The organism is Cedecea sp. NFIX57, assembly GCF_900177785.1.
Taxonomy (GTDB): domain Bacteria; phylum Pseudomonadota; class Gammaproteobacteria; order Enterobacterales; family Enterobacteriaceae; genus Cedecea; species Cedecea neteri_C.
Genome location: NZ_FXAS01000032.1, coordinates 1 through 42,056, shown reverse-complemented (window position 1 = coordinate 42,056; position 42,056 = coordinate 1). Strand labels below are relative to the sequence as shown.

Below are 42,056 nucleotides of genomic sequence, written 5' to 3'. Positions count from 1 at the left end.
AAGGTCTGTTTACCCACTCTTGCACTCACGAGGCGAGCCTTTTCTCCCGTCGCGCCGGGGCCTTCAAAAACTCCCGTTGGAAACTGTGTTGCCAGCGAATTTTCAGCCTGTAACGTCACCCGGACAGGTGGCGCATCTTTTCGACAGGACAGAGTGAGCCAGACTTTTCCTGATAGCCCTCTGTATTCGCCCACCCCCTCGATGGTGGCTGTAGTCAGCGGGTTGTTCAGGTATGGCTTCTCAATTTTCCACCGGGTTTCAGCGATGACCCGGCTGGTTAAAAAAAGCAAGAAAGCTGAAACGGCAATCAAAGTGTATTTCACGGAATACGTGTCCTTTCTGGTATAGAGGCCCGGGGAATGCCCGGAACGTCTGTTTCGCGTCGATATCTGCCGATGTCAGTTGGGGCCAGTTGAGAGATCGGAACTTATTGTACTATAGGAGATTACCCGGCACCCTCGTGACCTGCCTGCGCAGGCTGAGTGAGCACCCCAGATACCAGTGGACACATTGCTCAGTGATATCAACGGGATATGAATGCGATTCAGATCAAAGTCGTGGGAGGGTAATATCACAAAAAGCAGAATATTACCCTGCCTCGTCTTGATGCAGCAGAACCTTATTTATTGATGGCAGTAATTAGCACGGTTGATTTTTTGCACTGATTATCTCCGCAAACAGCGGAAAACCATATTTGCCCGTTGCCGATCATTACGCCCTGAGCGTTGATAAACAGATCTTTATATTGCTGGGTATTGACTGTTTTCACCAGAGCAGGGGTAAAAATGGAACCATACAGTTTAATAAGCTGTTGTGGGGTTTTTATTTTAACTTTTTTACTATCAATATTAATGTCAATGGGGTAAGAAACCAGTTTTGCTACTTCTACTTTATTTTCGCTGATAAGCTGTGTTTGCAGGTTATCGAGAAAGTTATGATATTCCTGGTGTGTATTGAAAAGTTGATCGAGTCTTGCATTCACTTCCTGTTCACTGGCAGCCGTAGATAAACTACTCCAGCAAACCATTGCCGCCAGCAGCACCGATGTGCCCAGATGTTTAAGCTTCATAAACTACCTCTTTTTACTTAATACTCATTTAAAATGACCGCTTAACGGCGTTTACTGCTCTGTTGTTCCCTAAACCCCAATGCCAAGAACGGAAAGACTACCACTGCAACGTATATCTATGATGCTTGCGCGGGTCTTTTTCAGACAATAGCTGCCTGATGTCCCTGTAGGGGGGTGTCAGAAAATGGTGGTACAGGTTGCGCCGTCGAGCATCAGCGCGGCGCGGCATGGAGGTGCCAGCTGAAGCTGAACAGGGCGCTGAGGGTAAAGGGCACCGTGACCCGGCGAAGCCGGTTACTGTTCGATAGATTTCACCGATACAACCCCCACCCTGAACAGCCAGACCCGCTGAAAGCGATACAGAAGCTTTTGTGCGCCGTCGGAGTGGGCCCGACAAGGCAAGGCCGTAGTCGGGGCGTATCTCCGCGTTAGCGGGCCGTCAGGGCCGCTTACGGGCGTGTACCCCATACCACCCAGCCACCCCTCTCAACGCAATACGAATCTTTAGTTACATCATCCATCTAAAAAGCGGGGGGGTTCCGGGCCTCCGGCCCGGGGCGGCGGCGCTTTTCAGGGTGGGCTGGGCGCAGGCGTCATTGATGTGCACGGGCCAGGGTTTTTTCTGATGGTTATGCTGAATGTTGTAACTAGTGCACTGCGAGGGGGCATAAAAAAAGCCCCATTTGTCAGCGGGGCTGAATAGATAACCAGTAGCACACATATTAGTGAAACGGGGTTCACACAAAGACAGGGAAATCCCCAGCACCCAGTGTAGCCATTGATTTGTTATCCGGATGAAAACCAGGAGCTTTCTCTGCCCGAGCAACGCGAGGGAGCTACCTCAGGTTGTTTCCGAACCGGCGCGGACGTGAGTCTGCTGCAAGGGCGGGCATTATTGGAGTCTGTCCACAGGGCAGACGATGAACAGGTTTTTTCTTTAAAGGTAAGTAACAACAGATCTTTAAAAGAATAGTGATCGGGTTTTTAAAAGGATCATCGCGGTTTAGGAAAAATTCGGGCAGGGGTTAAGCGCATACCCGGGCATAAGTTTAGATATTTACCCTCTTGTGGTTAATGTGGATAACTCAGAAACGGACCTCAGCTGGCTTAAACGGATGAGATTATGTGCACAAGATCGTCGTTGTAAGGCCCAGGCCACTCCCTGGCAGTGAGTAAGTTTTAATCAGCGGCCGAAGGTGGGCGCGGAAATCCACCCCGAAGGCGAATAGCGGGCAGGGGTAATCCGGCGCACATGCGCCTGACTCGTCATTTTCGGGGATTCTTCCACTGGCCCCCCATGAAAGAGGAGGACTGTCAGGTGGTGACCAGCAGGTCGTCACCGAGTCGCGTGTAATGCCCGCGAGAGAGTTTCATCCGCTCAGTCACCCGCCGCTCGATTTCCGCGCGCACGGCGTCCAGGCCGCCGAAGAAACGGCCTTTCGCAATTTCTTTATTGAGCTGGGTTCGCACCCGCTGTTCGATATCCTTCCGCGTGCGGGGGGCATCTTTACGCGCCCGGTGGCGTTTCATGCCGTGCTCGCGGCGGGACTTCTGATACGTCCGGAAGCGTTCCCGCACAAATGCCCAGGCGGCGCTGATAAGTTCATCGACACCTGCCCGTGGCAGTCCCTTTTTTTCACGCTTTTTGTTTTCCCATTCAATCCGGCTGCGACGGGCTGCAGCCACAGCATCCTCTGACACGTCCAGTATCTGCCACATCAGCGGCGTAAAGGTGATATCAGTGGGAATATTGCAGCCGATCTCTTTGTCGTATTCGGTGTTATAGGTCACGAGACCCAGCCGGGCCAGAAACTGCACGGCCCCGGTAAAGCGGGTGATCGAAAGGCGTTTTTTTTCTGTGGCCAGTCCGCAAAGAATGCTCATCGTCGTGAGCGAAGCCCCCACGCGATTGGCCAGCGGATTAAAATACCAGCACAGCGCCTGCAGTGAGGCTTCCAGGGCGCGAATACGCAGCGGAGGGGGGCGACGCTTGCGTTCGCCGCGGGCCACAGACATCGCAACCAGCGTCTGGAACTCGATACGCTGAGTGAAGCCGGCCGCCTTCTCGCGGATTTTTTCGCAGAATGGCAGGGTTTTCTTTCCTTTCTCCGGAACAAATTCCGGGTGCGGGTTCTTTACCTGCCGGTAGAGGGTGTGCTGTATCTGAACGTCACTCACGCCGTCCTGCGCTTATGTTGCGCCGGAGGAGTAAGCACAGAAGGTATTGCAGTTTTCTGAGCATGCACATATACTCCCTGCATAGAGCAACAGCTTCTATGCAGTCTTAGTGATCCCCCGATATATCTTGTTCAGCCGGCCAAAGTTGAGAAGATTATCGGGGTTTTCGCTTTTATGGCTCCGAGAAAATCATTTCCGGACCCGTTCCCTGCCACCTTGCGGCGTGGCCCGCCATTAAAATTTTTCAGACGATAAGCAATTTAGCATTCAAACAGCTTGTGATCAAGAAATGTGACTATTCACCACGATTTTCCCGTTCGAGCAAAAGTTCGATTGCCTCCGCCTGCGTTAATCCATATTCCTGACACAAGGTGTCTAATTTGTCTTTAAGGGCATTGCGAATAAAGACATTGACAGGTTTATGGGTTTCTCTTTTCCGGGATACAGAGCGTATTTTTCTTTCATTAGCGCTCAGAGGAGTGCCTTTCCGGTAAGCTCGTTTCGATGAGGAAGTTACTGCATTTTCGATCTGCGACATTTCCGCCTCCCCAAGGATCAAATAAAGATTATCTGGCAGAGAATACTACAGATTTTCTGAATCAGCGACTTAACTTTACCCCCGGGGCTGTACGTCGTGTTGGCCCACGATATACAGCTGGAGGACGCTCTACCTGTGCAGCAAGACTGTCAGTACGGCGAATGCCAGTCCGCCCCCATCTCCCAGCGGGACTGCCAGTGCCGCAGATAGGTCTGCGCAACCTGGATGTCATCCCGCACAATCAGAACATTCTCTGAATTCGCCCGCGCACCGCTCGCCGTGAAATTAAAAGAGCCAAGCTCCGTATTACGCCCGTCAGTGACGATCACCTTGTCGTGCATAATCCTGAACCGGTTTACCGTACGCACCGGAATATCCGCATTCACCAGCAGGTTCATTGCCGCCTGGCTGGCTTTCCCCCGGTTGCCTTTCTCATCCAGGACTACTTTCACATCCACACCCCGCCGTCGGGCAGCTATTAGCGATTTCACCACCGCCGGTGACGTGAAGGTGTACCCCATCAGGCGGATACTCAGCTGTGCAGTATCAATCGTCTGCAGAACCAGCTGAAGGGCACTGCCTTCCGGAGAAAAGCCAGCCTGAAGCGATGGATCCGCCACGGCAGGAATAAAGCCAGACAGCGCAAAACAGAGCAGAGCGGGCAGCGCCCGGCGGCGATATGAACAAAAATTCATCGCATACCTCGAAGTAAAAAATGATTCAGGGGTAAAACTGAAAACGCCGGGAGCGGGGGAAAACGCGTTTTTTACCCGCTTCCGGGGTTGGACAACCGCGCCCGCGCGGGCGTCAGCAGATTCTGGTCCGGGCTACGGCTTAACGGGATCGGTCAGACCAGCCGCGTTGTTGATGGCCATCTGCAGCACCGCCCGGTCGGTCATGCCCGGGATCACCGTGACCGTCTCTGCCGTGGCACCCGTAGCAGGCATCACCACCAGGCCTGGCGTACCGGTGAGTCCAATGTTCCGGGCCAGCTGCCCGGTGAGGGTCAGCTCAGCCTGCACGTCCTTGTCCTTTGCTGTCGCCGACGGGTCAACCTTCACAGCCCCGGCCGCCGTGCGGATATCGTTCGCCGTCAGCGCCCCTTCATTATGCCCGGTGGCATACACGCCGTTGTGGTACACGAGATACGCCTCTGCCCCTTTCTGCTGCCAGACTTTCAGGCCTGTCTCTGCCGCCAGGCGGGAGGCTGGCCATCTGTCGCCGAAGATGGGCCACTCGCGGAACACAAAGCGCACCTGCGGGTTGGCTTTCATCACTTTCGTCAGCACCGGGGCCAGCTGGCTGCAGTAAACACACTGGTAGTCGAAGAAGAGCGTCACCACCACCTTCGCCTCCGCCGGGCCGTAGGACGGCGCATGGGGGTCATGCAGCAGTTCAGACTGGAGCGCCAGCGCCCCGTCCGTCATGGCCTTCATCATCGCGGCTTGCTGACGGGCCTGCAGAGCCTCGCTGACCTTCACCAGCACCTCCGGGTGAGCAATCAGGTAGTCCGCAGCCACCGCCCCGATGCGGGCTTCCTGCGCCGGAGTAAACGGTGAGGCCGGTGTTGCCGCCTCCGCGTGAGCAAAATGGCTGATATCCCGGGCCACCACCCCAGCCAGGACGCCGCCCAGCAGAATGGCGGCGGCAATGTTCGATTTTTTAAGCATAAGAAATATTTCCTGTTGATAAATAAGATGTTGTTCGTCAAACCTGACAGATATGCAGCACCCGGCGATTTAACGCGGGGGCAGCAGGCGGGACGACACGGGCTTGCGCCACTGAAAATCCTCCTTCGCCTCCGGCTCTGCTTCTTTGGTTCCCGTTACTTTCCGGGGACGCCCGCGCGGGGCTTTCCTGTGTTTCACCTGCTTCACCGCTTGCGCATGCTGCGCGGCGGCCTCCTCCGCCAGCTGCTGCCGTCGCCGGGAAGGTAGCGGCCGCCCCAGCGCAGCTTCCTCCTGCGTAATCAGCGCGTTCAGCAAAAAACGCTCGTACTCCGTCAGGTCTTCCGTCAACGGGTGATATTTGTCTGACATGGTTCCCCCTCGCATGATTGTCCCGTGGCGTGTTGCCGGCAGCGTGCCGCTCTGGCTTCGGCGTACGCCCGCCAGTCTGCCCGCAGGACCTGTTTCGCCACCCAGGCCCAGGCCCGGGCGGCAGGTTTATACCGCCCGGCCAGCTCCAGCCTCACTGCCACCTGGCCCCGCCTGCGGTGATGGCTATCTTCGCACCCGCCGTCAAAAGAAATTTCCGATTCAGTCTTCATGTGATACCTCCGTTCACCGGCCCGGCCAGCAGCAGAGCGAGCAGCCCCAGCGCGGCCAGGTGTCCGGTGTAAAACAACATGAATACGCCCCGGGGAAGAAAGCGACCCGCCGGGATTGCCCTGCCGCGCGTCACCGTTCCCACCACCGGGATACTGACCAGCAGCCCCGTGATACCCGCCGTGAGGCTGATATCCAGATTCATGACCAGGACCAGCGCTGCCCATGCCAGGAAGCAGCTGGCCTGTCGCTCAGCATTTTCTGCCCGGTATAGCAGGCAGGAGACCATCAGCAGGGCCACGCCCGGCAGGCCGTAGCTGGTCGCCGAGAACGGCAGCCAGAGCAGGACCACGGCGAGGGCCAACAGCCCGACAGACCCGGTGCGCAGCAGGCACAGGTGCAGCCCCTGCCCCGCCACCGCAAAGGCAAACAAAATATTGCCCTGCCACCACGCATTGCCGAGGCTCAGATACGGAATTTGCGCGAGGCAGGCAAACACCCACAGCCGGTTCAGGGTGGCCTGGCGGATGTCGCGATGCCGGGCCAGATTGCGTCCCCACGCCAGGGCGAAGAGCGGAAACGCCCCGCGCCCGACGAGCATCATCCCCGTGGCATGCAGGTGCAGCGCCCGGTTCGCGTGGTCGACGACCATCAGGCAGGCCGCCAGAAGCTTCATCATGTCAGTCTGGCCATCTGTCCAGGTCAGGAGCCGCTGAAGCCAGGTCTCGTTTAGCCTGCGGGTTCTTTCGTCGGTGTTCATCATGGTCAGTCTCCCCCCGGCGTCAGGTCCCGCGTCCGGTCACGCAGAATGTCCTGCTCCGTCTGCTGCAGCCGCTCGCGGGTCGCCGGCGGGTTATTTGCCTCAGCCACCGTCCGGACAGCCTCGTCCCGGATACGGTCGGCGTCAGCCCCCGCAAGCAGCGCCCGGTCCGGTATCGCCTGCCCGTCCAGGCCGTTTACCTTGTCCCGGATGAGCGCCCGGATGCGGGCGTCATTATCAGGGGCCCCGTCCGGCGTCTGTCGCACCTTCTCTGTCTGCTCGCGGGCCACCTTCTCTGCGGCGACCGCCAGCGCACGCAGCCGTTTTTCCTCTGCTGCCACCGGGAACGGCACGGTGCCCTCCGGGTTATCGGCTGGTCGCCGGACATTACCGGCCCCCTCCCGGACATCCCCCACCCAGACCTTTCCGCCGGTGATACTGCCCGGATTCCAGGGCTGGCCTTCGCCATGCAGGCGGACCACCACCCCGGTATCGGGGGCGTGCGCCGCTTTCACCAGACCGTCCTGAACCCCCTCTGCCAGCAGAGTTTGTCCGTCCCGGCTCTGCTGCAGGGCAATAAACTGCGCCTCCGGACTGCCCTTGATACGCCCCGCCGGGGAAGGCACGTTGTCCGCCCTGACAGGGCTCAGCCAGAGTCCGGCGGCCTTCCCGTTGCGGTCAAAGGCCGGAAACGCCACGTGGGGCTGCGGAAAGGTTTTTCCGCCCCCGATAAATTTCCCCCGCGTCTCGCCGCGGATGCCGGTGGCCCGCAGAATGGCGCGCCCCTGCGCCACAGCCTGCAGGGGCTTCGCGGTCTGCATCAGCCGCGCCGCCGTGCGCATGTCCCGGTCATTGCGTGGGGCGAGAATATCGTGGGCGGTGGCGCGTTTTGCCGACTCCCCGGCCTTTTCCGCCCAGGTCTCGCGGTTATCCGTGTACACCTGGACGTGCTGCCGGGCGCGCGACAGTGCCACGTACGCCGACTCCAGACTGGTCATCCGGCTTCGTGCGCCTGCCACACCCTCCAGGGCTATCTCAAACACCTCACTGGCCCCCTGCGCCCCGTGGGTAGTGATGGCGTAGGCCAGGTCTACGTGGCGCTGAGCCTCATCGCGCAGCGGGTCGACCACCACCTGCCGTTTGCCGGTGTCGAGCACCAGCCTGCCGTCCTCCCGCACCGCCGTCACCGTCGCCACCTGGTTGGCCACGTACCCACGCTCGTTGTCCGTGCGCGAGAAACGCATCCGGTCCCCGGCGCTGACGGCGATAGTCTCAGGGTGGTAGAGCGTGGCTTTCTCCCGGACGGCTTCCGCCGGGGAGAGCAGACGCGCTTCCCCGTCGCGCCCCCGGAGCGTCACCAGCCCCGCCTCGCGGTCCACCTCTGCAATCGCCCAGTAGCGTTCATCCAGGCGCACCACGGCCGTCCGGTTGGCTCCCCAGGTCTTCAGGCTGCGCAGCGCCCCGTCCGGGATATTGCCCGGGGTCAGGACCGGCAGCATCAGCTCCGGGCCCTGCAACTCCTTTGCCTCTCTGCGGTGCGCATGCAGCGCCGCGTTCACCGCCCGGCGGTCCTCATTGAGGTGGGTGATAATCAGGGTCTGCGCCCGGGCGGCGTCGGTCCGGCCCATCCAGTCCGCCACGATGGCGCTGAGCGGCGAGTCCGGCAAATCTGGCGTGCCTGCGGCAGCTTTCTCTCCGGAACCGGTATCCGGTGTCGCCGGCGCAGGCTTTTCTCCCTCACCGGTGACCTCCGCAGAACCAAGGGCCAGCACCGAACTGTCCGGCACCCAGGCTCCCGCCCGGCGGGGCACCTGCGTCGGGTGCACCGTCTCCATCACCGCCAGCGCCCCCTGCACATCCCGGTTGATGAGGTTGTAGACCGCCGGGCGCAGGGCCGGGACCTGGCGTACGATGTCTTTCATCACGGCCATATCGATGGCGCTGTGCTGCTGCTGGAGCCGGAACGGCGCCCCGGCGGCGATGGGCTGCAGCTGGTCACTGTCCCCGACAGAGACGCTGCGTCCGCCCCCGGCGGCAATCAGCGCGTACGCGGTGGCCATGTCGGTGTTGCCCGTCATTGAGGACTCATCCATCAGGAAGAGCGTGCGGCTGAAGTCCGGTGTTTCCCCGGTGCGCAGACTCTCCTGCGTGTCGTGCAGAAAACTGCTGAGCGTCTGCGCCGGCACACCTGCCCCCTGCATCTCCCCCACCGCCCGGTGGGTGGGCCCGAGCCCCACCACCTGCGGACGCGCCGCCTCCGGCAGCGTCTCCAGGGCAGCCATCACCGCCCGGAACTGGGTGGTTTTCCCCACCCCGGCATACCCCTGCACCAGGGTGAAGCGGTCCCGGGTCGCCAGTATCATGTCGGTGGCCACCCGCTGCCCGGTGGTCAGGCCATCCAGTGCCCCAGCAGGGACCCGCGCCATCAGCGGCGGGACGGCGTCTTTGCCCTCGAGGACATGCTGCAGGATACTTTTCTCGGCCTCAAAGCTGGCCCGGGAGACCAGCAGGCTGGTGCCGTGGCCATCCGCCACATCCACTGTAATGAGCTCCCCCCGGCGCACCATCGCCCCGATTTCCTGGTTCACCGCGGCCACGCTGAGCCGCTCTCCGGCCGGGGCCATCCCCGTCGCCTCCGCCACCAGGGCGGCGTGATGTAGCCCGATGGACTGGTTCTCCAGCACCGGCACCGCCAGATGGAGCGCCTGCTGCGCCGGGGTGTGCAGCCGGTCACGCTGCACCGCCATCGCCGCGGATATCTCCGGCTCGCCGGCGAGGTCCTTCACTGCCGTGGTGATACGGCTGAAGACCGGGGTGCGGGCCAGCTTCGCCTGCGCCCGCGCCGCCGGAAGCGGCGTGAACAGCATCACCTGACTGCCGCTGCGGGCTACCTGGTTGAGCGTGGTCTGGTTCATCTCCCGGGCCGTCAGCGACACAAACACCCGCGCCCCGTCGCTGACCGACGCCCCGGGGCCTTCCACATAGCCGGGCGCGAGCTTCGGGGCCGTGAACACCGAATCCGTGCCCGCCAGGGCAATCACGCCGCCCCGTACGCCCGCCACCTCCAGACCGCCGTCAGACACCCCGGTCACGGTCACCCGCTCCCCGGCGTTAAGGCGCGCTTCGGGGATGCGGGCCAGGACCTGCAGCCGGTCCCCCTCCGCCACCTGCAGCTGCGCCGGGCGGTACGCGGACCAGGCGCTGTTGAGCGCCCCGAGCCGCACCGTCTCCCGCTGCCCGTCCGCCCCGTTAAGCACCAGCGTGCGCGTCTCCGGGTTCACCCGGTCCACCTGCCAGCGGGTGCGGGAGTGAGTGTCTGCATCCCACTGCTCCAGCACCATGCCTGGCCGCCAGCTGTCGGTGGATTTTTTCTCCCCCGCGTTCATCCACACCGGGGTCAGAGCCGTCACGGTCACCTCCGGGCCACGGAGCACACCCGCCTGATGCAACGCCTGGCGGATATCCCGGGTGAGACTCACCTGCTCGCGCGCCCCGCTCACCTGGGCGGTCACCGTCTCCCCGGCTCGCAGGGCCTGCGCAAAGCTGTCCGCCAGTCCCGCCATGCGCGCCTGTTTGTCCGGCTCGCTGACCAGATGCACGTCAGCCTGTTTCCCGCCCTGATAGCGGTACGGATTGACCCCCGCCTCCGTCAGGACGCGCAGCACGTTCCCGGTGCCCTGCCGGGCCTGCGTGTCCATCACGAGGACCTGGACGTTATGCCGGGCCGCCCCGACGAGCAGCGCTTCGGCCTCTTTGAGGGTCAGCTTCTCCCCCTGGTCCACAATCAGGGTGCTGTTGGGCGTCAGCGCCAGGCCTGCCGGGGAAGGTGGCCCCCCTTCTGCTGGCTGCAGGGCGCTTTTGCCGGTCAGGGTGACCTCACTCAGACGCGCATCGGCCTGCAGATACCGCAGGGACCGGTTGTCGGCGGCCAGCACCTGCACGTCCCGCCCCTGCTCACGTGACATTGTCACCAGTTCGACAATACGGTCCCGCTGCACGCCCGCCCCGCCCCGGCCGGACAGCACCGCCAGCGGGGCCCGGTCCTGGGCCAGGACGCTGACCGCGTCGCTGTACGGGGCCGTACGTTCAGGTCCCCGCGCCGGGAGGACCACCGCCTGCCCCCGGTCCAGAATTTCCCGCCCGAGGGCGGCCACGGAGAGCTCATCCATGACGTGCAGAGTGGAGGTGAACACGCCCTTCTCCCGGTCGAGGGGAATAAGCTGTTGCGTCTCAATCGCCCGGGCAATCCCCTCCCGGGCCTGCTGCACCATGCCCGGCTGCGCCGGGAGCAGGTGCAGGGTGCGGGCCAGCGTCTGCGCGTAACTGAACTGCACGCTGCGCTCGCTCAGGAGCGCAATGGCTTCCCCGACCGCCTTATCAACGTCCGGCGCATCCGGCGACACCGGCGCAGGCGCGCCCCCCTCCACCGCCCGCGCATCCGCCTGCGCGCGGTAGTCGCCGATATCAAAGCCGGTTGCCTTCAGGACCGCGTGCCACTCCGCAAGCTTCTCCACCGGATCGAGGACTTTTTTGGCCTGGCGGGTGTCGAGGGCCGCCACGTCCCGGGCCTTCGGGGAGGCATCCTCGCCCACGGCCGCGTGGATTTCCCGGTGTCGGGTACTGAACGCTGCCACAGGGACATCTTTCATCTCCCACATGCCGTGTTTGCCCGCATCTTCGGTACGGTAACCCAGTGCCTCCGTCTTCGCGCGGAAGCTTTCCTGATATATTCGGCCCAGAGCGGTACGCACCGCCAGCACGTTTTCCACAAAGCCGGTTTTGCCGACGGTATCAGTGGCCAGCGTCTGCCACTTCCCGTCGTGGTAGGTGGCGTTCGCCGTCACGCCGTGGGTGTGTATCTGCGGCTCCTGGGCCCGGGAGGTGTCGTGGTTGAACCGGGCGATGACCAGGTTGCCGGTCAGTTCGGTCCGGGAGACGCCCGCCGTCATCACCCGCGTGGAGGCCATCTTCTCCAGCTCGTTCAGCGCCACGGTGACGGACTGGTTGTGGGCGTCGAGCAGACGCGTGTCGCCCCCCATCAGCACCATCATCGACACGCTTTTGGGGGCCGAGAAGGTAAAGTCATACCCGGCCCGGTGCTTATTGACGCCAGCCTGCATCCGGGTGAGGTCACTCCCGTCCGGCAATCTGCCCTGGAGGACCTGGGTGAAGGTCGCCTTGTCCACCGGCCCGTCAAGCCCCAGCTGCTGCGCCCCTTTGCCAAACCACTGTTCGTCCATGCTGCCCAGCACGTAGTAGTTATCTTTGGCGGTGTAGTAGCCCCCGGCGGTACCGGCGGACTTCACCTGGCTGAAGCTCATCATCAGAAACCTCCGCCGACGTCAATATCGTGCTCAGGCTCCGAAGGGACACGGCCATGATTGATGTTCATCTCCTCCTGCCGCTGCCGGTCGCGCAGGGACGCCTCGCTATACGCCTGCCAGGTGGCATAGGCTTCCGCATCCACAATTTCACCGTCGGGCGACAGGCCGGGCGGCAGAGGTTCGCGTTCCGCGGTCACCGGCTTCACGGGGACTTTCTCCGTCTCTATCCCGCCTGCCGCCGCCGCAGAGGACACCGCCGCCGTCTGGTTGTCAGCAGCAGCCGCGTTCGGGGTAACCACCGAAGCCGGGAGCTCCGCCCCTGAGGCAGCCCCCTCCGGTGCGCCCGCGCCGGCGTCATCCCGGGCGGAAGAGAACAGCATCGCCACACTCTGGCTCTCTTCCTCCCGGGCCTGCAGCGCCTGCTCCAGCTGGCGATCGGCGAGCTCGTCCATCGCCCGGGGAATAAACTCCGGGGCAACACGCGGGCGGGGCTGGTACTTCAGGGCCATTCTGACCGCCGGGTACGGCCCCGGGAGCGTGACATAGCAGCTCAGGTTCGGCAGAGTCTGGATATCGGAGTAGCTGACGAGTGTAGTCCGCGTCTCGTCCTTGCCCACCGAGGTCCCGTCACGGACGGGGTCCACCCCGTAGGAATATTGCTCCGATGCTTTGAGGATTTCCTTCTCCCCAATTTCACCGGCCGCAAAGCGGGCAATCTCCATGCTGGGGCTGCGGAAGAACCCCCGGGTGTTCAGGACGTCAAACAATGTGGCGGCGGATTTCACGCCGTAGATATCTTCCATCTGGGCGTAGGACTGGATACCGATGACGTAGCAGCCGCCGAACTTACGGGCCTCCGGCAGGATTTCAACCAGGTCAGGGATTTTGTGCAGCGTGGGCAGCTCATCCATAAAGAACCACACCCGGCGGCTGCGACTTTCCCCCATCGCCAGCAGGCCACGAATGGCGATGGACAGCCACATGGAGGTGACGGGTTTCAGGGAGGCGTGGGTTTCCGCATTCGAGGAGATAAACAGGGCCCCGTTTTTCTTGTCCTCGCGCACGCCCCGCATCCAGTCCCGGATGGTGAACGGCTCGCCGTTTTTCTCGATGCCCTGCAGGTAGCGGATGGCCTTCACGTAGTTGGTGAGCACCGCGCGGATGGCGATGGCCGTTTTCTCAATTTTCTCCTCGACCAGGTTGGCCGCCGGGGACGCTTTCAGGTACTCCCGCAGGCGGTCAATTTTGATGGCCAGCAGCGTGTCGACCAGCTTGGCGTAGCTGCGGTCCTCATCCTTGCGCATGCGCCAGCCCGCCTCGGCAAAGATGGTGCGCCCGCTCCCCTGCCAGAACGGATCTTCGCTGGTCCCCATCGGAATAAGCGTATTGGAGACGTTATCGAAGTCGGTCAGGGCCAGGCACTCCCGCCACAGGTCCCAGTTGGCACAGCGGGCATCGGTCGGGTTGAGGATTTTGTCGGTCTCCGGGTTGTAGTAGCTCTTCACGAACTCGCAGGAGCGGTCGTACACCACTATCATGTCGCCCCGGGCGCGGGCGTAGTTCATCAGGCGGCGGATAGCCTCCGATTTCCCGGTCCCGACTGAACCGTGCAGACAAAAATTCTGGATTTCGCTGTCGCGGATAATGGGCAGCAGCCCGAGTTTAATGTCCGAGTCCTCACCGTTCTTTTTGAGCATCCGGGCCACGGCTTTCGGGTCATCCGAGAGCTGGCGCCCGCCGGTCACCTCATCCTCACTCTGGGCTTTCCCCTGGTGGCCCAGCACCCAGATGGCGACAAAGAACACCCCCACACAAACAAGGAGGGAGACCACGCCCCCCGAGATAATCGCGGCCAGCACCTGCGTCCCGCACCAGTCGGTGTACCGGTCTTTGAGAATTTGATCGGCGGTATACGGCAGGTCCTTCCCGTAGTACGCGACGTGGTAGACCGGCTGGGTACGCATCAGCTCCCGCATCGGGGTCAGGGTGGTGCACCACCAGTACAGGCAGCCGTTGACAAAGGTCTGCCAGGTCAGTCGGTACCAGAGAATCAGCCCGGTCAGGGCGGCAAACAGCAGGATAAGCCAGTACAGGACAATGTTGGCGATCTGCGCGAACATGCGAAAACGCATGACGGCAATCTGCCCGCCCTGGGTCACATCCTTGGCATTAAAGCTCATGGCTCGCCCCCCGGGCAGACAACACGGCCACACTCACCCGAACAGCCCGCCCCTCACGCGCGCTGTCGTGGCCGCGCCCGGTTTGACCAGCATCCTCGCCGGGGTGGCTCTCCGCGCCCGCGGGCGCATCAACCACCACCCTGATCTCTGACAGGGGCGACAACTGTGCTTGCCCGTCTGCGGCGGGCAACCGCCTCTGAAGGCGGCTGTACATGGTAAGGATAAAAATGAAAAGCAGGACATCAATGATCAGCATCCACAGAGCCGGGTTCGTGACGGAGAAAAAATCGGGGGTGGGTATCACCCCACAGTTATGCAGGGCCGGAACGAACGTCGGGTCAGGCTCAGCAGGGGGCATCATCACAGCGTGTAATGTCATAATAAAATTCCTCTTTTTCCTGCCGCAACGGGCAGGGACGCAGAAAGGTAGCCCTGCAGAAAAGTCAGGGCTGACAGAAAAGAAAAAAGAAAAGGACAAGCGATTTCCGGCGAGGCCGGGTACGTCTCAGGGCAGCACAGCGGATTTGCGCTGCCGTGAGGCATGATGGATATCGATTAAGGGTCAGTCTGAGCAGGCCGGCAGCCCCGGCCTGTTGATGGCGGGTGAAACTTACCCCGCCGGATACGCCTCGGTTACGTGGGTGGCAAAGCCCTTCGCATCAAGCTGATGGATGATGTTATCCCGGTACGTTTTCATGTTCTTCCGGCTGTCCCCGGCCACGCTGTTGACCAGCGCCTTCGCCACCGCTTCCGCACTGGCCCCACCGGACTGTTTGTCAAAGCTGACGTACCAGTCGAGATGCCAGCCGTCCTTGTACTGCCAGAGGCAGGTATAGAAGTGGGTGTTCTCTCCCCACTGAGACATACCGGTATCATCTGACCGCGCCACCACAAACGCCCCCTCACACACCGGCACATTCAGGGAAGCCCCGTTCGCGGCCATCAGCGCCCCCAGGCCACTGTTGCCGAGCGGGTTGGTCAGCTGAAAGCGACCGGGCTTATCGGGGAGCGGAGACGGGGGAATATTTCGCGAGACATTCACGTCGCTCATTATTGTCTTGAGCGTATCGATATATATATCGGCGACCTGATCCGGGGAACGGTGCTGCGCGTCTTTAATATCATAGACGGCGTAATTCGCCACCGATTCATGGGTGGGCGTCAGGGCACAACCTGACAGCGCCACCGCGGGAATAAGCCATAAAAATTTGCCAGTAATCTTCATTAACCTTCCTTAATTAAAAGCGGCTGACGTTATAGCCGGAAACAGCATACGCCTGAAAATAAAAAACCATAATATTACAGTGGGTATTATTAGCGGGATAACAAAGCAGTTTTATCAAAGTAAATACACCCCCCTAAAAACAGGGGGGTATTTTTAATGCGAGAGGGATACGGAATCGCCTTTATCATTTTTGACAGCGTTTAATACCGACGTAAATGCCGAGAGCTGATAACGCCCAACATCCATGTGAAACACAAACACCATCAGCACATACCCTCCCAGAAATGCAAAAAACATAATAAACAAATCATTGAATAAAAAGCTAAAAAAGCATGTGGCGACAATAATTAAAGAATAGGCAACGGCCACATATTTCATTTTTTTCCTAATCAATGCAATCACTTGCGACTTTTGTCGAAAACAAAGTGGAATCGAGTATAAAAATGAAAGATTACCTCCAATGTGTACCGTTATAAAAAACGTAGATATCATGGTAAAAGGTGATGACATAATTGCGTCATCCCCCACACTCCTGATGATTATCAATATTGACCATACAACTGAAAATAATATCAGGCATGCACCAGGACCATAGCACTGCCAGAATCCGGGGATTTCAATTTTATCTTCCGCCAGGAGCTGCTTAAGCTCCTGTGCTTCCGTTTTAATCTGCGCGTGCGTCAGGGTCATTTCTTATTCCTCGTCTGTTCATCCATGAGTTTTTGGGCCTGCTCCGTCATTTCTGTCGGGGTACTACTAAAAAGATGTTCAGACTTTTCTCTCTCTGTTTTTGCCGCCTGATTGTGTTTATTTCTGGCGGCATCAAATCCCTGCTGAAGGGGCTGGCTTTCATCATGCACCTGCTTTTCCTTGCCCGCAATATTATCCCTGTTTTTTGTAATAGTATCGTGATTTTCCCGCTGTTGATGAACCACTTCAGCCCCCACATCCTGCCGGATACCGGCGGCATCGGTCCGGGCCTCAATCGTCGCCTGATGCTGCTGGTGATCGCGCGCCACATCGCCCGCACCACCCGGTCCCGATACGGTTCCCATCGTCTCCCCGAGGGACGCCCGGCCCGCCTCATACGCGCCATTCATCTGCGGCGCCACCTGTGACTGCACAAAGGCTTTCACCAGGGCATTACGCTCGGCTGCCACCTCTGGCGAGGCCGTATCGCTCAGGATCTGCAGCGCATTCTGCGGGGAGTGCTGCTGCACAAAGTTCGCAAACTGCTGATCCAGGTTCTCGCGGCTTTCACCGGACAGCGATTCGGTCCGGCTGGCCATCTCCGCGTACTCGTGGCTGCGGGTCTGGCTGGTCGCGAACTGCGCAAACTGGCTTTTCGCCGCGCTGAACGTGCTGGCCAGCTGATCGAGACGCGAGCGGGCGTTGTTGTCGCTGTGGCTGCCCGACTCCGTTTCCCGGTGACTGGTGACCAGACTCAGCCCCTCGCGGTAATCCTTCAGCGCCTGAGCGCTGTGGTCATCCCGGTTGTCTGTCGAGCGCGAGTCACGGTCAGAGATCCCACTGGAATGCGTGCGGCCCCGCGTGTAATCCGCTTTACCATGCAATTCCCCCGCGACACTTGCCCCCGTGATCCATTCTCCCGGTTTTCCCCACAGCGTTTTGCTGGTATCCATTTTGGCCCTCACAGAAACACCGCCCCCCAAAGTCCCGCGTTGCGACTGCTCAAACAGCGCCTGGTTGGCCTCAGACTCCGAGATATGCTCCGACTGCGCCAGAGAGCGGGTCGCATTGAGCATCATGGCCGCCCCGCGGCTGACATCGCTGCTGGTTGTGCTGTCCGTGCCGCTGGTCAGCGTGTCACTGCTGCCCCTCTGTGTCCCGAGCTGCGACAGCTGGCTCCAGCCGCTGCTGAGGTTCCGGCTGTAGCCCTGCGAGGCCGTTTCCGCTTCGCTCTGTGCCTCCCTTGCCATCTGCTGCTGCGCACTCGCGGTCTGGTGTGCCACGTTAATGCTGACCGGCAGGCTGGAGATACCGCCCCGGCTGTCCACCACCATCGAGCCGTCCCGGGTCTGGGTCACCGAGGCCCCGTTCCCCAGCTGCTCCGTTATCTGCCCCATCGCCGTGGTGCTGTTGGTGTTCCAGTGGAAGCCGTTGACGTTATCCGACTGCATATTGTTGTAGCTGTAGTTGGCATCCGCCGACGATATTCCCGCCGAGGTCGCCGTACTGGCGGCGTTGCCCGACCAGGCACCGACCGCCGAGCTGATCCCGCGTCCCAGCCTCGGCAGCATCGCCCCGGTCAGGCCCACAATGGTGATGCACAGATAGCCCGCCAGCGACGAGATGTCGGCGTAGTTCTCCTGCACCGTGGACAGGTTCGACAGGGTCACCGCCGTGCCGAAGTGGGCCATGCGGAAATTCATGGCATGATTCAGGATGGCAAAGAGCAGAGGCCACGTCTGGAGCCAGACAAACAGCATGACGTACATCTTCAGCACCTCCGCCGTCATCCCCGGCACCGTGCCGATGACAATCAGCAGCGGAAACAGCCCGACCAGCATCCCGGTAATCACCGTCTGCATCACCGGCAGGGAGCGCAGGGCCGTCTGCCCGACCGTGGCCTGGGCGAGGCGCTGCTTCTCCATGGCTGACGTGCTGGCGATATTGAGCAGGCTGGAGGTATCCCCGTTGCGGGCCGCATAGCCCATAATGCCCTCCCGCAGGGCGTTCATGGTGACGTTCTGGCGGATAATCTGGCTGGCGTTCTGCCCCGAGGCATAGAAATAGTTGTAGCTGTCGCCCAGCATCTGGCTGAACAGCACCCCCGCATCCGGGCGGCCACCGAAGATGCGGCGCACAAAGTAACTCCACGTTTGACCCCCGGTCCCGCTGTCCAGCGCCAGGGCGTTCTTCAGTGTGAGGGCCGCTTCGGCACAGGTCTGGAACTGGTTGTTGTCGTTGAACACCCCCCGCAGCGGGCTGGGTTTTGAGAAAACAATCGTGTACGGGTCGGGGCTGTGCATCAGGTCGTCGAGGCTGTACTTGTGGTTCAGCAGGATGTCCCCGATAACACAGTTCTGGACGTAGTCCTGAAACAACCCCGTAATGGCCGGGTTCTGTGACAGAAAATCCGTGCTCTTCACCACCAGAGAAGCCCCGAACAGCATCCCGGTTTTGCTGTAGGACAGGCTGTCCGGGAGCGAGAACACCGTGTCATACCCCACCGACAGGGCGTGCCCGATGGAGGTCAGCGATATCGGGATAACCAGCCCCACCGGCACATGGTCCACCACGTAGACGTTCGCCGGCTGGCTGGTATCCACCACCTGCACGGAGGCGGTGCTCCCGGTCAGGACACCGATAATCACCACCCCGAAGGTCCACCACAGCGTGTCGAGCACGTTGTGGTATTTCACCCAGCGCAGGGCCAGCACGAAAACAGAGAGCAGCATCCCCATGCGAAACAGGGTGTGCCAGGTACTGGTCTGCATAAAGGCCGCGATGGCGTTGAGCGAGGCACGTATCCACTCCCCGCCGGTCATGACATAAAACTGATGCATATAAAAAGTTCTCGCTTAAGCCTGACGATTCAGGTCAGTCGTGGTGCGTTCCGGGGGTGGAGGCGAAGCGGTAGTTGCTCTGGTAGCGGCTCAGCATGCGGGCGGAGACCTGCTGGCGCATGTAGCTCATCTGGCGGTCCACCACCAGGAGCGCGTCCTGCTGGACCTGCACCCGGGCCTGAAACTGGGCTATCTGCTGTGCGGCCTGGTCGAGGTTATGCAGCACAAAGTCCATCGTGGACTCCGGGTAGTTCCCGGTGGACAGCATCGCCCTCGCCTGCTGGAGCAGCTCCTGCAGGTACTGCATCAGGATGTCGTACCCGATGTAGTCGGTCAGCTGGTAGACCATCGAGTTTGAGACGCCAATCATCATCGGGTCGACGAGGTATTTGAACACCGGCACCGTGGTGCTGCTGATGAAGCCTTTCTCCTGGTCAGTCAGCGGGGTGTCGGTCTGCGCCTTGTTCTGAATGCTGGCCAGGATTTTGTTGATCTGGTTTTTAAGACCGTTGTCCCGGCTGATGGTCACCTCCGCGTCGGCCACCACCTTCAGGCACTTGTCCGAGTCATTGCAGCGGTAAATCTTTGCCGTGCCCCCCTCCATGATGGCCTTCAGCAGCCCGGTGTCGGTGGTGCGGGCCGCCAGCGGGGTGATTTCTCCGTTTTCCCCGAAGACCAGCGAGCCGGTGAGCGTCATGATGAACTCCTTCAGCTCGGTGTTGCCGTCAAACATGCGGTTTTTACTGAGGGCATTCCACATGATGTTGATGTTCTTCATCACCCGCTCCCGGTCTTTGGGGTCAGCCTTATCCCGCACGGCTTCGGATTTGCCGCCGACCGTACAGCCCTGGCGGGACGCCGCCCAGTCGGAGAAGATGTTGCTCTCCCCGGCGATGTCCTGGCAGACCTTCTGCTGGGAGACCTGGGTGCGGGGGAACAGCCCCCCGACAATGCCCTGCGCCGCCTGGCAGGAACTCATGTTCGTGCTGTTAATGTCGCTGGCCATCTTCTGCAGGAAGTCTTTCGCCTGCTTGATTTCCGGGACGGTGACCTGCAGGGCGAGGTCGAAGAAGTAGCCCCCGGCGTTGGCCATAATCTGCTTCCCGAACCGCTGCAGCTCCTCCCCGCTGATAAAGGAGAACGAGCCGAGGTAGGCGTCAATACCGCCACAGCCCGCGTTGAGGCTTGGCAGCGTCATGGAGACCAGCTGGATTTGTTTGACCTGGGTGCGGGCATACAGGGACCCGCCCGAGGCGTACCCGGCCGCCTGCCCCTGCCACACCTGGGGGGCGGTGGTGTTGGACGCGAAACCGAGGTGGTCGAAAAAGTTGTTCATGTCGCCGTTGACGTCTGCCCGGGCGGTCAGCGACAGGCCCGGGAGCAGGACGGCCAGCAGCACAGGCACTGCGGAGAGTTTCATGCGTTGTCCTTCTGAGGGTATCTCACCCCGAACGCGGCACCCGCCAGGGGCCACGTCCGGGAGAATGCGCCGCCAGACGCGGCGCGCAGGCCTTACTGCCCGGGTTTATCCCCGCCCGGCTGCAACGCGGCGTCATGACGGAGGCGGCGCGTCAGCCATCTGCAGCGAACATCGGCCAGACAGGCCCCCAGGGCATTGAGCGCCCCGACAGCAAAACACCCGGCCGTCAGGGCAAACAGGCTCCCCGGCACAAAGTACATCAGGACATTCCAGATGCCCTGCACCAGCAGCGTCTCCCTGTCGGTGGATGTCACGGAAAAAGCCGCCCCAAACATCTGTTGACTCAGTGTCCACGAGACCACCGTAGCCACGCCCAGCGCGAGGCCCGCCTCCAGCCAGACCGTCAGCCGGCGATCGCAGCGCGCCTGCTCCTGACGGAGTGACCGGATACGCTGTTCCGGATTACGTTTTGTCTTATACATACCGTTTCCTCTCTGACGATAAAGTCGCCGCCGGACTGGCGGCCTTAAAAAGCCCTGCCGTTGCGCTCAGGCTGAGCGCGACCGCAGGTCAGCGTTTTCTGCGCCACACCCGGCGCAACAGGGGGTAAAGGGTGAACAACGTGGCAGACGCCAGGCAAATCCCCGACCCGGTGCCTGCGGGCAAAAAACGGTCCACCCTGAAAAAGCGGTGCGCGGCAATATCGATATCCAGCAGCGTGAACCCCGTCGCCACAAACGCGGTGCAGAACACCAGGGCAGCGTCGCGCAGGCCGCGGAACAGCTGCGCCCCTGACAAACCGGAAAATCCTTTCACTCCGCCCCTCCCTGCCGCCCGGCGCGGGTGTCCTGCAACACCGTGTCCAGCCGGGCCAGAAACGTCTTCTCGTCGCTGGCCCCCTGCAGCAGCGGCCAGGCGTCCAGGGTGTTGACGTTCACCAGGAAGGTGGTGGGCGTGGCCACCGGCAGGCCCGGGAAGAAGGTGCGCATCACCGCATCCGGGGCAGGCAGCGCCGCCGGGTATGACGTGTCCCCCTGCCCGTCCAGGGTGTAGGCGAACACCGACAGGCCGGTCTGCTGGCTGATGTTCTTCAGCAGCGGATCAAACGCATGGCAGTACGGGCAGTGCCCCTGCATAAACAACACCACCTTCCAGTCGGCCAGGTTGACCCGCTGCCCGTTGCTCAGCGTAAACCAGCGCGGGACAGGGGCCGGGGCAGGCAACACCGGTGCCGCCCCCGCGGTTGATTCGGCGGCCGGCGCGGGAAGCGTCGCCATCCCCTGCGGGTGATACAGGGCCGCGATATCGTCCCGCGTGGAGGCCGGGACCGCGACGCTGCTGAGCAGAAGGGGAAGGATCATAAATCGAACCAGCGTGTGACAATGTGCCTGTACATTACTCATGGTCATCCTCCTGCTGCTGCGCCTGTGCCGCGGCGGCCACGAGTTTTTCCCGCTCGGCCGCTTCCACCCGGTGCAGCCAGACGTCCAGGATGCGGTACCCGCCACCTACCACAAGGACGGTGGCAAGGATGTTCCCGAGCATGACGGCCATCTCCGGCTGCGGAATAACCAGGCAGCTGAAGAGGTGTAGCCAGATCCCCAGGGCGAGCCAGCTCTGACCGGTGTTGTCCAGCGCCGGGAGTGACGGCCAGCGAATTTTTTTCATGTGATACTCCGGGTTAAAACGTGGGTCTGAAGTCCGTGGAGACGTAGAGGAACTGCTTCGCCAGGTCATCCTGACTGATGAAACCGTAGGAAAGTGGTCGGGCCGACCCGGCCTTCGGGTCAACCAGCACCAGGGCCGGGAAGTACCGCACCCCGAGCTGTTTCGCCTGCCCCCGGTCCCGGCGGGAATCCGGCAGGGCCGGGCTGACCACCCCGTCAAGGGTGACGGGGATAACGCTCAGGTGATACGTCTCCCGGAAATGGCTCACCACCTCCGCCAGCTGGCCGTCGATGGCGTTGCGCCCCCGGTAAAACAGCAGGATGCCGTAGCGGGCGGACAGGGATTTAATGGCCCCGGCCTGGTCGGCGGCCTCCATCGCCAGCTGGTTTTTCACCGTGCCGTTGTAGTGGCTGTGCTGCAGGTTGTAGTCCTGTTCCGGATGCGCCAGCATGGCGGCCTTCGCACTCATGGAGAACAGACCCGCCTGCTGCGTCCAGTAGTTCTGCAGCTGAAAATAGCGGGTGAAGTTCTCCACCCCGGGATGCAGGATAGCCTCGTACATCGCCCGCTTCGTCGCGGCCTGGAGCGTTTTCACCTGGTCCAGAATATCGGGCGGGGGCGCAGGCGTCGGTACCGGCTCTGTCGTCTCATCCGGCAGTGGCTCGTGATACCACTGCCACCCCTCATCCACCGCCCATGACGCCACGCTGAAGACCAGGCCACACGCCAGGATAAGCGCTCTGAACATTTATTGTCCCTCCGGTTTCATCGCGTTCAGGTGCTGCTGTATCTGGTCTTTTGCCTTATTCAGCAGCGCCGCATTGTCCGGTATCTTCTTATTCTTCATCAGGTCATCCGTGAAGCTGCTGAAATCCAGCTGTCTGAAGTTGATGTGCTGCAGTTCCGGGACGGTGATGCCCCGGCAGTCGGGGCTGCTGGCGGCTCCGAACCCGATGCCCAGCTGCCAGGCCCGGCCCTGCTCCTGGACGATTTGCGCGAGCTTCGAGTCAAACTGGCAGTAACCGCGCTTCTTCTCGACGCACACCCCGAGCACCTTCTTCGAACAGAACTCCCCGACGCTGACGGTCAGACGGTCCTCCTTCGCCTTCCCCAGCGCTTTCTCTTCGCTACTGCACCGGGCCAGCCCCGCACTCTGACCCCAGCCGCCGTCCTGGCAACAGTTGCTGAATCCCACGGCAAACTTTTTGCAGAACTTCGCGTGGCCGGTAAAGGCCTTCACGTCCTTCCCGTTCAGGGCGGCCACGTCCTTTCCGGCGGCAGCCAGCGCGGCCAGCTGCGACACCGCCGGGGCAAAATCATTGTTAGTTCCGTTGCGGGCTTTGTCGCAGTCGCCGTCCAGGCAGTAAATCTCGCCGCCGCAAATCATCTGCTGCCCGGTGGTCCGGGTCTCGCAGGAGTACGTGGCGTTCTGGTGCAGGCAGACGCCCGTCTCTGAGGTAAAGGCGCAGCGGGAGGCTGCCAGCTGGCAGGCGGGATTGCTGAGGTATGCCTGGCAGGTGCCCGGTGAATCTGACTGGGTGATGTACGTGTCCCGCCAGCCCCAGCAGGCCTGATGCACCGTATACGGATGCCCGTCCACCACCACTGTTCTGTCGCCCCCGGGGGTCGTACACACGCTCCCTGTCAGCGCCCCCTCCGTCTTGCTGAACGGGCAGTTCTCAGTCCAGGCCACCCGGGGCCGCCAGACCTTCGCCGGGACCGTCATGTCCACTTCAAATGTCACCGGCAGCAGCTGCTGCAAATCCCAGGCCCCGGCAATCCCCGAATGTGAGAATTCAACTGTCTGACCCGCGGTCACGCTGTGCAGGGGGGAGCGGGTGAGTGTCCCGGCGCCACTCTGCCCCAGCACAAACGCAAAGCTGTCCCCGAAGGCCTGAAAGGGCAGCGAGGTCCCGCCGGAAAGCTGCGGGGTATACTGCCAGGTAATGCGGGTTATCTGCCCGGAAACCGGGAACGACCAGGTGCCGACAATCCGATCGCGCCCCACACTGAACGGCAGCGTCCAGGTATAGATGAACAGCTGCCGGGTCGTCGTGCCATCCACCTGGTCCCCGGTTATCTGTGCGCTCCGGGTGCAGAACTGCTCCACCCTGAGGTCACGCTCGCAGGTGTACCGGGTGAACTGGCTGCGGGCGATATTCTGCGCACTGCACTGTTGGCTCTGGTTGCCTACGAGGGTATCCGCCCGGTCTTCCACGTCCCGGCCTGCTTTAATAAAGGGTGCATCCTGGGAGATTTTTTCGCCGGGATTGTTCTTAACCGATGTGCTGACCGCTTTACCCGCCTCGCTCTGAGACCAGGTCGTGGTACCGTCATTTTTAAGCCCCTTATCAGAGGCCCCCGCCCCCCCGCCGTAGTACCCGGCCTGCGAAGGTGAGGCCGTGTACCCCGGGATAAGGTCAGCCGGGCGGGCGTTCTTCAGGGCGTCTGTACCCGCCCCCTGCGCCTGGTGCGCCGCATCCGCCCCGGCGCGGTAATCGTGGTCCGCATCCGCGTGCGCAACCCCGGTCAGCAGGCTGCCAGCCACCACAGCCGTTATCCATCGCTGTCGCATCAGGGCTGCTCCTCTGACAGGTTCACCGGAAACGTCCCGGCCAGCAGGGACTGCGCCACATCCCGGCAGTCACCGCCGTCGCGGACTTTCTCGAGCGCCTGTTTCAGCTGCAGATTGCCCCGCACCACGTCGAATCCCTGTTCACAGCGCACCACCAGGGCAGGCACCGCCGTGATGCCGTAGCGCGCAAAGGACGGCGGGTCAATCTGCACCCCGTCGGTGGCCCCGCCCTCCACGAGGGTGCGGACTGCCTGCACCGTCGCCGGCATGCTGTTGTCAACCAGCCCCCGCAGCAGCGCCGGGATGTGGTACGCGCGGGTCTCATGCAGCATCCGCTTCAGCCCCGTCTCCGGCACCGAGAACGACACGAAGTACAGGGCCCCCGTGGCCGGTTTGTCCCCCATTACCTCTCGCTGCTTCCGGGCCAGGTCATCGATAAACTGCCGGTCCCGGGGCTTCAGGGGGATCTCCGCCACCTGACGGGTCGCCCAGTCACCCGCGGCGGTATCCGGATGCGCGTGCAGCTGCTGAATAAAATCTTCCTGCTGTTTCAGCCAGGCATCACCGGCCCTGCCTGCAACAGGTAACCACAACAGCGGCAGCAGCATGAATAATGTTCGTTTCACAGGGACCTCACAGATAAACGCAGTTACGCTTGCGCCACATCAGATAGCCAAAGTTCTTTTTGCTGACGGGCGTGTTATGCCCCTCTTCCCAGCGCATCACGCTGCGCCCCATCGGGTGACAGCGCGCGCTGTCCGGGAGCATGTTGACCATCTGGTAGCGCCAGCGGGATTTAGGGATGATGGGCGACGGGTATTCGTAGCAGACCGCCGTATCGGCCCCGACAGTCTCCAGTATCTGCCCCTGGCGGTGGAGCTTGAACGCCATCCGCTCGGCCAGCAGCACCGAGGACTGCAGCGGGCTGAACTCGTTGCTGACCCAGCCGTTGAAGGGGTACATGCTGCCCTGAGAACCTGCGCACCAGAACAGCGGATCGAGCGGGAGATATACGCCGCTGGCAATGGCGTCGGCGGCGCAGGCCCCCTGCGCCAGCGGGTTGGCAAACACCACCGCCTCCGGACTGATGAGCGTGGTCAGGCTGCTGTCCACCCAGGTGGGGTCAAGCTCCGTGAGGTAGGCGATATCCATATCCCCGCCCTCGAGGCACCCCATTGAGGTCAGGATATTGAGCCACCAGGTCACCGGGTATTTGTACCAGTGGACGTGGTAGAAGGCCCCGGCGGCGGTTTTGTCGCTCTGGCCTGCCGTGCCCGTGCCGTTTCGCCCGAGCTTTGCCTTCTGCCCGCCCAGATTCACCAGACAGCCCGGCGAGCGGGTCACATCCGCCAGGGCCATCGGCTCCCAGTAGCCGATGGCCATCCCGATGCGTTCAAAGACCGGGGGTGGCATGGGGCAGAACTGGATGGGTGAGGCCGGGTTGGGCGTATCCGGCGCATCCCCGTGGCTGACCTGCGTGCTGCCGATACTCAGGGGGAACAGGCAGTTCCAGCAGATATCGGTGATCGGATTCACAAAGCGTCCCTCACAGGTACTGTCGCCCTCCTTCGCATCCTGGGCCGCCGCGACCAGACTCATCGCCAGCAGGCCCGCCGCGATCCCCGACAGTCTCCACCGGCTCATCGGGTCACCCCGCGGGCGCGCAGACGCAGACGTTCTTCCGGCGTCAGGCGATAACGCCCGGCGATGCGGATGAGGATAATGCGCAGCAGGTCATCGAGACGGCGCAGGGCGGCCTGCGCGGCGGGAGGGTTCTCCCCACCCGACAACGCCGCCAGGCACGTGCGCAAAGCCTCAAGATCCTGCAGGGCATAAAGCACGCCGCCGTACGGCTCCGTCACATCGCGGACCAGAGACTCATGGGTCTCCGTGAGCGCCAGGTAGCGCAGGACAATCCCGTCCAGCGCCGTCTGAACACGGAGACGCTGGCGTCGCTGATACAACACCCCCATGATGAGCGCCGCGGTCACCACAGCCGAAACAAGTGGCAGAAGTCCGTTCATTGTTGTGCCTCCTGCCGGTACGTCTCCACCCTCCGGATCACCCGCTGCAGCCTCTCCGGCATCAGGGACATCTCGTCGCCATACGCCGCCCGCAGGGTGTATTTCATATGCCCCATCGCGGCCCACAGGCAGTCTCTGATGACGCCATCGATAAGCGAAACCGTCGTGACGGGCACGGGCAGGTTCTGCACCACCGTGAAAATACGGACCAGCGCCTGCCCGGCATGGTTTTCCGTCACCGCCCGCAGGGACCGGAGATCGGCCATACCCGCCTGATATTGTGCCGACAGGTCGTGGAAGGCCTGTTGTTGCGCCGCCAGGCGGCGGATGAGGTGAAAGAGCGCCAGCGACTGGCCCACTATCAGGATGATCAGTAATGTATCGGGAGAAGGCATATCAGTGTGCGCCTGTATCGGGCGGGATTTCGTCAATCGTCAGCAGGGTGCCTCCGGGCGCGGGCGTGATACGCACCGGCACCCGCATGAGGCCGAAGCGCTGGCAAAGCGCGCCGCCCTGGTCGAAATAAATCCGGGTATCCAGGGCCTGCGAGGTTTCAGGGATATTGCCCTGCACGAGAATAATTTTGACCATCGGCGTCGGCGGCACCTGGCGCTTCATCCAGGCCAGTTGATCCGGGTCGTCGGCGTTAATGAAGTACAGCGTCTCCCGGAAGGGAACGAGGGTCAGGGGATTAAACACCTGGCCCTTCGCCGCAATCAGCCTCCCCGCGTTATCCCGGATATCGGCGCTCAGGGTGACCGCCGGATTGAACCGGCGTGTCGTCAGGGTTGCCACGCGGCCCACCCCCGGCACCGGGGCAGGCCGCTCGCTGTGCGCCACGGCGCGTGCCTGAAAATCCTGCATCCGCTGCCCCAGCTCGCCGCTTTGCTGCAGGGCGGCGAGCCGGCGGGTAATCAGCTGCAGCAGGCTCTCCTCCCGGATCGGGTACAGGTCCCCCCAGGTGCCGAGGTCAGCCGCCTGCCCTGCCCCGGCCAGCAGGAGAAGTGAAAGCAGCAGAACTCGAGGGCGACTCATGGGGCCACCTTCATGCGCCCGGCAATCTCCCGCTGGATTTGCACGGTGATATCCGGGGCGGGCTGCACCACCGCCCCCGCGACCAGGATTTGCACATGGTGCTGGCGCTGATACGCCTGCAGGCTGGCCTCCAGCGCGAGGTTAAAGCGATCGGACAGCTGCTTCATCTCCGGCTCCGTCAGCTTCTGCCGGCCCGCCCGGTCAAAGAACGCATCCACCGTCTGCTTCATATCAAAGGCCACCACCCGGGGCGCGGTGGTCCGGATAAGCACCAGGCTTATCATCACGTTTGCGGCGAGCACCCCGGCCATCAGCCCGGCGGCAGCCAGATACCGACGGGCGCGGCGGGAGACACGGGGGCGCGGGGTAGCACCGGATTCGGTTGTCATACCTGACTCTCCTGTTCGTGTTCGGCCACCCAGCGCTCCAGGCGGGCCATTTCTTCCGGGAAGTTGCGGTGGGCCAGCTCATACACCGCGTCGTGAATGCTCGCCCCCTCCGCGCGACGCTGCCGGATATACTCGAAGTCTTTCCCGCTGGAGGAGTACATCGCCCGGCTCAGGGGGTCGACAAACAGCCGGTGCCAGGAGGCCTGCGCCTCCACCTGCAGCATAAAGGAGCTGAACCACTGGTCTTTCGCCGCCCCGAACTTGCGGATCATGTCCTGCTCAAACGGCGTGAACTGGTCGGGGTACAGCTGGCAGTATTTGGCAAACTCTTTGGCCGACTGCTTGAGAATGGCTTTGTAGGAGGAGTTCCCCCACGCCGCCCGGGCGGCGCTGGAGGCCGTCGGGGAATCAAAGTCCACGATGTTCTGGGTGATGGTAATGTAGGCCCCGTTATGGCGGCGGGCGGTCCGGTATCCCTTCTCGATAAAGGTCCCCACCTTCTCATTTTTAAAGTCGAGCAGCTTCCAGCCCTCATCGATGACGCAGAGTTTTTTCAGGTTACGCGGGGTGTTGTACATCCGGTTTTCGATATAAATGATGAGGGAGAACATCACGGCAATCAGCAGCGACGGGCGGGACTCCAGGCCGCCCAGCTCGAGCACCACCATCCGGGCATCTTCGTGCAGGGAAGGCTCGTCCGAGTTGAAGTAGCTGCCGTAGGTCCCCCCGGTGGTGTACTGATCCAGCATGATGACCATCTCATCGAGACGGCTCTGGATGGTGGGTGAATCTTTATACTTCTCACTGTCGCGCGCTTCCTGCAGATATGCCACCACATGGTCGATACGGGCCTTGTTTTTTCCTTTGAGCCAGGCCGCCTTCACCGCCTGCAGCAGCAGGCCCTCATGCACCTCATCGAGGTTGCCGTTGGGGCTCGCCATCACCGACAGCTGGTCGCGGATACGTTCGGCGGACAAATCAATATCAATGACGTTGGCGAACGGGTTAAATTTGAGCGACTCGCCGTCGAGGTAGACGCCCCCCATGTTCTCGCACAGGGACTTGTAGCCGTCCCCCATATCAAACACCCAGCTGTACCCACCTGCATCCAGCGTACTGCGAATAAGCGGCTGGATCAGGCCGGTTTTCCCGGCCCCCGAGGTGCCGCAGACGGACATATTGTTGTTGGTGTTCCCCATCCCCTCAAAGAACAGGTCGATAAACGCCAGCTGATGGCGGTAGGTGGGGGCCAGCAGCCCGGCCGGGGCCAGCGGGCTGTCGGCGATAACCGGCAGCAGATTGGCAACGTTGAACGTCTCGGCACGCTTGACCACGCCGGCCGCCTGCAGCGTCTTAAAATAGCCCTCCCCGGCCATAAACGGCAGGGAGACCAGGAAGTTACGCAGATGGTTGAACCGGGGGCTGATAAGCTCCATCCCGTTCTTGCGAAAGCTGTTCAGCACCTCCTGCTCCGCTTCCAGGGCAGCCTGGTCGTTATCTTCGCAGAATACGGTGATATTCATAAAATAGGAGACCAGGGAGGACTGGTTCGCGCCGAGCCGCTGGCGAAGCTCGCCCCACTCCTTCATCTGCTGGTTAACGGCCGGGAAAAACTTGCCATAGGAGGTACGACTCTTCTTTTCCAGATCCAGGTATTTGAGGTTGGCCTGGTTCTGGGTCTTCACCTGGTCTTCCACCGCCAGCGTCAGGGAGAGGATAAACGGCCGGGAGATGGACAGCTCCGGGTGCAGGAGGTTGCTGTAGTTGTCGGCCATGCCCCACAGAAAGGCCAGCTGCGGGTTGCGCTCCAGCTGATAATTCAAGACCCGGGCGACACTGTTTCCCTGCCCGGCCGGGCGCTTCAGGCCCACGGTCAGGTGGTCAGCCTTCACCTTCAGGTCAAAGGAGTCATCGATACACTGGTAGTTGAGGTCGGTATAGGGGTCGAGTTCGGCGTTGCGCGGAGACAGCTCCTCAGGATCGTGATTGACCATCGCCCGGACGATGTTGATGAAGGCGTCCGCTTCCACCGGTCGGGTATGGATACGAGCCCCCTGCAGGGAGGCACGGATAATTTTGACCCGGTTTTGCATCTCAATGATATCGGCAGGCGTGTGCTTTTTTGACGGCACCGCGCAGGCAATAAACACCCGGTAGTCCCGCAGCGTCAGGGGTAAATCCATCCCCGGCGGCAGGGAAAAGCGCCCCTGGGTGGCGGCCAGGTAGTAGGCCCGGGTGATGGCGTTGAATTTTTTTTCCTCCGGCCCGCTCCAGGAGAACTCCCGCAGGCCGTATTCAATCTGCGGCCCGATTTGTTTGCCCGCCATCAGGTGGATGGAGAGCGGTATCGTGCGCGGCAGTTTGGTGCGCAGCAGATTCTCCAGCGTCAGAACAATGCTTTTATCCGCCCCGGTGAGCGGAATGGCTTCGACCATAAAGCCGAGGGTGGTGGCGTTCATGTATAACCCCGTATCGGGATCATAATCCCGGTACGGCAGCACGCGGCTGAACTGGGGGAAAGACATCTCCGCGAGCGCACGGTTGGCCGTCGCCGAGTCATCGGGCATTTTCAGGGCAGAGAGCAGACCGTTGACGGTCCGGGTTATCGGGTCGGGCAGGGACATCGTGACCTCAAAGCTGAAGGAGTAATAAAGAGAAAGAAAACGTCGCAGGCACAGCGAGAGGGGTATACGGGGTTACACCGCTACCGGTTCACCCTGCGGCGGCACGGAGGCTTTCGGATACCAGGGCATCGCGTTGTCGGATCGCAGATAAACACGGCCCCACCCTGCTGTAACATGGCCTGTTGACGTTTCCCGCTCAGTGGGGCCATCCCAGGGCAGACAACAACGCCCCGCCCGGTCTGGCGTTGCACAATATCGGTCATGAGGTCGCTGAAAAACGCGGTCTTTCCCGCCCCCGGCTGCCCGATGGCGATCGTATGCCCGCGATCCCCACAGGCAGGGGTGTCAAAAAACGGGGAGAGTATGTGTATCTTTAAAATGTTCATCGCATAACCTTTGGTTATTTTTTCCATTCGGTGTTGTAGCGTTCGTGGGTCATCAGCGCCCACGACCCGCCGTTATCCCGGCTGAGCATCCGCCAGCGGGGCCCCACGTTGATTTTGAGCCAGCCGCCCTGGCGGGCCTTCAGCCGGTGTGACAGCGGGGCACCCTGCCACCAGGCGGTCAGCAGGCGGGAGGCCCTGCGCTGTATTCCCGTCGGCACACTGGCAGAGTCGAGCAGCACCGGGGTAATACCGGTCCGGGGCGACATGGGGACCTCACTTCGCCGGGGCCGGCGCCGCCCTCATCGCGGCGGCGCTGGCATCATGTTCAGCCTGTCGCATCAGCGACGTCCTGCTCAGTTTTTCCAGCAACACACCGGCCCGGGCGGCATGCTGCGCCCTGGCGGCCAGTGACACCCGGCCCACCTGCGCCGTGTTGTTGAGGGCAGCTAACTGCCCGTTCAGCGGGTCAAAGCGCTGCAGCATGTCCCGGGGCTGCTGATTGCCGTGCACAATCAGCCCGGTCATCAGCACGGCCGCGATGGCCAGCAACCCGTAGCGTTCTGTGTTGTGTCGTTTCTCAGTCATCTCGCATACCTTCTGGTTGTCACATTCGGTGCCCCGGAGGGCGGACTTAATAAAAGGTGCAGCCCGGGTACAGCGGCTGTCGTTGTTCTCTCGCCTGCTGACAGTCAACGCAGACCGTCACGCCAGGTAGCGCCCGCTGACGAGCTGCCGGGACAGGCCCGCCGCAGACTTCACAGACGGAGGCGGAGACACGGCTCGCGGGCAACTGCTGACGCACCCGGTCAATGGCGAACCCCGTCAGGGTCTCCTGACACGCCTGCGCCATATCCACTTCATCAGTCATCGGAACGCCTCCTGAAGGTCAGAGTTGGGGTACACCCCAGCGGGACGGTTTCACCACGAACAACACCGCCGCCGGCTGGTGATACACATCCCCGGCATCGACATACGGGGCTATCCACAGGGAGGCGACCTGCTCCCCGGTCCGCAACGGACGGGGGTAGTCACCGGGCATCACCGGTCGGGTGGCGGTATGGCTGCGCATCTCCGGCCGGAACAGCGGGGCGGGAACGGGAGCAGGCAAAGCCGGGCGCACAACAGCGGTGTGCGCGGTCACATGCCCGGTATTCAGCGAAGCCAGCGGGGGCACCGGCACCACAGACGGGGCCGTCACGGCCGGTGTGCGAAAATCGCCCTCAGCCAGGCGTGGCAAGGCGGTCGCAGCCGGCTTTCCCCGCGCCGGGGTCTCGACGGCTTTCGCTTTCTCATTGGCCTGCTGCATGGTCATGCAGCTGTCGGACGAGGTGGCGTTACATTCAAATTCACTTTTCACCCCGGCGCAGCCGGTCAGCAGGCAGACGCCCGCCAGCAGGGGTATCATTAATCGGGTCATTACGTTTTCCTGAAAACAGAGAGGGCAAACAAAACCTGGCAAGAAACGGCGCGATGCGGCACGTTTAACTCAGACCGGGAGAAGCGAGACCGCCTCATAGTCATCTCCGCTGCGGTCCAGGTCGGCCAGCACCGGAATGTCTTTCCAGCGGCGTAAGTCCTGGCTCCACTGCCTCAAATCCTGAACCGGGAGGCCGTGAACCTGGCAGATACGCTGAATTTCGGCGTTATCATTCCAGTCGATATGCTCAATGTGCATGGCGAGGACGAGGTCTTCGTAAGACGGACGCCTACTCTCATGGGTATACGGGAGCGACCACGCCCGCCAGTCGGCATCAAAGACATCGGCCCGCCCGAGGGTGTCCGTCAGCTGATAAATATCCGACGGCCCGGCCTCGCTGTCCGGGATAAGTTCAAAATACAGCGGCCCGACAACGGGGTGTTCGGCCCCGATAACCACATGGTGTTTTGTTTCTGCTGCATCGTTATCAACCGTTTTCATTTCGCTTTCCTTTATTCACCCCGGTGAAAAATCAAATGGATGATGCTGTCACATCGCACCGCGCATACCGCCGGAGCAACGTCCGGTATGCCTGAGAGTCGTCAGAGTGCCAGGTGGTCTGGCGCAGCAGCCGGGCAAAGGTCGGGCTGTTCTCCGCGACAGTGAAGAGTGCCTCTTTGTCCAGCTGCTCATGGCAGGCCGTCCGGCGGGTAGCCCGCACGCCGGTGAGGACACGGGTCACGTCGGGCTGGACGAGCGCCAGGCTGTTGAGCCAGTTTTGTGTCACATCCTCACCGGATGTCACTGTGGGGTGTCCGGCGCCAGGGGCCGCCCGGGAACACCCGGCGAGCAGGCAGGCGCCCGCCAGCAGGGGAAGCAGGTATTTTTTCATCAGGGTTTGTCCTTATGTTCAGCGTGTTCAGCGAGGTCGTTCGTGGGGCGTCCGTATCTGAACTGTGCAGAACGACCATCTGTGATGGGCACCCCGCGCCAGCGGGAGGGAATACAGCCGGTCGCCAGCGCGAATCCGGCATACAGCGCCGCGAACGTGAGCCATGAAATCCGGAGCAGGTGCGCCAGCGTCTGGTCGATATACGCGGCATATCCGGCCGCATCGGTCTTCACCTGCGGGCAGGGTGCCGTCGGCGCGGGCGTCTTCTTATCCGGCGCACACCGGGCATAAAACCAGACGCCGCTGGCGCTGCTTGTGCTGACCGATTCGGCGTACTGCACCAGCATCTGGCCGGGCGTGTCACCGCCACGCCCCGCGAGCACCACGACCGCCAGGGTCAGGGTGCCCAGCGGCGCGATAACCAGCCACTGCACGCCCCAGCCCAGCCACCGCAGGGCATACCCCAGGGAGGGCATCAGGTTACGCGCCATGTTTTTCTGCCCCCCAGACGATGTGTACGGGGCAGTTTGCCTGGATGGCGTCAGCCAGCCCTTCCGGGAAATGTCCCCCGTCCGGAAGCGCTGCCCGAGCGGTACACAACAGCCCCCGCCCCGTGCCCGGCTCGCGGATAATCGTTCCCTCTGAGGGCATCTCCGGTCCTGAAGGTTTCGTTTGTTTTTGCATTTACTGTTCTCCCTGGCCGCTGGTACGCGCTGACCCGAGACCAAAACTGCGGGCATCGAGTTTGCCCAGCTGTTTCATCAGCGAGTCCGTACTGCCGGCGCCGTTAAGTGAAGGGGTATTCAGAGAAGGGGTGACATGCGAACGTTCATCCGCCTGTGTCCGGTGATTTTTATCCTGGGCCATCTCCTCAATGGTTTTCAGCTGGAAACCATCCTGGAAGACGACGGTGATTTCATTCCCGGCCCCGATGGGGATAACCGGGTGGTACTGCTCGGCGCGTTTGATGTAGTAGTCACTCAGCGTCTGGGCTGCTTTCGATGAGCCGCCCCCGATACCGGATTTCAGGACATCGCCGGCGCCCACCGAGGCGGTGGCCCCAAGCCCGACGGCAGGCTGGGAAGCTTTCTCTATCCCCTGCCCGATGCCGTCGATAAAACCGGCTCCCCAGGCCCAGCCGAGGATTTTGCCGTTACGCATCACCACCTCGCCCTTGATGCCGTTCTTGCCCATAAAGGAGACATGGCCCTGAATCGGGAGGTCGATGGTGTCATTCCCCCGGATGCAGCTGATTTTGCGGGTGCGCACGATAGCGCGCTCACTGGAGACATCGCCCCAGGCTTCCAGCCCGACAAAGCAGCCGGTCAGGTCATACGTTTTGCTGTTCGGCATCTCCACCGTGCCGGTGATGCGCAGTTGCATGGGCACGGTGGACTCATTGCCGGTGACCGACGCGTTGGTGTCCGCCCCTTCAATCAGCATGGCGCGGGCAAAACTGCCGGACGGAATGTAGGGGTACGCGTTTTTCTTCTTCACCGCGTCATCCCCAAAGGTGGTCCGCTGCAGCTGGCCCGGCACCGGGATAGGGGTGTATTCCACCCGGTCCGGCGCCGTGTCGCCCTTACCCTGATAGAAGGTGCCCGGTGGAGGCACGCTGCCGGTCGGCGGGAACAGCGCCCCCGGGGCAGGCTCCCCCTCCGGCCCCGGTGTGCCCCCCGGCGGGTTCGGCGGCGGGACGCCGGTGTCGGAGGCCGGTTTCTGGCCCAGCGCCTGGAGCTGCTGCTTCAGCGTGGTGTTCTCCTGGCTCACCTGCTCGAGGCGTTTCTGGTCATCCAGATGCCCCTTATTGAGCACATCCAGCTCGGTGCGAATTTCCTTCACCTCCCGGTCCATCTCCACCCGGGCCACCTGCATTTCGGTGGTGGCGTGCTCCTGCACCTTGTTATCAAAGGCCGAGTCCACCACCCCCGTCATGTCCGGGGCAGGCTCTGCCCGGCCCGGCTGCCCGGTAGTGCTCAGGTCCATCTCAGACAGGTACCAGCCGCCGCCCACAAAGGCCGCCAGGGCCCCGGTCACCACCGCCAGCCACAGATACTGTTTACGCTTCACAATGGCGTTGATACTGGCCATCAGCTCCCCTCCCCGGCCGCCACGGTGACGTACACCTCGAGAGCCGCCCCCGGTAAGATGGACGACACCGCCCCCGGGAACATCACCGCCCGCACGCCGGGTTGCCAGAAGGCCGACTCAGACACGAACACCGGCGACGACAGCCGGTTCATCACCCGGTAACGGACCACCTTCAGGTGATGCCCGGCCCAGACGGCCACCGCCTGCGCCTGCAGGCCAGCAGGCGCCAGCATCTGCTCTGTCGTTACCGGGAGGGCGCTGTAGCCTTCCGGCAGCGTGCCACCCCGAACTGCCCGGTTCAGGCTGACCAGCGTCTCTTCGTACGGCGCCGCTTCTTCCCAGCGCTTTGGTATCTCCCCCGTTCCCCCGAGGTCAGTGACCAGCTGAAAGGTGCGTCCCACGCCGCGGCGCGGGACTGCGCGCACGGAGAAGTTCATGCCGCGTTCGGTCTCAACGATAAAGGTCAGCGGCGTTTTGCTGACGGTGCTGATGACCACCCCGCCGCTGGCGGTTTTCATCTGCCGGGTCAGGATGCCATCGAGGCTGGTGATGGCGGTGATACGGTCGCCCGGCACGGTAAGCAGGTTGGGGTCGGTGTTGCTCAGGGCGACACTGGCCTGTCCGCCGTTGCTCATCGGGATAACCGTGGCGGCCAGTGTGCCGCTGACCGGGGGCTGAGCCGCCAGTACCGGGGCCGACACAAGCAGCGCCAGCAGTAAAAGGGGGGCACTATTTCTTCTCATCTTTCACCTCAGCAAACCGGGACAGCCAGGTCACCCCGTCCTCCCGGGTCAGAAACAGCGCGTAGTGCCTGATTTCGGAATACGGGGCAGAGTCACCAATCCACGTCTTCAGCTCGCCCCGAAACTCCACCCGGCCGCTGGCCGGGAACACGCGTGCCCCGGTCATAAAAAAGGCGCTGTTGACGTTGTTGCCCTTGATCTGCTTCGCATCTTCAGCCAGCTTCACCCGGAGCGCATTCTGCGAGGCAGGCCGGACATAGTGCAGCAGCGCCTGATGCTGGGCGTCCACGGTTTCCGGGGAGACGTTGAGGCGCAAAGAGATAAACGAGAGGCCCATCTGCTGGAGGTAAGAGGCGTCCATCTGGTTCTGGGAGACCGCGAAGGGGGCCTGAAAGGTCATCGGGGTGGTGACGGTGCGCTGCTCATTCTGCAGGCGGTAGTTATTGATGCCCTGGATAATATTCACCGTCAGGCTGAGAACATTGAAAACACCCATGCAGAGAAAGCCGATGGCAATCACCCTGCGGGAACTGAGTCTGGCGCCGTGCTCCATACCATTTGTCCTGTTGTCTATTTGATCCACTGCCGGAAACACGAGTCCGGAAGGGTGCTGAAAAGGCCTTTAAGGAGAGAGGTGGGCAGATACCAGTAGAGCAAATCGCGCAGCCAGGTGCTGCCCCGCCCTTTTTTCAGCTTCCGTATTCCGAGGAAAACCAGAACCCCAAAGCCGATACCCCAGAGCTGCTTGCCGGTCCATAATCCCCATGCCACAGGAATAAGGGCAGGCAGAAGCTCATCGAGATAAAAGCCGAACCAGCGGTTCTGGTTGGAGAGTGTTTCCGGGAAACGGAACTGCGATAATTCATCGTTTCCCGTCATTCGCTATTCCCCCGTTAATAACCCGCCACTTTCATACCGACCGAAATCAGCACGGAAATGATGATGAAGCCGGAGAGGAATTTCAGGTTCTTGGTGGTCATATACATCACCGCCCCGACCATTACCTCGGCCAGGATGACCCATTTGACCGCGCTGGATTTACTCCCGAAGGTCGCCCCGACGGTGGCATCGCCCGGCTGCAGCAGGTCAGTACCCCCGCCGCCCCCAGCGTGCGCCAGACCGGGGAACAGCATCCCCACCGCCATCACCGGCAGAACCGCTTTCGCCGCCTTCAGCAGGCTTGTTTTTGAAAAGGCCTGTTTCAGTCGGGACGGTTTTCCCTGAGAAGGCACCACGCTATTTTCCATTACCATCTGACTCATTGATTTTATTCCTCTTTGACTCTTTCTTTACCGCTGTCAGGCGGCGAAAATAAACCGGGCAATATGCCCCCGCTGCACCCGAAATAACGTCAGAGGCAGCGGGCGAATATCGACAGGACCTGCGGGGAAATAACCCGGGAAAAAGGCATGCTACCGCCCCAAGGTGTCACACCTGTCGTGGTCCGCAGTCGGACCGACGGGATTTGGGCAAAAGGACGCCCTCCGAATTTTTCGGTAAAGAAAAATCCAGGTAACAAAAAATATATTTCCCTCATCAAATTCATCGTAATGATGAATATTTTTGCATCTCACTGAAGCTGATGGTTATTTATACCCTCCGGTCAAATTTTGGCAGAATATACTCCCTTGATTTCTTACTAAGTAAATTGACTATCTGTAAGACGATGGATGTCGATTCGCAGGACATTTTCCGGCAGCGGGAAGACCCCGGAGAAAACCCCCACTTTGTCGATATCCGACACCTGTCGACAGGTCTGCAGGCGGCCATCCAGTTGATCGTCGATGACCTGTCGCTGCAGGCCCGGATGCTGGAGATGCAGGCGCATAAACGGAAGCCAAGTATCACAAAGAAGTGATTGCATAGTAATCACCGTCAATACCCGCGAATCTTTTGAGGTAGTCATGCAGACAAAACATTGCCTCCAGCTGGCGAGAGCGCTGGCTTTGTTGGAGGCAGCGTAAAGGTACTCGCAAAAACAGAAAGAAAGCAGAGCCCGGAAAGAGCTTGAACCGCTCTGATATTTAGAAGCAACCGCTTGATAACTAATCATCATTATTTAGCGAACCAGGTTAGCGTTATGCCCACTTAACTGCTCGGAAGAAACTAGCTCATTATTTTTGAGATGAAGAGACAGGCGCAATTCAGCCTCTTTTCGTTTGGATCGAGCAGAGCGCCCAGCCGCAATGGTAAGTAACTCATTACTCTCAGAACTCAACCTTAAAGTGATGTAAACAAAATCGGCATCAGAAGCTGATGGTTTAGTTTGCATAGTGAGCCTCAAATTTAACTCCATTAGAAGCAATTTTAAAATAATAACTCCCACAACGTCAACCATAAGGTACCTAACGATTGCCGTGCTATAAAAACCATCCAAAACAGCCAGTTAGGAAAAATTTCAAATATGAAGGATATAGCTAATAGAATCAGAGAGCTAAGAGAGCTACTGGAAATAAGCAGGAAAGAAGTTGAGATTCGTTCAAACGGGGTGATAAAAGCATCCTCGTTATCTTCTTTCGAAAACGCACAGTCACAGATCAGTATCTCTTATCTGAAGCAGCTAGTTACGTTCTACCAGCAGCAAGGTGTTGATGTAGGCTTTGACTGGCTAATTACTGGTAATGGCCCAGCTCCGACGGAAAGCTCAACGCTGGAAAGTAATCTTGCAGTGATAAAAGAGATATCATTTTTTAAGAAGATGAATGACAACTCAATTATTTACACCTCACCTAAAAGCATCCCATCATTAAACATTGAACAGGGCGATATTGTAGGTGCCGTCAAGACAAAGAAACGCACACAAAAAACAAAGCTATGCCTAATTCGGCTAACTGATGGAGAATATATTCTCGCATTAACAAGAGAAAGCTCTGAAAATATTATTACATTTGACCCAGATCAAGCAGAGGTTAATTCATTGCCATTAGAAATGGTTGAAGATATCTATGAGATAATTTGGATTCGAAAATTTCTATGAAAATACTATCTAGCAATGCTCACGTAATCACCATCCCCATCCAAGAACACAAGGGGTTAGAAACGTTATTCTTTGGGCTTGCAAAAGAAATAAAATGCTCATATTTAACATACATGATTGAATATAAATCATGTAAGTTATACCTCACATCAAATGAAGCATGGAAAAATGAGCTAATATCAAACCAATTAATGAACTCATGCCCTATATATGATAACGCTTTCAAAGCACTTGAAAGACATGAAAGTATAGTCACCATTTGGGATACTGTTCATCATAAACGAGGTGTTGAAAAAGATATAAAGGATTACCGAACATCATTCGACATTGCACATGGTGTGGGCCTTGCCATTTCATCCCCTGAATGGAGGGAGTCATTAGTGTTAGCTGGGAAAAGGGATGACCCCTTCTTTTACGAAAGGGTCAATAGCGTTATAATTCAAAATTCATTAAGTAAATTCAGAACCTTCATAGCATCAAGAAAAATATAAACCACCATTTATTTGAATGGATTCCCCGGTTATATACCTGGCTTTATCAGATGCCAAAAACACAACCAATGGTGATATATCATCAGGCTCCGCAGCGTAACCACAAGGTATATTCATCATCAACTCATCACCTTTATCCCCAATGACTTCCAACATTGAAGTCTTGACGAACCCTGGGTTAATACTATTGACTGTAATGCCTTTTGATGCGTATTCAAGAGCAAGTGATTTAGTCAAACCATCTAAAGCAGCTTTCGATGCTGTATATGCAGAAAAACCCACCTGAGGCATTAATGATAAGACACTTGAAACATTAATGATTCTTCCATATTTATTTTTTGACATTTCATTAATAAAGCACTTAATCAACCTAACCCCTCCATAAAAATTAACATTCATTATATCGTTCAGATCACTAAATTTTGTCTTCATAAACAGAGATGACTTGGCAATCCCTGCATTATTTATCAAAACATCAACAGAACAACCGTCACTCTTAATTTTCTCTTTCAATGAATCCACATCTTCATCTTTTGAAACATCGCAAAGAATACCTGTCGCACCTAACTCATTAATTTTACTTACACCATCACCTGTTCTTGAAAGACCGTAGACAATATAGTCTCCCTCATCAACAAATGCCTTACAAATAGAATAACCAATACCTCGACTTGCTCCACTTATCAAAACAGTTTTCACAATACCTCCATAAAACACACTATTAATCCTCTTCAGGAAAGAGAGTACCTAATTGTTCCTGTACCTCAGCTTTGATTGTTGCGACCAGCTGGGCATACACAAAACGCTTATCATCAACAATATGCGGGCTTAATGAGTCCATAGCCAGTACTCTGGCAATTGCCGCCTGTGATTTCAGAACATTTTCAAGAAGCGTTTTATTGAACAACATCTGGTTAAAGGGATTTTCTTTCCTTTCCGTCTGGGCCTCATATACCCGCAGCCCCAGTTCCAGCAGCATCCCGGAGACGGAGGAATAGCTCACATCTTTATCCCTGGCCCCTTCAGCCCGGCGCTTGCTGATTATTGCGTTAATTTTTTCACTGACTTCATCGCTCACGTAAACCTGAACCCTTCCCATATATTCCTCTCTGACAAGCACACAATTAAATATTTCAAGAACGCACAAAATCCAACCTAAAATATCACGACTCAGCAGCGACTCACCATATAAATTTGACGACTCGTCTCACGACTCACAAGACGAGTTGAGTCTAGAGTCGAGTCGTCTTTAAACCCAGCAAATATGCGCGTTGAGTCTCTGATGACTCTGGACGACTCGTTGACGAGTCACTTCAGAGTCAGTCACAACTCGTTAAAAAACAATAAAATCAAAATTTCAAAAACATTTTTAAGCTAACTTACTGTTTTCAAATTCAAATCAGCAAAATTTCAATTTTGCGTAGTGTGTGGTGATTTTGGTGCTGAGGAGTGCATATTTGTTGATGTTGTTCGCTCGCCGGACTAGAGTATTGCCGGGTTTGAAAGGTCTGAGGCAAAAAATGAAATTGCGGACAATGTTGTTATTATTGGCAGGGTTATTCTCTTCCGGCGCTAACGCTGCGGATTGTTATGACCGCGCCGGGCATGATTATCATGTTGACCCTGATCTTCTGCGCGCAATATCCTGGCAGGAATCATCCGCAACCCCTGACGCTATCGGTAAAAATCCAACAACAGGTTATGGCATTGGGTTAATGCAGGTCGATTCCCAGCATCTCTACGCACTCAGTTCCCTGGGGATTACAAAACAGCAGTTGTTAAATGACCATTGTATGAACATTTACACCGGGGCTTATTATCTGGCACATGCGGTGAAAAAATATGGTTATAGCTGGGCCGCTGTTGGGGCTTATAATGCCGGGTTCAGACAGACAGAAAAACAGGCACTGAGGCGATATCATTATGCCCGTCTGGTTTATGCTAAGTACCAGGCAATAAAAGCATACCGTAGACAGAAGATGCAAAATGCCAATAAAAACTCACGACCGATAAAATAAACTCGGATTTTATGCCGCACAGCGGAATGTAAGGCCACACACGAAAGTGAAATTAATCACCCTGTGTCAACTGGCCGAAGCCCCGCGAAGCGGGTGTAATCTGACATAACGCAGATAACCCCTCCCCGCCCTGCCAGACAGTTTTTTATTTCGCGGGCACGTGATTAACCGACCATGCTATGGTCAGTTGATGAAATTGAAGACTTGCAGACGTGAATAAGGAAGGGATGAGTAA

49 protein-coding genes and 1 pseudogene are annotated in these 42,056 nt (G+C 59.6%); 3 read left to right on the top strand and 47 right to left on the bottom strand.

Annotated elements, in window-relative coordinates; translation table 11 throughout:
* The 45 genes and pseudogenes from B9Y90_RS26540 to B9Y90_RS20965 form a co-directional block, all read right to left on the bottom strand.
* Window positions 1-323, bottom strand: a pseudogene (locus B9Y90_RS26540) (hypothetical protein); the annotation flags it as partial.
* Window positions 324-619: 296 nt separating this feature from the next.
* A complete protein-coding gene (locus B9Y90_RS21180; protein WP_085542476.1) occupies window positions 620-1,069 on the bottom strand; it encodes a hypothetical protein in 450 nt (149 codons plus the stop codon).
* Between the two features lie 1,314 nt (window positions 1,070-2,383).
* Complete coding sequence (repA, locus tag B9Y90_RS21175; protein ID WP_085542475.1) at window positions 2,384-3,247, bottom strand: plasmid replication initiator RepA; 864 nt, start codon at window positions 3,245-3,247, stop codon at window positions 2,384-2,386.
* A complete protein-coding gene (gene tap, locus B9Y90_RS27580; protein WP_369678986.1) occupies window positions 3,240-3,311 on the bottom strand; it encodes a RepA leader peptide Tap in 72 nt (23 codons plus the stop codon). The genes repA and tap overlap by 8 nt, the downstream gene beginning before the upstream one ends.
* A 231-nt stretch (window positions 3,312-3,542) precedes the next feature.
* Window positions 3,543-3,785 carry a replication regulatory protein RepA gene (locus B9Y90_RS21165; protein ID WP_085542474.1) on the bottom strand — a complete coding sequence of 81 codons (243 nt, stop codon included), beginning with the start codon at window positions 3,783-3,785 and terminating at the stop codon, window positions 3,543-3,545.
* Between the two features lie 149 nt (window positions 3,786-3,934).
* Complete coding sequence (locus B9Y90_RS21160) at window positions 3,935-4,480, bottom strand: phospholipase D family nuclease (RefSeq protein ID WP_085542473.1); 546 nt, start codon at window positions 4,478-4,480, stop codon at window positions 3,935-3,937.
* 132 nt (window positions 4,481-4,612) lie between these two features.
* Window positions 4,613-5,455, bottom strand: coding sequence for a DsbA family protein (locus tag B9Y90_RS21155; RefSeq protein WP_085542472.1), 843 nt, complete (start codon window positions 5,453-5,455; stop codon window positions 4,613-4,615).
* Between the two features lie 69 nt (window positions 5,456-5,524).
* Window positions 5,525-5,824 (bottom strand): hypothetical protein, encoded by a 300-nt coding sequence (locus tag B9Y90_RS21150; protein ID WP_085542471.1) that lies wholly within the window; start codon window positions 5,822-5,824, stop codon window positions 5,525-5,527.
* The gene (locus B9Y90_RS26525; protein WP_139827438.1) at window positions 5,800-6,054 is read right to left on the bottom strand and encodes a hypothetical protein; all 255 of its coding nucleotides are present in this window, start codon (window positions 6,052-6,054) and stop codon (window positions 5,800-5,802) included. Before B9Y90_RS26525 ends, B9Y90_RS21150 begins: the two co-directional genes overlap by 25 nt.
* Window positions 6,051-6,815, bottom strand: coding sequence for a type-F conjugative transfer system pilin acetylase TraX (gene traX, locus B9Y90_RS21145; protein WP_085542470.1), 765 nt, complete (start codon window positions 6,813-6,815; stop codon window positions 6,051-6,053). The genes B9Y90_RS26525 and traX overlap by 4 nt, the downstream gene beginning before the upstream one ends.
* A gap of 2 nt (window positions 6,816-6,817) precedes the next feature.
* Complete coding sequence (gene traI, locus B9Y90_RS21140; protein WP_085542469.1) at window positions 6,818-12,136, bottom strand: conjugative transfer relaxase/helicase TraI; 5,319 nt, start codon at window positions 12,134-12,136, stop codon at window positions 6,818-6,820.
* Window positions 12,136-14,316: a type IV conjugative transfer system coupling protein TraD gene (gene traD / locus B9Y90_RS21135; RefSeq protein ID WP_085542468.1), complete on the bottom strand. Its 2,181-nt coding sequence runs from the start codon at window positions 14,314-14,316 to the stop codon at window positions 12,136-12,138. The genes traI and traD overlap by 1 nt, the downstream gene beginning before the upstream one ends.
* Window positions 14,306-14,695 (bottom strand): hypothetical protein, encoded by a 390-nt coding sequence (locus B9Y90_RS21130; protein ID WP_085542467.1) that lies wholly within the window; start codon window positions 14,693-14,695, stop codon window positions 14,306-14,308. Before B9Y90_RS21130 ends, traD begins: the two co-directional genes overlap by 11 nt.
* Window positions 14,696-14,926: 231 nt before the next feature.
* Complete coding sequence (locus tag B9Y90_RS21125; protein ID WP_085542466.1) at window positions 14,927-15,541, bottom strand: hypothetical protein; 615 nt, start codon at window positions 15,539-15,541, stop codon at window positions 14,927-14,929.
* A gap of 153 nt (window positions 15,542-15,694) precedes the next feature.
* Window positions 15,695-16,231: a hypothetical protein gene (locus B9Y90_RS21120; protein ID WP_085542465.1), complete on the bottom strand. Its 537-nt coding sequence runs from the start codon at window positions 16,229-16,231 to the stop codon at window positions 15,695-15,697.
* On the bottom strand, window positions 16,228-19,071 hold the full coding sequence (gene traG, locus B9Y90_RS21115; protein WP_085542464.1) for a conjugal transfer mating-pair stabilization protein TraG: 2,844 nt from the start codon (window positions 19,069-19,071) through the stop codon (window positions 16,228-16,230). The genes B9Y90_RS21120 and traG overlap by 4 nt, the downstream gene beginning before the upstream one ends.
* 34 nt (window positions 19,072-19,105) lie before the next feature.
* Complete coding sequence (gene traH / locus B9Y90_RS21110; protein WP_085542463.1) at window positions 19,106-20,491, bottom strand: conjugal transfer pilus assembly protein TraH; 1,386 nt, start codon at window positions 20,489-20,491, stop codon at window positions 19,106-19,108.
* Between the two features lie 92 nt (window positions 20,492-20,583).
* Entirely contained in the window at window positions 20,584-20,973 is a 390-nt protein-coding gene (locus B9Y90_RS21105; protein WP_085542462.1) for a hypothetical protein, read from the bottom strand.
* Between the two features lie 88 nt (window positions 20,974-21,061).
* Window positions 21,062-21,307 (bottom strand): hypothetical protein, encoded by a 246-nt coding sequence (locus B9Y90_RS21100; RefSeq protein ID WP_085542461.1) that lies wholly within the window; start codon window positions 21,305-21,307, stop codon window positions 21,062-21,064.
* Window positions 21,304-21,894: a type-F conjugative transfer system pilin assembly thiol-disulfide isomerase TrbB gene (gene trbB / locus B9Y90_RS21095; RefSeq protein ID WP_085542460.1), complete on the bottom strand. Its 591-nt coding sequence runs from the start codon at window positions 21,892-21,894 to the stop codon at window positions 21,304-21,306. Before trbB ends, B9Y90_RS21100 begins: the two co-directional genes overlap by 4 nt.
* Window positions 21,887-22,159 carry a hypothetical protein gene (locus B9Y90_RS21090; protein WP_085542459.1) on the bottom strand — a complete coding sequence of 91 codons (273 nt, stop codon included), beginning with the start codon at window positions 22,157-22,159 and terminating at the stop codon, window positions 21,887-21,889. Before B9Y90_RS21090 ends, trbB begins: the two co-directional genes overlap by 8 nt.
* A 13-nt stretch (window positions 22,160-22,172) precedes the next feature.
* The gene (gene traF, locus B9Y90_RS21085; RefSeq protein ID WP_085542458.1) at window positions 22,173-22,907 is read right to left on the bottom strand and encodes a type-F conjugative transfer system pilin assembly protein TraF; all 735 of its coding nucleotides are present in this window, start codon (window positions 22,905-22,907) and stop codon (window positions 22,173-22,175) included.
* The gene (gene traN, locus B9Y90_RS21080; RefSeq protein ID WP_085542457.1) at window positions 22,908-24,734 is read right to left on the bottom strand and encodes a type-F conjugative transfer system mating-pair stabilization protein TraN; all 1,827 of its coding nucleotides are present in this window, start codon (window positions 24,732-24,734) and stop codon (window positions 22,908-22,910) included.
* Window positions 24,734-25,342, bottom strand: a complete 609-nt coding sequence (trbC, locus tag B9Y90_RS21075) for a type-F conjugative transfer system pilin assembly protein TrbC (RefSeq protein ID WP_085542456.1) — start codon at window positions 25,340-25,342, stop codon at window positions 24,734-24,736. Before trbC ends, traN begins: the two co-directional genes overlap by 1 nt.
* A gap of 25 nt (window positions 25,343-25,367) precedes the next feature.
* Window positions 25,368-26,333 carry a conjugal transfer pilus assembly protein TraU gene (gene traU, locus B9Y90_RS21070; RefSeq protein ID WP_254902725.1) on the bottom strand — a complete coding sequence of 322 codons (966 nt, stop codon included), beginning with the start codon at window positions 26,331-26,333 and terminating at the stop codon, window positions 25,368-25,370.
* Between the two features lie 41 nt (window positions 26,334-26,374).
* A complete protein-coding gene (locus tag B9Y90_RS21065) occupies window positions 26,375-26,707 on the bottom strand; it encodes a hypothetical protein (RefSeq protein ID WP_139827436.1) in 333 nt (110 codons plus the stop codon).
* A gap of 47 nt (window positions 26,708-26,754) precedes the next feature.
* On the bottom strand, window positions 26,755-27,153 hold the full coding sequence (locus tag B9Y90_RS21060) for a hypothetical protein (RefSeq protein WP_085542453.1): 399 nt from the start codon (window positions 27,151-27,153) through the stop codon (window positions 26,755-26,757).
* A 1-nt stretch (window position 27,154) separates the two neighbouring features.
* Window positions 27,155-27,793, bottom strand: coding sequence for a type-F conjugative transfer system protein TraW (gene traW / locus B9Y90_RS21055; protein WP_085542452.1), 639 nt, complete (start codon window positions 27,791-27,793; stop codon window positions 27,155-27,157).
* Entirely contained in the window at window positions 27,790-28,182 is a 393-nt protein-coding gene (trbI, locus tag B9Y90_RS21050; protein ID WP_085542451.1) for a type-F conjugative transfer system protein TrbI, read from the bottom strand. Before trbI ends, traW begins: the two co-directional genes overlap by 4 nt.
* Window positions 28,179-30,806, bottom strand: a complete 2,628-nt coding sequence (traC, locus tag B9Y90_RS21045) for a type IV secretion system protein TraC (protein WP_085542450.1) — start codon at window positions 30,804-30,806, stop codon at window positions 28,179-28,181. Before traC ends, trbI begins: the two co-directional genes overlap by 4 nt.
* 400 nt (window positions 30,807-31,206) lie before the next feature.
* Entirely contained in the window at window positions 31,207-31,458 is a 252-nt protein-coding gene (locus tag B9Y90_RS21035) for a ParE family toxin-like protein (RefSeq protein ID WP_085542448.1), read from the bottom strand.
* 7 nt (window positions 31,459-31,465) lie between these two features.
* Entirely contained in the window at window positions 31,466-31,777 is a 312-nt protein-coding gene (locus B9Y90_RS21030; protein ID WP_085542447.1) for a hypothetical protein, read from the bottom strand.
* Between the two features lie 46 nt (window positions 31,778-31,823).
* On the bottom strand, window positions 31,824-32,060 hold the full coding sequence (locus B9Y90_RS21025) for a TraR/DksA C4-type zinc finger protein (RefSeq protein WP_085542446.1): 237 nt from the start codon (window positions 32,058-32,060) through the stop codon (window positions 31,824-31,826).
* An 18-nt stretch (window positions 32,061-32,078) separates the two neighbouring features.
* Complete coding sequence (gene traV, locus B9Y90_RS21020; RefSeq protein ID WP_085542445.1) at window positions 32,079-32,609, bottom strand: type IV conjugative transfer system lipoprotein TraV; 531 nt, start codon at window positions 32,607-32,609, stop codon at window positions 32,079-32,081.
* A 69-nt stretch (window positions 32,610-32,678) separates the two neighbouring features.
* The gene (locus B9Y90_RS21015) at window positions 32,679-33,110 is read right to left on the bottom strand and encodes a hypothetical protein (protein WP_085542444.1); all 432 of its coding nucleotides are present in this window, start codon (window positions 33,108-33,110) and stop codon (window positions 32,679-32,681) included.
* A gap of 31 nt (window positions 33,111-33,141) precedes the next feature.
* Complete coding sequence (locus B9Y90_RS21010; RefSeq protein WP_176227890.1) at window positions 33,142-33,396, bottom strand: hypothetical protein; 255 nt, start codon at window positions 33,394-33,396, stop codon at window positions 33,142-33,144.
* Window positions 33,397-33,500: 104 nt separating this feature from the next.
* A complete protein-coding gene (locus tag B9Y90_RS21005; protein WP_085542442.1) occupies window positions 33,501-33,992 on the bottom strand; it encodes a conjugal transfer protein TraP in 492 nt (163 codons plus the stop codon).
* Entirely contained in the window at window positions 33,982-34,185 is a 204-nt protein-coding gene (locus tag B9Y90_RS26945) for a hypothetical protein (protein WP_085542441.1), read from the bottom strand. The genes B9Y90_RS21005 and B9Y90_RS26945 overlap by 11 nt, the downstream gene beginning before the upstream one ends.
* Window positions 34,186-35,592: an F-type conjugal transfer pilus assembly protein TraB gene (traB, locus tag B9Y90_RS20995; RefSeq protein ID WP_085542440.1), complete on the bottom strand. Its 1,407-nt coding sequence runs from the start codon at window positions 35,590-35,592 to the stop codon at window positions 34,186-34,188.
* The gene (traK, locus tag B9Y90_RS20990; protein ID WP_085542439.1) at window positions 35,592-36,335 is read right to left on the bottom strand and encodes a type-F conjugative transfer system secretin TraK; all 744 of its coding nucleotides are present in this window, start codon (window positions 36,333-36,335) and stop codon (window positions 35,592-35,594) included. The genes traB and traK overlap by 1 nt, the downstream gene beginning before the upstream one ends.
* Window positions 36,322-36,888, bottom strand: a complete 567-nt coding sequence (traE, locus tag B9Y90_RS20985; RefSeq protein WP_085542438.1) for a type IV conjugative transfer system protein TraE — start codon at window positions 36,886-36,888, stop codon at window positions 36,322-36,324. The genes traK and traE overlap by 14 nt, the downstream gene beginning before the upstream one ends.
* A 17-nt stretch (window positions 36,889-36,905) precedes the next feature.
* A complete protein-coding gene (gene traL / locus B9Y90_RS20980; protein WP_085542437.1) occupies window positions 36,906-37,214 on the bottom strand; it encodes a type IV conjugative transfer system protein TraL in 309 nt (102 codons plus the stop codon).
* 14 nt (window positions 37,215-37,228) lie between these two features.
* Entirely contained in the window at window positions 37,229-37,597 is a 369-nt protein-coding gene (gene traA / locus B9Y90_RS20975) for a type IV conjugative transfer system pilin TraA (protein WP_085542436.1), read from the bottom strand.
* Between the two features lie 377 nt (window positions 37,598-37,974).
* On the bottom strand, window positions 37,975-38,199 hold the full coding sequence (locus tag B9Y90_RS26520; protein WP_139827433.1) for a hypothetical protein: 225 nt from the start codon (window positions 38,197-38,199) through the stop codon (window positions 37,975-37,977).
* Between the two features lie 195 nt (window positions 38,200-38,394).
* A complete protein-coding gene (locus B9Y90_RS20965; RefSeq protein WP_085542434.1) occupies window positions 38,395-38,673 on the bottom strand; it encodes a TraY domain-containing protein in 279 nt (92 codons plus the stop codon).
* Window positions 38,674-38,739: 66 nt separating this feature from the next.
* Here B9Y90_RS20965 and B9Y90_RS20960 point away from each other — a divergent pair, with 66 nt between their 5' ends.
* A complete protein-coding gene (locus B9Y90_RS20960) occupies window positions 38,740-39,312 on the top strand; it encodes a helix-turn-helix domain-containing protein (RefSeq protein WP_085542433.1) in 573 nt (190 codons plus the stop codon).
* On the top strand, window positions 39,309-39,803 hold the full coding sequence (locus B9Y90_RS26515; protein ID WP_139827432.1) for a hypothetical protein: 495 nt from the start codon (window positions 39,309-39,311) through the stop codon (window positions 39,801-39,803). Before B9Y90_RS20960 ends, B9Y90_RS26515 begins: the two co-directional genes overlap by 4 nt.
* Here the strand turns inward: B9Y90_RS26515 and B9Y90_RS20955 are convergent.
* Both B9Y90_RS20955 and traM read right to left on the bottom strand, forming a co-directional pair.
* Window positions 39,789-40,502 (bottom strand): SDR family NAD(P)-dependent oxidoreductase, encoded by a 714-nt coding sequence (locus tag B9Y90_RS20955; protein ID WP_176227889.1) that lies wholly within the window; start codon window positions 40,500-40,502, stop codon window positions 39,789-39,791. The genes B9Y90_RS26515 and B9Y90_RS20955 overlap by 15 nt on opposite strands.
* 22 nt (window positions 40,503-40,524) lie before the next feature.
* Window positions 40,525-40,902: a conjugal transfer relaxosome DNA-binding protein TraM gene (gene traM / locus B9Y90_RS20950; RefSeq protein ID WP_085542431.1), complete on the bottom strand. Its 378-nt coding sequence runs from the start codon at window positions 40,900-40,902 to the stop codon at window positions 40,525-40,527.
* A 421-nt stretch (window positions 40,903-41,323) separates the two neighbouring features.
* Here traM and B9Y90_RS20945 point away from each other — a divergent pair, with 421 nt between their 5' ends.
* Window positions 41,324-41,821 carry a transglycosylase SLT domain-containing protein gene (locus B9Y90_RS20945; protein WP_085542477.1) on the top strand — a complete coding sequence of 166 codons (498 nt, stop codon included), beginning with the start codon at window positions 41,324-41,326 and terminating at the stop codon, window positions 41,819-41,821.
* Window positions 41,822-42,056 lie beyond the last annotated feature (235 nt).

What these genes read in the sequence shown, in the direction of transcription:
- B9Y90_RS21060 (WP_085542453.1), bottom strand. Translation starts at nt 27,153, where the DNA reads ATGCCTTCTCCCGATACATTACTGATCATCCTGATAGTGGGCCAGTCG.
- traE (WP_085542438.1), bottom strand. Translation starts at nt 36,888, where the DNA reads ATGGAGCACGGCGCCAGACTCAGTTCCCGCAGGGTGATTGCCATCGGC.
- traX (WP_085542470.1), bottom strand. Translation starts at nt 6,815, where the DNA reads ATGATGAACACCGACGAAAGAACCCGCAGGCTAAACGAGACCTGGCTT.
- traD (WP_085542468.1), bottom strand. Translation starts at nt 14,316, where the DNA reads ATGAGCTTTAATGCCAAGGATGTGACCCAGGGCGGGCAGATTGCCGTC.
- traK (WP_085542439.1), bottom strand. Translation starts at nt 36,335, where the DNA reads ATGAGAAGAAATAGTGCCCCCCTTTTACTGCTGGCGCTGCTTGTGTCG.
- trbB (WP_085542460.1), bottom strand. Translation starts at nt 21,894, where the DNA reads ATGAGTAATGTACAGGCACATTGTCACACGCTGGTTCGATTTATGATC.
- B9Y90_RS21130 (WP_085542467.1), bottom strand. Translation starts at nt 14,695, where the DNA reads ATGACATTACACGCTGTGATGATGCCCCCTGCTGAGCCTGACCCGACG.
- B9Y90_RS21035 (WP_085542448.1), bottom strand. Translation starts at nt 31,458, where the DNA reads ATGTCGCCCCGGACCGGTATTACCCCGGTGCTGCTCGACTCTGCCAGT.
- B9Y90_RS21025 (WP_085542446.1), bottom strand. Translation starts at nt 32,060, where the DNA reads ATGACTGATGAAGTGGATATGGCGCAGGCGTGTCAGGAGACCCTGACG.
- B9Y90_RS21065 (WP_139827436.1), bottom strand. Translation starts at nt 26,707, where the DNA reads ATGGGGGTGTTGTATCAGCGACGCCAGCGTCTCCGTGTTCAGACGGCG.
- traC (WP_085542450.1), bottom strand. Translation starts at nt 30,806, where the DNA reads ATGTCCCTGCCCGACCCGATAACCCGGACCGTCAACGGTCTGCTCTCT.
- B9Y90_RS21160 (WP_085542473.1), bottom strand. Translation starts at nt 4,480, where the DNA reads ATGAATTTTTGTTCATATCGCCGCCGGGCGCTGCCCGCTCTGCTCTGT.
- B9Y90_RS21150 (WP_085542471.1), bottom strand. Translation starts at nt 5,824, where the DNA reads ATGTCAGACAAATATCACCCGTTGACGGAAGACCTGACGGAGTACGAG.
- B9Y90_RS26945 (WP_085542441.1), bottom strand. Translation starts at nt 34,185, where the DNA reads ATGCAAAAACAAACGAAACCTTCAGGACCGGAGATGCCCTCAGAGGGA.
- B9Y90_RS21105 (WP_085542462.1), bottom strand. Translation starts at nt 20,973, where the DNA reads ATGTATAAGACAAAACGTAATCCGGAACAGCGTATCCGGTCACTCCGT.
- traU (WP_254902725.1), bottom strand. Translation starts at nt 26,333, where the DNA reads ATGAGTCTGGTCGCGGCGGCCCAGGATGCGAAGGAGGGCGACAGTACC.
- traW (WP_085542452.1), bottom strand. Translation starts at nt 27,793, where the DNA reads ATGAGTCGCCCTCGAGTTCTGCTGCTTTCACTTCTCCTGCTGGCCGGG.
- B9Y90_RS21155 (WP_085542472.1), bottom strand. Translation starts at nt 5,455, where the DNA reads ATGCTTAAAAAATCGAACATTGCCGCCGCCATTCTGCTGGGCGGCGTC.
- B9Y90_RS21090 (WP_085542459.1), bottom strand. Translation starts at nt 22,159, where the DNA reads ATGAAAAAAATTCGCTGGCCGTCACTCCCGGCGCTGGACAACACCGGT.
- traM (WP_085542431.1), bottom strand. Translation starts at nt 40,902, where the DNA reads ATGGGAAGGGTTCAGGTTTACGTGAGCGATGAAGTCAGTGAAAAAATT.
- B9Y90_RS20965 (WP_085542434.1), bottom strand. Translation starts at nt 38,673, where the DNA reads ATGGTTGACGTTGTGGGAGTTATTATTTTAAAATTGCTTCTAATGGAG.
- traI (WP_085542469.1), bottom strand. Translation starts at nt 12,136, where the DNA reads ATGATGAGCTTCAGCCAGGTGAAGTCCGCCGGTACCGCCGGGGGCTAC.
- traA (WP_085542436.1), bottom strand. Translation starts at nt 37,597, where the DNA reads ATGAGTCAGATGGTAATGGAAAATAGCGTGGTGCCTTCTCAGGGAAAA.
- traB (WP_085542440.1), bottom strand. Translation starts at nt 35,592, where the DNA reads ATGGCCAGTATCAACGCCATTGTGAAGCGTAAACAGTATCTGTGGCTG.
- traL (WP_085542437.1), bottom strand. Translation starts at nt 37,214, where the DNA reads ATGACGGGAAACGATGAATTATCGCAGTTCCGTTTCCCGGAAACACTC.
- traN (WP_085542457.1), bottom strand. Translation starts at nt 24,734, where the DNA reads ATGCGACAGCGATGGATAACGGCTGTGGTGGCTGGCAGCCTGCTGACC.
- trbI (WP_085542451.1), bottom strand. Translation starts at nt 28,182, where the DNA reads ATGACAACCGAATCCGGTGCTACCCCGCGCCCCCGTGTCTCCCGCCGC.
- B9Y90_RS20945 (WP_085542477.1), top strand. Translation starts at nt 41,324, where the DNA reads ATGAAATTGCGGACAATGTTGTTATTATTGGCAGGGTTATTCTCTTCC.
- B9Y90_RS26520 (WP_139827433.1), bottom strand. Translation starts at nt 38,199, where the DNA reads ATGCAATCACTTCTTTGTGATACTTGGCTTCCGTTTATGCGCCTGCAT.
- traF (WP_085542458.1), bottom strand. Translation starts at nt 22,907, where the DNA reads ATGTTCAGAGCGCTTATCCTGGCGTGTGGCCTGGTCTTCAGCGTGGCG.
- B9Y90_RS21005 (WP_085542442.1), bottom strand. Translation starts at nt 33,992, where the DNA reads ATGGCGCGTAACCTGATGCCCTCCCTGGGGTATGCCCTGCGGTGGCTG.
- B9Y90_RS26515 (WP_139827432.1), top strand. Translation starts at nt 39,309, where the DNA reads ATGAAAATACTATCTAGCAATGCTCACGTAATCACCATCCCCATCCAA.
- B9Y90_RS21120 (WP_085542465.1), bottom strand. Translation starts at nt 16,231, where the DNA reads ATGACCCTGACGCACGCGCAGATTAAAACGGAAGCACAGGAGCTTAAG.
- B9Y90_RS21015 (WP_085542444.1), bottom strand. Translation starts at nt 33,110, where the DNA reads ATGAAAACGGTTGATAACGATGCAGCAGAAACAAAACACCATGTGGTT.
- B9Y90_RS21165 (WP_085542474.1), bottom strand. Translation starts at nt 3,785, where the DNA reads ATGTCGCAGATCGAAAATGCAGTAACTTCCTCATCGAAACGAGCTTAC.
- traG (WP_085542464.1), bottom strand. Translation starts at nt 19,071, where the DNA reads ATGCATCAGTTTTATGTCATGACCGGCGGGGAGTGGATACGTGCCTCG.
- trbC (WP_085542456.1), bottom strand. Translation starts at nt 25,342, where the DNA reads ATGCTGCTGCCGCTGTTGTGGTTACCTGTTGCAGGCAGGGCCGGTGAT.
- B9Y90_RS21030 (WP_085542447.1), bottom strand. Translation starts at nt 31,777, where the DNA reads ATGACTGAGAAACGACACAACACAGAACGCTACGGGTTGCTGGCCATC.
- traH (WP_085542463.1), bottom strand. Translation starts at nt 20,491, where the DNA reads ATGAAACTCTCCGCAGTGCCTGTGCTGCTGGCCGTCCTGCTCCCGGGC.
- B9Y90_RS21180 (WP_085542476.1), bottom strand. Translation starts at nt 1,069, where the DNA reads ATGAAGCTTAAACATCTGGGCACATCGGTGCTGCTGGCGGCAATGGTT.
- B9Y90_RS26525 (WP_139827438.1), bottom strand. Translation starts at nt 6,054, where the DNA reads ATGAAGACTGAATCGGAAATTTCTTTTGACGGCGGGTGCGAAGATAGC.
- traV (WP_085542445.1), bottom strand. Translation starts at nt 32,609, where the DNA reads ATGACCCGATTAATGATACCCCTGCTGGCGGGCGTCTGCCTGCTGACC.
- B9Y90_RS20960 (WP_085542433.1), top strand. Translation starts at nt 38,740, where the DNA reads ATGAAGGATATAGCTAATAGAATCAGAGAGCTAAGAGAGCTACTGGAA.
- B9Y90_RS21125 (WP_085542466.1), bottom strand. Translation starts at nt 15,541, where the DNA reads ATGAAGATTACTGGCAAATTTTTATGGCTTATTCCCGCGGTGGCGCTG.